Annotated in this window: 59 protein-coding genes (1 of these 59 running past the window's edge); 22 read left to right on the forward strand and 37 right to left on the reverse strand. The window is 39.8% G+C overall.

Annotated features, from left to right (window positions below):
• Positions 1 to 174: 174 nt before the first annotated feature.
• From exbB to SJPD1_RS09800, 11 genes are all read left to right on the forward strand, one after another.
• The gene (gene exbB / locus SJPD1_RS09750; protein ID WP_210394353.1) at positions 175 to 594 is read left to right on the forward strand and encodes a TonB-system energizer ExbB; all 420 of its coding nucleotides are present in this window, start codon (positions 175 to 177) and stop codon (positions 592 to 594) included.
• Complete coding sequence (locus tag SJPD1_RS09755; RefSeq protein ID WP_096046998.1) at positions 587 to 973, forward strand: ExbD/TolR family protein; 387 nt, start codon at positions 587 to 589, stop codon at positions 971 to 973. The genes exbB and SJPD1_RS09755 overlap by 8 nt, the downstream gene beginning before the upstream one ends.
• Complete coding sequence (locus tag SJPD1_RS09760; RefSeq protein WP_168171352.1) at positions 973 to 1,761, forward strand: energy transducer TonB family protein; 789 nt, start codon at positions 973 to 975, stop codon at positions 1,759 to 1,761. Before SJPD1_RS09755 ends, SJPD1_RS09760 begins: the two co-directional genes overlap by 1 nt.
• 3 nt (positions 1,762 to 1,764) lie before the next feature.
• Positions 1,765 to 2,244 (forward strand): RNA polymerase sigma factor, encoded by a 480-nt coding sequence (locus SJPD1_RS09765; protein ID WP_096047000.1) that lies wholly within the window; start codon positions 1,765 to 1,767, stop codon positions 2,242 to 2,244.
• Positions 2,241 to 3,179 carry a FecR family protein gene (locus SJPD1_RS09770; RefSeq protein ID WP_168171353.1) on the forward strand — a complete coding sequence of 313 codons (939 nt, stop codon included), beginning with the start codon at positions 2,241 to 2,243 and terminating at the stop codon, positions 3,177 to 3,179. The genes SJPD1_RS09765 and SJPD1_RS09770 overlap by 4 nt, the downstream gene beginning before the upstream one ends.
• A gap of 230 nt (positions 3,180 to 3,409) precedes the next feature.
• Complete coding sequence (locus SJPD1_RS09775; protein WP_168171354.1) at positions 3,410 to 5,770, forward strand: TonB-dependent receptor; 2,361 nt, start codon at positions 3,410 to 3,412, stop codon at positions 5,768 to 5,770.
• 9 nt (positions 5,771 to 5,779) lie between these two features.
• A complete protein-coding gene (locus SJPD1_RS09780; protein ID WP_096047003.1) occupies positions 5,780 to 6,961 on the forward strand; it encodes an ABC transporter substrate-binding protein in 1,182 nt (393 codons plus the stop codon).
• On the forward strand, positions 6,958 to 8,010 hold the full coding sequence (locus SJPD1_RS09785) for a FecCD family ABC transporter permease (RefSeq protein WP_096047004.1): 1,053 nt from the start codon (positions 6,958 to 6,960) through the stop codon (positions 8,008 to 8,010). The genes SJPD1_RS09780 and SJPD1_RS09785 overlap by 4 nt, the downstream gene beginning before the upstream one ends.
• Entirely contained in the window at positions 8,010 to 8,765 is a 756-nt protein-coding gene (locus SJPD1_RS09790) for an ABC transporter ATP-binding protein (protein ID WP_210394354.1), read from the forward strand. Before SJPD1_RS09785 ends, SJPD1_RS09790 begins: the two co-directional genes overlap by 1 nt.
• A gap of 98 nt (positions 8,766 to 8,863) precedes the next feature.
• Positions 8,864 to 9,055, forward strand: coding sequence for a hypothetical protein (locus SJPD1_RS09795; RefSeq protein WP_096047006.1), 192 nt, complete (start codon positions 8,864 to 8,866; stop codon positions 9,053 to 9,055).
• Positions 9,056 to 9,106: 51 nt separating this feature from the next.
• Complete coding sequence (locus SJPD1_RS09800) at positions 9,107 to 9,532, forward strand: TOBE domain-containing protein (protein WP_096047007.1); 426 nt, start codon at positions 9,107 to 9,109, stop codon at positions 9,530 to 9,532.
• A gap of 43 nt (positions 9,533 to 9,575) precedes the next feature.
• On the opposite strand, the gene SJPD1_RS09805 is transcribed toward SJPD1_RS09800, so the two are convergent.
• The 3 genes from SJPD1_RS09805 to SJPD1_RS09815 all read right to left on the reverse strand — a co-directional run bounded on the left by SJPD1_RS09805 (position 9,576) and on the right by SJPD1_RS09815 (position 12,447).
• Positions 9,576 to 10,145, reverse strand: coding sequence for an NUDIX domain-containing protein (locus SJPD1_RS09805; RefSeq protein ID WP_096047008.1), 570 nt, complete (start codon positions 10,143 to 10,145; stop codon positions 9,576 to 9,578).
• A 3-nt stretch (positions 10,146 to 10,148) separates the two neighbouring features.
• On the reverse strand, positions 10,149 to 11,111 hold the full coding sequence (gene corA, locus SJPD1_RS09810; RefSeq protein WP_087438999.1) for a magnesium/cobalt transporter CorA: 963 nt from the start codon (positions 11,109 to 11,111) through the stop codon (positions 10,149 to 10,151).
• Positions 11,112 to 11,274: 163 nt separating this feature from the next.
• A complete protein-coding gene (locus tag SJPD1_RS09815; protein ID WP_096047009.1) occupies positions 11,275 to 12,447 on the reverse strand; it encodes a peptidoglycan DD-metalloendopeptidase family protein in 1,173 nt (390 codons plus the stop codon).
• A 155-nt stretch (positions 12,448 to 12,602) separates the two neighbouring features.
• On the opposite strand from SJPD1_RS09815, the gene SJPD1_RS09820 reads away from it, so the two are divergent.
• The 3 genes from SJPD1_RS09820 to SJPD1_RS09830 are packed head-to-tail and all read left to right on the forward strand — an operon-like array spanning position 12,603 to position 15,586.
• The gene (locus SJPD1_RS09820; protein WP_096047010.1) at positions 12,603 to 13,412 is read left to right on the forward strand and encodes a plasminogen-binding N-terminal domain-containing protein; all 810 of its coding nucleotides are present in this window, start codon (positions 12,603 to 12,605) and stop codon (positions 13,410 to 13,412) included.
• A complete protein-coding gene (locus SJPD1_RS09825) occupies positions 13,403 to 14,782 on the forward strand; it encodes an FAD-linked oxidase C-terminal domain-containing protein (RefSeq protein WP_096047011.1) in 1,380 nt (459 codons plus the stop codon). Before SJPD1_RS09820 ends, SJPD1_RS09825 begins: the two co-directional genes overlap by 10 nt.
• Positions 14,783 to 15,586: a YihY family inner membrane protein gene (locus SJPD1_RS09830; RefSeq protein ID WP_096047012.1), complete on the forward strand. Its 804-nt coding sequence runs from the start codon at positions 14,783 to 14,785 to the stop codon at positions 15,584 to 15,586.
• Here SJPD1_RS09830 and SJPD1_RS09835 read toward each other — a convergent pair.
• The 8 genes from SJPD1_RS09835 to SJPD1_RS09870 form a co-directional block, all read right to left on the reverse strand.
• Positions 15,548 to 16,759, reverse strand: a complete 1,212-nt coding sequence (locus SJPD1_RS09835; RefSeq protein WP_226372299.1) for a ComEC/Rec2 family competence protein — start codon at positions 16,757 to 16,759, stop codon at positions 15,548 to 15,550. The genes SJPD1_RS09830 and SJPD1_RS09835 overlap by 39 nt on opposite strands.
• Before the next feature lie 53 nt (positions 16,760 to 16,812).
• On the reverse strand, positions 16,813 to 18,243 hold the full coding sequence (locus tag SJPD1_RS09840; protein ID WP_087439004.1) for a replicative DNA helicase: 1,431 nt from the start codon (positions 18,241 to 18,243) through the stop codon (positions 16,813 to 16,815).
• On the reverse strand, positions 18,240 to 19,304 hold the full coding sequence (gene ispG / locus SJPD1_RS09845) for a flavodoxin-dependent (E)-4-hydroxy-3-methylbut-2-enyl-diphosphate synthase (protein ID WP_096047014.1): 1,065 nt from the start codon (positions 19,302 to 19,304) through the stop codon (positions 18,240 to 18,242). Before ispG ends, SJPD1_RS09840 begins: the two co-directional genes overlap by 4 nt.
• Before the next feature lie 135 nt (positions 19,305 to 19,439).
• The gene (locus SJPD1_RS09850) at positions 19,440 to 21,275 is read right to left on the reverse strand and encodes a primosomal protein N' (protein WP_096047832.1); all 1,836 of its coding nucleotides are present in this window, start codon (positions 21,273 to 21,275) and stop codon (positions 19,440 to 19,442) included.
• A 5-nt stretch (positions 21,276 to 21,280) separates the two neighbouring features.
• Complete coding sequence (locus SJPD1_RS09855) at positions 21,281 to 21,748, reverse strand: type II secretion system protein (RefSeq protein ID WP_096047015.1); 468 nt, start codon at positions 21,746 to 21,748, stop codon at positions 21,281 to 21,283.
• A gap of 58 nt (positions 21,749 to 21,806) precedes the next feature.
• Entirely contained in the window at positions 21,807 to 22,307 is a 501-nt protein-coding gene (locus tag SJPD1_RS14895; protein ID WP_275539361.1) for a type II secretion system protein, read from the reverse strand.
• An 82-nt stretch (positions 22,308 to 22,389) separates the two neighbouring features.
• Positions 22,390 to 22,608 (reverse strand): hypothetical protein, encoded by a 219-nt coding sequence (locus SJPD1_RS09865; RefSeq protein ID WP_096047016.1) that lies wholly within the window; start codon positions 22,606 to 22,608, stop codon positions 22,390 to 22,392.
• Positions 22,605 to 22,838: an ABC transporter gene (locus tag SJPD1_RS09870; RefSeq protein WP_096047017.1), complete on the reverse strand. Its 234-nt coding sequence runs from the start codon at positions 22,836 to 22,838 to the stop codon at positions 22,605 to 22,607. Before SJPD1_RS09870 ends, SJPD1_RS09865 begins: the two co-directional genes overlap by 4 nt.
• A 62-nt stretch (positions 22,839 to 22,900) precedes the next feature.
• On the opposite strand from SJPD1_RS09870, the gene uvrB reads away from it, so the two are divergent.
• The 4 genes from uvrB to SJPD1_RS09890 all read left to right on the forward strand — a co-directional run bounded on the left by uvrB (position 22,901) and on the right by SJPD1_RS09890 (position 28,193).
• Complete coding sequence (uvrB, locus tag SJPD1_RS09875; RefSeq protein ID WP_096047018.1) at positions 22,901 to 24,877, forward strand: excinuclease ABC subunit UvrB; 1,977 nt, start codon at positions 22,901 to 22,903, stop codon at positions 24,875 to 24,877.
• Between the two features lie 59 nt (positions 24,878 to 24,936).
• The gene (locus SJPD1_RS09880; protein ID WP_096047019.1) at positions 24,937 to 25,479 is read left to right on the forward strand and encodes a putative metalloprotease CJM1_0395 family protein; all 543 of its coding nucleotides are present in this window, start codon (positions 24,937 to 24,939) and stop codon (positions 25,477 to 25,479) included.
• A gap of 76 nt (positions 25,480 to 25,555) precedes the next feature.
• Complete coding sequence (locus SJPD1_RS09885; RefSeq protein WP_096047020.1) at positions 25,556 to 27,667, forward strand: RNA degradosome polyphosphate kinase; 2,112 nt, start codon at positions 25,556 to 25,558, stop codon at positions 27,665 to 27,667.
• Position 27,668: 1 nt separating this feature from the next.
• The gene (locus SJPD1_RS09890) at positions 27,669 to 28,193 is read left to right on the forward strand and encodes a gamma carbonic anhydrase family protein (protein WP_096047021.1); all 525 of its coding nucleotides are present in this window, start codon (positions 27,669 to 27,671) and stop codon (positions 28,191 to 28,193) included.
• Here SJPD1_RS09890 and SJPD1_RS09895 read toward each other — a convergent pair.
• The 3 genes from SJPD1_RS09895 to rpe are packed head-to-tail and all read right to left on the reverse strand — an operon-like array spanning position 28,174 to position 30,205.
• Positions 28,174 to 28,977, reverse strand: coding sequence for a 3'-5' exonuclease (locus SJPD1_RS09895; RefSeq protein WP_096047022.1), 804 nt, complete (start codon positions 28,975 to 28,977; stop codon positions 28,174 to 28,176). The two genes, SJPD1_RS09890 and SJPD1_RS09895, sit on opposite strands and share 20 nt — an antisense overlap.
• On the reverse strand, positions 28,961 to 29,560 hold the full coding sequence (locus SJPD1_RS09900) for a phosphoribosylanthranilate isomerase (RefSeq protein ID WP_096047023.1): 600 nt from the start codon (positions 29,558 to 29,560) through the stop codon (positions 28,961 to 28,963). The genes SJPD1_RS09895 and SJPD1_RS09900 overlap by 17 nt, the downstream gene beginning before the upstream one ends.
• A 3-nt stretch (positions 29,561 to 29,563) precedes the next feature.
• The gene (gene rpe, locus SJPD1_RS09905; protein WP_096047024.1) at positions 29,564 to 30,205 is read right to left on the reverse strand and encodes a ribulose-phosphate 3-epimerase; all 642 of its coding nucleotides are present in this window, start codon (positions 30,203 to 30,205) and stop codon (positions 29,564 to 29,566) included.
• A gap of 170 nt (positions 30,206 to 30,375) precedes the next feature.
• On the opposite strand from rpe, the gene rpmB reads away from it, so the two are divergent.
• The 3 genes from rpmB (at position 30,376) to SJPD1_RS09920 (ending at position 32,123) form a co-directional block, all read left to right on the forward strand.
• On the forward strand, positions 30,376 to 30,564 hold the full coding sequence (gene rpmB, locus SJPD1_RS09910) for a 50S ribosomal protein L28 (RefSeq protein ID WP_087439017.1): 189 nt from the start codon (positions 30,376 to 30,378) through the stop codon (positions 30,562 to 30,564).
• An 87-nt stretch (positions 30,565 to 30,651) separates the two neighbouring features.
• Positions 30,652 to 31,842 carry a bifunctional glutamate N-acetyltransferase/amino-acid acetyltransferase ArgJ gene (gene argJ / locus SJPD1_RS09915; protein WP_096047025.1) on the forward strand — a complete coding sequence of 397 codons (1,191 nt, stop codon included), beginning with the start codon at positions 30,652 to 30,654 and terminating at the stop codon, positions 31,840 to 31,842.
• Positions 31,843 to 31,895: 53 nt separating this feature from the next.
• Complete coding sequence (locus SJPD1_RS09920; protein ID WP_096047026.1) at positions 31,896 to 32,123, forward strand: HP1242/YdcH family protein; 228 nt, start codon at positions 31,896 to 31,898, stop codon at positions 32,121 to 32,123.
• A gap of 39 nt (positions 32,124 to 32,162) precedes the next feature.
• Here SJPD1_RS09920 and SJPD1_RS09925 read toward each other — a convergent pair whose 3' ends face one another.
• From SJPD1_RS09925 to yajC, 12 genes are read right to left on the reverse strand one after another with little or no spacing between them, the layout of a single operon-like run.
• Entirely contained in the window at positions 32,163 to 32,825 is a 663-nt protein-coding gene (locus tag SJPD1_RS09925) for a 3-methyladenine DNA glycosylase (RefSeq protein WP_096047027.1), read from the reverse strand.
• Entirely contained in the window at positions 32,818 to 33,624 is an 807-nt protein-coding gene (locus SJPD1_RS09930) for a TIGR00282 family metallophosphoesterase (RefSeq protein WP_096047028.1), read from the reverse strand. Before SJPD1_RS09930 ends, SJPD1_RS09925 begins: the two co-directional genes overlap by 8 nt.
• Entirely contained in the window at positions 33,621 to 36,590 is a 2,970-nt protein-coding gene (gene mfd, locus SJPD1_RS09935) for a transcription-repair coupling factor (RefSeq protein WP_096047029.1), read from the reverse strand. Before mfd ends, SJPD1_RS09930 begins: the two co-directional genes overlap by 4 nt.
• On the reverse strand, positions 36,591 to 36,983 hold the full coding sequence (locus tag SJPD1_RS09940) for a bactofilin family protein (protein WP_096047030.1): 393 nt from the start codon (positions 36,981 to 36,983) through the stop codon (positions 36,591 to 36,593).
• On the reverse strand, positions 36,923 to 37,822 hold the full coding sequence (locus tag SJPD1_RS09945; protein WP_096047031.1) for a peptidoglycan DD-metalloendopeptidase family protein: 900 nt from the start codon (positions 37,820 to 37,822) through the stop codon (positions 36,923 to 36,925). Before SJPD1_RS09945 ends, SJPD1_RS09940 begins: the two co-directional genes overlap by 61 nt.
• The gene (locus SJPD1_RS09950; protein ID WP_096047032.1) at positions 37,812 to 38,966 is read right to left on the reverse strand and encodes a bifunctional folylpolyglutamate synthase/dihydrofolate synthase; all 1,155 of its coding nucleotides are present in this window, start codon (positions 38,964 to 38,966) and stop codon (positions 37,812 to 37,814) included. The genes SJPD1_RS09945 and SJPD1_RS09950 overlap by 11 nt, the downstream gene beginning before the upstream one ends.
• A complete protein-coding gene (locus SJPD1_RS09955) occupies positions 38,966 to 40,510 on the reverse strand; it encodes a GGDEF domain-containing protein (protein ID WP_096047033.1) in 1,545 nt (514 codons plus the stop codon). The genes SJPD1_RS09950 and SJPD1_RS09955 overlap by 1 nt, the downstream gene beginning before the upstream one ends.
• Entirely contained in the window at positions 40,494 to 41,009 is a 516-nt protein-coding gene (lptE, locus tag SJPD1_RS09960; protein ID WP_096047034.1) for an LPS assembly lipoprotein LptE, read from the reverse strand. The genes SJPD1_RS09955 and lptE overlap by 17 nt, the downstream gene beginning before the upstream one ends.
• Before the next feature lies 1 nt (position 41,010).
• Complete coding sequence (leuS, locus tag SJPD1_RS09965) at positions 41,011 to 43,458, reverse strand: leucine--tRNA ligase (protein WP_096047035.1); 2,448 nt, start codon at positions 43,456 to 43,458, stop codon at positions 41,011 to 41,013.
• A 15-nt stretch (positions 43,459 to 43,473) separates the two neighbouring features.
• Positions 43,474 to 44,445, reverse strand: a complete 972-nt coding sequence (gene secF, locus SJPD1_RS09970; RefSeq protein WP_096047036.1) for a protein translocase subunit SecF — start codon at positions 44,443 to 44,445, stop codon at positions 43,474 to 43,476.
• Positions 44,445 to 46,025: a protein translocase subunit SecD gene (gene secD / locus SJPD1_RS09975; RefSeq protein ID WP_096047037.1), complete on the reverse strand. Its 1,581-nt coding sequence runs from the start codon at positions 46,023 to 46,025 to the stop codon at positions 44,445 to 44,447. The genes secF and secD overlap by 1 nt, the downstream gene beginning before the upstream one ends.
• Positions 46,018 to 46,293 (reverse strand): preprotein translocase subunit YajC, encoded by a 276-nt coding sequence (gene yajC, locus SJPD1_RS09980; protein WP_096047038.1) that lies wholly within the window; start codon positions 46,291 to 46,293, stop codon positions 46,018 to 46,020. Before yajC ends, secD begins: the two co-directional genes overlap by 8 nt.
• Before the next feature lie 11 nt (positions 46,294 to 46,304).
• Between yajC and SJPD1_RS09985 the strand changes: the two genes are divergently transcribed.
• The gene (locus SJPD1_RS09985) at positions 46,305 to 47,540 is read left to right on the forward strand and encodes an apolipoprotein N-acyltransferase (RefSeq protein ID WP_096047039.1); all 1,236 of its coding nucleotides are present in this window, start codon (positions 46,305 to 46,307) and stop codon (positions 47,538 to 47,540) included.
• A gap of 72 nt (positions 47,541 to 47,612) precedes the next feature.
• Here SJPD1_RS09985 and metK read toward each other — a convergent pair whose 3' ends face one another.
• From metK to SJPD1_RS10040, 11 genes are all read right to left on the reverse strand, one after another.
• Positions 47,613 to 48,827 (reverse strand): methionine adenosyltransferase, encoded by a 1,215-nt coding sequence (gene metK / locus SJPD1_RS09990; protein WP_096047040.1) that lies wholly within the window; start codon positions 48,825 to 48,827, stop codon positions 47,613 to 47,615.
• 298 nt (positions 48,828 to 49,125) lie between these two features.
• Complete coding sequence (locus SJPD1_RS09995; protein WP_096047041.1) at positions 49,126 to 50,019, reverse strand: AEC family transporter; 894 nt, start codon at positions 50,017 to 50,019, stop codon at positions 49,126 to 49,128.
• A gap of 39 nt (positions 50,020 to 50,058) precedes the next feature.
• Entirely contained in the window at positions 50,059 to 50,739 is a 681-nt protein-coding gene (gene aat, locus SJPD1_RS10000; protein ID WP_210394355.1) for a leucyl/phenylalanyl-tRNA--protein transferase, read from the reverse strand.
• On the reverse strand, positions 50,729 to 52,927 hold the full coding sequence (gene clpA / locus SJPD1_RS10005; RefSeq protein ID WP_096047042.1) for an ATP-dependent Clp protease ATP-binding subunit ClpA: 2,199 nt from the start codon (positions 52,925 to 52,927) through the stop codon (positions 50,729 to 50,731). Before clpA ends, aat begins: the two co-directional genes overlap by 11 nt.
• 49 nt (positions 52,928 to 52,976) lie before the next feature.
• Positions 52,977 to 53,285, reverse strand: a complete 309-nt coding sequence (locus SJPD1_RS10010) for an ATP-dependent Clp protease adaptor ClpS (RefSeq protein WP_096047043.1) — start codon at positions 53,283 to 53,285, stop codon at positions 52,977 to 52,979.
• 9 nt (positions 53,286 to 53,294) lie between these two features.
• A complete protein-coding gene (locus SJPD1_RS10015; RefSeq protein ID WP_096047044.1) occupies positions 53,295 to 53,894 on the reverse strand; it encodes a TlpA disulfide reductase family protein in 600 nt (199 codons plus the stop codon).
• 58 nt (positions 53,895 to 53,952) lie between these two features.
• The gene (smpB, locus tag SJPD1_RS10020; RefSeq protein ID WP_096047045.1) at positions 53,953 to 54,417 is read right to left on the reverse strand and encodes an SsrA-binding protein SmpB; all 465 of its coding nucleotides are present in this window, start codon (positions 54,415 to 54,417) and stop codon (positions 53,953 to 53,955) included.
• On the reverse strand, positions 54,417 to 55,193 hold the full coding sequence (locus tag SJPD1_RS10025) for a 4-(cytidine 5'-diphospho)-2-C-methyl-D-erythritol kinase (RefSeq protein WP_096047046.1): 777 nt from the start codon (positions 55,191 to 55,193) through the stop codon (positions 54,417 to 54,419). The genes smpB and SJPD1_RS10025 overlap by 1 nt, the downstream gene beginning before the upstream one ends.
• Complete coding sequence (csrA, locus tag SJPD1_RS10030; protein ID WP_096047047.1) at positions 55,193 to 55,420, reverse strand: carbon storage regulator CsrA; 228 nt, start codon at positions 55,418 to 55,420, stop codon at positions 55,193 to 55,195. Before csrA ends, SJPD1_RS10025 begins: the two co-directional genes overlap by 1 nt.
• A 1-nt stretch (position 55,421) precedes the next feature.
• Entirely contained in the window at positions 55,422 to 56,210 is a 789-nt protein-coding gene (truB, locus tag SJPD1_RS10035; protein WP_245391489.1) for a tRNA pseudouridine(55) synthase TruB, read from the reverse strand.
• 38 nt (positions 56,211 to 56,248) lie between these two features.
• Positions 56,249 to 57,671, reverse strand: the 3' portion of a protein-coding gene (locus tag SJPD1_RS10040; protein WP_096047049.1) for an ATP-dependent helicase. Its footprint extends 623 nt past the window's final position; the window shows 1,423 of its 2,046 coding nt (coding positions 624-2,046); the start codon falls outside the window, past its right edge — the gene reads right to left on this strand; it ends in the stop codon at positions 56,249 to 56,251.

Below are 57,671 nucleotides of genomic sequence, written 5' to 3' on the forward strand. Positions count from 1 at the left end.
GTAAAGCTATTTTTTGAAGTTTTGAAGGCACAAAACATAGGCTTTCCACCTTTTACATGTAAACGTTTTCCTGCACTAAAAACGCCCTATTTTTTGTTTAAAAAGTACTCATGCAATTTGACATCGTTATATATTTTGGTATATACTGCCACGATTATCATGTGAGGATAGAAGATGGGCGAAACAAGATTATGGGTAGATATAGGAGTTATGGCAGTCCTTGGCATCATGAGCATTGTAGCGTTAACGATCATTTTTGAGCGCTATTTTTTCATTACAAAGACCGATATTATGGGCTATTCTTCGATTGACAAACTTGAGAGCGATTTAACCGATTATATGAATTTACTTGCCAGTATTGGCTCTAATTCTCCTTATGTTGGTATGCTTGGAACCGTTCTTGGCATTATGGCGACATTTCATGAGATGGGACTGAGCAATACCAATGCCAACGGCGTTATGGAAGCTTTATCGCAGGCACTTTTTGCGACCGCTTTGGGACTTGTTGTTGCCATACCGACGATTTTTATTTACAACTTGTTACTGCGAAAAGTTAAAAAGAAAGTGGTTGCATGGAAGGTGCTTCATGGATGAGAAAGAGATAGGCTACATCAACACCGTTCCACTTGTTGACGTGATGCTTGTACTCCTTACCATCGCTTTAACGACGGCGACGTTTGTCAAAGAAGGCTCCTTGCCTGTTGACCTTCCCTCCGCCAAAGCGCAAACAAGAGAAGCACCCAAAGTCTTTCGTGTGACCATTACAAAAGAGCGCACGCTGTATGTTAATGAGAGCGAAGTGAACGAGAGTACCATCAACGAAGTCTTACAAGCGTTTAGTAAAGAAGACCTTTGCGAAATCTACGCCGATAAAACCGTGATGGTCGAAGACTTAACCATCATGATGAGCCGCTTAAACACCCTTGGCTTTTCCAAAGTTGTCATTAAGACTAAAAACACGACCAACGAATGATGAAAAAAGCGTTTTTGGCTTCATTGTGTGTGCATAGCATAGTGATTGCTCTTGCATTTTATCTGATCAAAAAGCCCTATGAAGTAGAGGTTGTGACGATTCCACTTAGCATGGCAACGGCGTTTGAAACCTCATCACAAAATGAGCCAACACAAGAACCAAACGATACACCTGCTAAGCAACAAGAGAGTCATGTAAGCGACGTAGTAGAACCTCAAACACCTAAAGCATTCCTTGTTGAAGAGAAGCCAAAAGAGGTCGTTCACACCAAAGTGATTCCAACACCTCAAAAGCCTCATTCCGCCAAAGCACTCACACCCAGTAAATCGTCTGAACTCTCTGACACAGCGGAAGTTCCTGTACAAACAGAAGCCATTGCCTCTTCAGAAGATGCAACTTCCGCCACATCTTCCGCATCTTCACACGATGGTTTAGCACAAGGCGGTGCATCATCTTCTGCTTCCCTAAAAAGTGCAAATGCCGAAGCGATGGATCCTTCCATGCGTGCCAACTTTAACATCATTCGCAAAAAAACCTATGAGAGGCTTTACTATCCCAAAGCTTCACAACATGCACTTCAAGAAGGTACGGCAACTCTTATTTTTAAGCTCAACGCATCGGGCTTGGTCGAAGAGATAGAGTTAGAGCACAGCACAGGTTTTACTGAGCTTGACAAGATTGTCCTCAAAGCCGCACATTCTTTGCAAGGTGAAAAGCTCCAATCCGTTGGAAAACGCATCAACATTCGACTCTCTGTCGAATTTGTTGTACCCGACAAGGCGGCATAGAAGATGTTTGAGAAGTATTATAACGAGCTTATCGGGTACTTTTCACACTATCTCAAAGACAAAGATCGTGCTTATGAAGTGGTGCATGAGTGTTACTGTCGTGTTTTGGCGATGTCTCCGCATATGATACCCATACGAGAACCTCGCGCCTTTTTGTACAAAACCACACGCAATATCATCATCAATGAAAATCTCAAAAATTCCCGTCACAAACAGACTGACATCGACACCGAACAGATCATGGACGAGCAAGCAGAACAGCCTTTGGAAAAACTCGCATCGGAAGAGCGCGTTACCAAACTTAACGAAGCCATCAACGCACTTCCACCACGCTGCTACGAAGCCTTTGTACTTTATAAATTTGAGGGATTTTCGCATACTCAAATCGCTGAAAAAATGGGCATATCACGAAATATGGTTGAAAAACACATTATGAATGCAATGAAAGCCTGCACGAAATGTTTAAAAGAGATAAACGAATGACACACGAACAAGAGATACTAGAGGAACTTGCCATTACATGGTTTATGCGCACACGTGAACCGATGAGTGCGAAAGAGTGCGAAACATTTGAACAGTGGCTAAGCGTCAAAGAGCACAAACATGCGTACGATGACGTATGCCAAACATGGAATGCTCTTGATGACTGTGCCTCCACATACAAACCAACCCCCAATACTCCAACCAACAACGTTTTTTATACCAGACGTGCTTTTTTATACACTTCCGCTTCGTTTTTATTGGGCCTTGGCGCCTATGGGTTATACGGGCATTACCTGAGCACTCCCGTTTATGCCCGCACATTTGTCAGCCGGCAAGGTGAAACGATGGAAGTTACTCTACCCGATGGCACGCATGTTTCGCTCGATGCCGACACCCAACTTGAAGTGGCGTACTACACACACCAACGAGAGACAAAGGTGTTTCAAGGGCAAGTAATGTTTTCAGTAACGTCTGATCCTCAAAAAGCCTTTCATGTCAAAGCGAGCGATACGTTGGTAACCGTTGTAGGAACACGTTTTTCCGTGCGAAATATAGATGACATTGTCAAAGTAGCGGTTCAAGAAGGACATGTTCGCGTCACCAATACAACGCTTACACGTACTTTCGATCTTCTGCCTTCCGATGGACTCGTCGTTAAAAATACTGAAATGACTCCACTTAAAGTGACCCCTGATCTTGTAGGCGCATGGCAACAAGGGCGAGTAGCGTTTGAAGATGCGACGCTTGAAGAGACACTAAGAGAGTTTGCACGTTATGGAGAGAAAAGACTCATTGCCACTGATGAAGTAAAAGCGTTCCGCGTGACAGGTAGCTTTGACATCACTAATTCAAGCAATTTTGTCACAGCACTTCCCTCTGTTATACCTATTCGCTATATTAAAGAAGGCGAAAAACTGCTTATCGTTAAACGCTAGATGCTTTACATGTAAAAATTTTGCATAGCTAAAAGTTGCAAATTTAGCCAAAATCTCACGAAAATAAATTTTTTCTCTCTATGACATCAGGATTTGATCGTTAAGATTGTCTTCTTTATAACGGCATCTTTTAAACACCTCTATTTTCATCGGGCTAGATTTTGAAAATAGTGGATTTTTAGGCATAGCGTTATATATTAAAAAGCATCATGAGGCAAAAAGGAGAGAAAATGCAGAGTATCAAAAGGCGGATGATACCCTTAGCGTTGAGTGCTATTATGGCACTGAGTAGTCAAGTTTATGCGAAAGCAACACCCATTGACATCGTAGCACAACCGTTGGCATCGGCTCTGACACAGTTTGCAGAACAAGCACATGTTCAAGTCTTAGTATCGCAAGAGTTGGTAAGCGGTAAAGTCGCTCCTGAAGTACGAGGCGAATTAGAGCCAATCGATGCGTTAAAAGCACTTTTGAAAAATAGTGGTCTTGAAGCAGTCAGTCAAAACGGCACACTTGTCATCAAAAAAGTAGAAAAAGCACAAGAAGAGTCTTTGGAAAAGATCACTATGAAAGGACAGGCTGCAGAAGGCAGTGTGGAGGCAGGGTATAGAATAGATACTGTAAGTAAAGTGGGTCCATGGGGTGAACGAGAGTTACAAGATACACCGTATTCAATCAATGTAATGTCTTCTGACTTATTAGATAATATGCAGATTCATTCAACAGCTGATCTTTTCAAATACAATCCGTATACTCAGGTGTATATACCAACAGCGCGTATCGCGGATAATATTAATATGCGTGGCTTTTATAATAATAGCCGATTACTAAATGGCCTTCAATACAATGGAGTTGTTGCGGTTGAAGATAAAGAACGTGTGGAGGTTCTAACAGGAGCTACTGGTTTTATGAATGGCATTAGCTCCCCAGCGGGTACAATCAACTATGTTATGAAACGCCCTACAAAAGAGTCTATGGCAAGTGTAGATACAGGATGTAGAGAAGGTTCTGATTGCTATGCCCATGCTGATATAAGTGGACCTTTAACTGATGATGGACGTGTCGGATATCGAGTCAATGTTGTCAAAGAGGGTGGAGAAACTTTTGTAGCTGATCAAAAAATTAACAAATGGCTCATAACGGGTGCACTTGATTATCGTGTGACCGATAATCTCAAATTAGAATTTGATGCGTCGAGCTACTATAACAAAACAACAGGAATGCAAATTGGATTCAATCCAAGTACGGGTAATCAAAATAATTTGGATCCAAATTCGATCGATCCTAGAAAGCAGTATGGTCAAGATTGGTCATATGAAAAAGATTCCTATAATCTTGTCGATGGTAAATTGACATGGGACATCAATAATTGGCTCACTCTTCGATCAGCAGCGATGTATAACGAAGGAACGAGTGAACGTCTCAATATTAATGCCGGTAATATCGATGTAACAACGAGAACATATACCGAAAATATCTATCACATATTTCCTTCAGATTTGATCACAAAATCAGCTTATACCTATCTTGATGCTAAATTTGATACGGGATCCATTTCACATAAAATTACAACCGGCTTTTCTTTGATGGACTATGAATCTGATCAATATAAAATTGGCACATATTTTCAAACAGGCATAGGCATTACATCATCTCTTGATAATCCGGTTTACACTAGTCAACCAAGTTACGCCAATGATGTTGGAGATAGAGTTCGTGCATACACAAACACCAATAAAAATATTATGCTTGGAGATGAAGTAACGTTTAACGATCAATGGTCGATGCTCCTTGGTATCAATAATACACATATAGATACTATTTCTTATAATACAACCACGCAAGCGATTACTTCAGAATACGATAAATCAGCATCGACTCCAACAGTGTCTTTACTCTACAAACCGATTCCTTCTTTAACGCTCTATACAACCTATCTCGAAGCGCTTGAACAAGGCGGTACGGCACCGGCTACCTATCTTGGAAATGCTGTCCATAATACCGGAGAGATTTTATCTCCAATGCTCGATAAACAGTATGAAGTTGGAGCCAAAACAAACATCGGTGGACTGTTTCTTACAGGAGCACTTTTTCAAATTGATAAAGCAAACCAATACGTAGATCCAAGTACCCTAATCTATGCACAAGATGGTCGTCAAGTTCATAAAGGAATCGAATTTACTGCTACAGGAAGTGTAACCGATAATTTTAGACTCTATGGTGGAGCAAGTTATTTAAATGCAACGATAAAAGAACAAGCCAACAATACAGCGCTTGAAGGAAAGCACCCAACTAATGTTCCAAGTGAATATGCAAAAATAATTGGAGAATACGACATTGATGCAATACACGGTTTAACATTAATTGGAGGTGCTTTTTATACTGGTAGCACATATCAGAATGCACTTAATACTGTTTCAGAGCCTAGTGTAGTCACTGAAGATATTGGAGCACGATATACAACTAAAATGGGTTCTTATCCAACTGTTTTCCGTTTTAACGTTAGCAATATTACGGATAAACATTATTGGGTAGGCAATATTTTGGGAGATCCACGCATTTTTAGTCTCTCTGTACAAATGAAGTTTTAACAAAAATATATGTCAATCAAAAAAATTTACAATGAGGGAAGCTGGGTCTTCCCTTTTGTAGCGATCTTACTTGCCTCTTTTTCTCTCTTACGACCACTACCAGTTTTTATAACTCCTGCAAGTAGTCACACAGTAATTGATGCCAGAGGTGACGCGGCATATATTGACGAGCCGTTTTTGGGTGCTGCGTTTACTTGGGGGACAGGCATCGGAGCCCTCGGATTTCTTGAAGCGACAAAAGATCCAACGTTATTGGTATTAGCAGGAACAGAAGATGAACGAAAAAATGATCAAAAATCTATTCTCGCGCGCATCTACCCAAACTTTTTTTCACAAGGCTTTCGCTGGAGCAGTAAGACTTATGAAAAAGGGTGGTATACAGATATTGAAAAAGCTCTCGCATATAACCCCGGAGTGTATCTTACGAGTAATCTTGGACCGGGAGAGTTATTACGAAAAGTCGGTCTGCCTGTTTTGTACGTAGGTTCCAAAGAGAACAAAACATGGGATACCTATCTTTTTTCTGCGGCAAGAGTGATGGCGGCAGTCACCGAGCAACCACAGCGAGCAGAAGCACTTATCAATAACTATCATGATGCTTATCGTCAAATTGATCGAGAACTTCAGGTTAAGACGTTAACGAATCATCCTCGTATTTTGATCATGGGGAGTTCTACTCAGGATAAAAGTCACTTCTACATTAAATCTTATAAAAATGAGTATCGGATCTACTTTCCACCTGCGGGGGTAGATAATGCCTCTAAAGGGTGGACAGGAGAGAGAGTGGAAACTGAGCGAATTTTGGCAATGGATCCAGATTATATCTTTTTAATGGCAGATTCAAAAAATCAAACACCTGATACATTTATGCATGATCCGCGCTGGAGAGGGCTCAAAGCAGTACGAGATAAACGGGTATATCGTATGTTGGATGGCTCTGGCGGTGGATTGCTCGGTCTTGTCTTACAGCCTATATCTGTTCGCTGGATGGCTGAGATCACACATCCAGATAGAATGAAATCAGGAATAAGAGAAATGCTAAGAGAGACCTATATAAGAGAGTTTAATTATCATCTAAGCGATCAAGAGATAGATGATGAACTGCATATCAGTGATAATCTTCACTCACAAGGCTATGAACGCTTTTTACGTGATTATAAACAAGGAACAAACAAGGAGTCTTTACAGTGACAAAACGCAACCATTCATTGACAAAAAGATATGCAACAATAACTTCAATCCTACTTGGGATAGCAATTATTTTTGCTATTTTGGCATCACTGTGTATCGGGGCTTATCCTTTGTCGTTTTCACGTGCAGCTTATATTGTTGGACATCTGTTCTTGCCGGGAAGTTTGCCGCAAGAAACATTGGAGCAAATAAAAGAGCTTACTGTTGTGCAAGTAGTTCGTCTACCTCGTGTACTTGTAGCAACCTTAGCAGGAATGGGTCTTGGAATGTCAGGTGCCGCACTTCAGGGGATCATGCGCAATCCTCTCGTAGGACCGGATTTGGTAGGTGTGACATCGGGTGCCGCATTTGGAGGTGTATTAGCGATGATGTTTGATTACTCACCTTATGGCATTGTAGCAATGGCATTTATCTTTGGATTGACTGCGATGGTACTCACGTTTGGACTTGCTAAACTAGCACACAATAGCGGTAATGGAATGGCACTGATATTGGCAGGAGTATTCGTAGGAGCTTTTTTTATTGCTTTAGTCGGGTTGATACAATTTGTTGTGACGGATGCTAAATTGCCTGGAATTGTTTATTGGCTTTTAGGTAGTTTTATCGGTGCCGATGCACAAAAAGTTATGATGATCGGTATACCTACTCTTGCAGGAGGAGCAATATTGATGATGCTTCGTTGGCGTATTAATCTTTTATCTTTAGGTGATATAGATGCTGCTTCTTTGGGAATTAGTGTCTCAAAACTTCGTTGGGGTGTTATAGCGCTTGTATCATTGATAGTAGCGGCACAAGTCTCTGTTGTTGGTATCATCGGCTGGGTTGGGCTTGTTGTTCCTCACTTAGCTCGTATGCTTGTGGGTCCGGATCATCGTCGGTTACTCCCTGCTTCCGCACTGATAGGCGGACTTTTTGTTCTAGGTTTGGATGATTTCACACGCACAATCGTTCAAGCGGAAGTCCCTGTTGGAATACTAACAGCATTGGTAGGCACACCAATAGTATGCTTCTTGTTTTGGAAAACCCAGACAAAAGGATGGAGTGAATAATGGAAAATGCACTATCATTTACAGAGTTAGGTCATGCGTATAATCCCAATCAATGGATTTTAAAAAATTACAATGCCGATATTTCCAAAGGAAGTATTTTTGCTCTTTTAGGACCAAATGGCAGAGGAAAAACAACTCTGCTAAAGATTTTGTTGGGAATTCTCAAGCCAAGCGAAGGAAAAGTCTATCTTAATGGTCACATGGCTTTTGTTCCACAACTCTTTCAAGTCAGCTTTGATTACTCTGCATTAGATATGGCACTTATGGGCAGAGCCAATAAAGTTGGAATGTTTTCACAGCCCTCGATAGAGGACGAAGAAGCTGCTATGAATGCACTTGAGCGTTTTGGATTGGCACATTTGGCACACCGACCTTTTCATGAACTCTCAGGTGGACAACGCCAAATGGTCATCATCGCACGAGCGCTTGTCGCCGAAGCAGATATCCTAATACTCGATGAACCAACTTCTGCACTCGATATGAAAAATCAAGCTTTAGTGCTCTCATGGATGCACCGGCTTTCCAAAGAAGATGGGCTAACCATCCTTTTTACTACACATCATCCCCATCATGCGCTTGCTATTGCCGATAATGCACTTTTGATGATGGATAAAGAGCATTTTGAATGTGGCAACACAAAAAAAGTTCTTACCGAAGAAAATCTTTTTGTACTTTATGGCGTAAATATGAAACACGTCTCATTTGAATTTGAAGAACAAATGATAGAGAGTTTTGTTCCAATATTGATACAATAATTATGATACATCGTTTATGATGAAAAAGAAATCACCCTATCATTATATTTTTATAAATACTACGATATACTTTACTCAATTTATTGAGGAGTATTAAGATGAGTGAAGTTTATTCTATCTTTTTATCAGCCGTTTTCTCAAGTTTCATCGTTACAACAGGCATTATTGCGGTTATTGGCAGTATCTATTACCTGACGTATAAATGTTTTGCATCGTATATTTCCTTTGACAAAATTGCTCAGGCAGAGCGACAGATGTCTGCAGCAAAAAAAAATACCGTTAGCAATTGACATTACATAACACTTAGTGACATACTTTTAATAAATATCAAGGAGCATGTTATGAAAATCAGTGCAAGAAATCAAATTACGGGGAAAGTAGCAGAGATTAAAAATGGTCCTGTGAACAGTGAAATTGTTGTTGCAACTCAAGGTGGCGATAAAATCGTTTCTGTCATTACACATGGTGCTGTTGAGTCACTGGGTTTAAAAGTTGGTTCTGAAGCCCTTTGTATTTTTAAAGCGCAAAGTGTTCTTCTTGCAAAAGCAGACATCGCTTTAGCCGTTAGTGCACGCAATAAAATCAAAGGCACGGTAACTGAGATCAAAGATGGCGCTGTTAATTGTGAAGTCGTCCTCTCTACTCCTGCTGGCCTAACGGTTACAGCAATCGTGACTGAAGATGCAAAAAAAGAGCTTTCCCTTGCAAAAGGCGATAGCGTTTATGCTATCATCAAAGCTTCAAGCATTTTAGTAGGTGCAAACTAAATCGTAGACAAACCCCTTCGTGGGGTTTGCTTTACATGTAAAACTATTTCTCGTAATTTTTAAAATACCACATCAATGCGAACATCAAACCTGAGGTCGTCGCAATACTCTCATCAAACATAAATTCAAGTGTTTCTTCGCGTTTAAGGTAAATGACTTCGATATTTTCATTTTCGATACCACCACCCTCACTCACTTTCATACTGTCATCCAAAATTGCATAGTAGAGCGTTTGCCTGCCACCTGCAAAACCAACAGCGGTATAAAAGGACGATATTTTATCAAGTTTATCAAGCGGAACATCGTAACCTGTCTCTTCCAATACTTCTTCTTTGGCAATTTCGATGAGACTCTTGTCTTTATCAACAATACCAGCACACAGCTCATAGGTAAAACCATCATGATTTTTAACATAGATAGAAGGACGAAACTGTTTTACAAAGACAAACGAATCCAAATCTTTGTGGTACAAAAGAATGGCAACACTGTTATGTGTATCGACGATATCCCAGCGCTTTTCTACACTATTGTGCAGATAGTACATACTTTTAGGTTTAATATAATCTGAGTGTAGACACTCTTCAACTTTAATGACCTCAATGGTATGTTTCATCGCCTAAATCCACCCTTTTTTCTTGAAGTACAAGATCGGCGTTACGGCAGAGAGAACCATCAAAATAAGCGAAAAGGCATATCCATAATCCCAATGAAGCTCTGGTAAAATCTCAAAGTTCATCCCGTAAATACTTGCAATCAACGTCGGTGGTAAAAAGATAACGTTCATAATGGTAAAGATTTTGATGACTTTATTTTGCTCAATGTTCAAAACACCCAAGAAGATATTTTGCAAGTAATCGAGTCGTTCAAAATTAAACTCAATGTAATCAATCAACGACTTAATATCTTTGAGCATGATAACAATATCGGCACGAAGAGCGCTGTCATCGTATTTATTTGATTTGATAAATGCGGTCAAGATGCGTTGTTTATCCATAAGGTTTTCGCGGATGTTCATATTCAAATCTTCAAAAGAGGAGATTTTTTCCAACATCTCAGCATCATCATTCGTATAGTCCGTAAAAACGTGTTTACGCAAGCGTGTAATGTCTTTAGAGAGCTTTTCAATAACGTCCGCATCCGCATCAATCCTGATGTCGATGAGCTGGGAAAAGATGTAATACCCATTTTTAAATTCACGCGGAGCATAGTAAAAACGCTTACTAAACTCATCAAAGGTTTTCAACTCTTTATAACGAATAGAGATAAGTACATTGCCTTGTAAAATGAACGAAACCGTCTCATTGTGAGCATTTTCATCTTCAGAGATCAAGAAAAAACTGTTAATCTCAATCTTTTTGTCCTCTTCCCAGTAACGTGAAGATATCTCAATCTCTTCACTCTCTTGCTTTGTAGGAAAATCGATACCAAAGGTCTTTTCAACAAAAGAGATCTCTTCAGAGCTAGGGAGAAGCATGTCAAGCCAAACAACTTTGCTCTTTTTATCTTCATTGCCATCAAATTCACTCAGATCGGTAATGACTTCTAATTTATTACTATTTTTAAAAAAACATTTTATCATGGTAGACTCTTTTTTTGATCATTTTGTCATTATTTTTAGGCAAAACCCAAAATCTAAGCTGTTATGGCTTTAACACTTACCTTCAAAAAGGTTAAAAGCTATTGCCATTTTGCAAGAAATTTATTTTATCGCAAAATAGTTTCATTTTGTTTACATGTAAAGACTAACTCGAACTTTTTTCAAGAGGCGAAGAAAGATTAAAATTTTCCTCTCTCATCGGCGGTGTTTCGTTTTCCAAAGCACTTTCAACTTTTTTTCTAAGCTCCGTAGTATAATCTATAAAAGCTTTAAGTTCATGCCCGCTCAATGCACTTTTCGCTATTTTAACAACACTTGCTGGATCAATGGCTACATTATTGCGATAGAGACCAAAATGGAGATGAGGACCGGTGCTAAGTCCTGTATTACCTACATAGGCAATCACTTGACCTTGCTTGACACTCTGCCCACCACGAAGTCCTTTGGCAAAACCATTTAGGTGCCCATAAAGCGTTTTAAAACTACTATCATGGTTGATCTCAATCGTATTTCCATACCCACTTTTTTCCCCGACAAACAGAACTTTTCCATTGCCTGCTGCTTTAACAGGAGTACCTACACTTGCAGCATAGTCAATACCTAAGTGTGCACGATACTTCTGTAAAATAGGATGCCAACGCATTTGCGTAAAGGGAGAAGAGATACGTGTGTAATTTACAGGATTGGAGAGTAAAAAGCTATCAAGTTCTTGCCCTTTTGGATCGTAATAGTTTTCTTTATAAAAGTAGATATAGTTTTTCTTTTTCGATGTTTCGACCATGGAAACATTGATTTTCAGCGAACCAAAAAGTTTGCCAAGCCGCCTTTTTTGTTCATACAGCAAGACCAATTTATCACCTTTTTGAAGATTACGAAGATTGACTTCTCCTCTAAAGGACTGGGCGAATTCATTGGCTAGAGCATAGCTATTGGTTGCATTTAAAATATCAACATACGGAGAATTATGAATTTCAATCGCTAAGGTACGCTTTTCATTTTGCAGCACAATTGGAATAATCTCCATGACAAATTTGTCATCTTTTTTCTTGATGTGCATCTGGAGTTCTTCACCAATAGGGATTAAAACTTGCTCTAGCTGATTGTCTTCACTTTTAAGAACATAATACTTAACCCCTGCCACAATCTCTGCTGCGAGTTCTTGTTCTTCTTTATCTAATGTGTAATAAATCGATGATGGTAAATGGTTTCTATCCAAAAACGAGAGAAAGGTTTCACCCTTAGGCCACTTAAGCTCTTCCACAGAAGAAGCTGACATAAACGATAAAAAAAGTAATAATAATGATAGAATTTTAGCCATTCTTCCCCCTAGTTCTTTTTCGATTTTATCTGAACAAATCTTACAAAATGCCTAAAACACTTCACTTGCAAAAAAGAAGTTTTTTTAAAACAGTTATAGTATAATCCCTATTATAAAAATAAAAGGGGTGTCATGTACCCTTCAAGGAGTTCCCGTTGAACAAGCTATTTTTGGTTGTGTGTCTATTTTTGTTTGGCTCTTTTGCAGAGGCCCAATCTTTTTTTAAAGAGTATAAAACAACTGTTTTAGAATCAAATGAGAAACAAATAGTGATTGCTGATTCACCCGAATTTGTCGTTGGTGCGAGTGGTGTTGTCAACCATAAATTTGATGCAACACATGCAACTATTATTGCGCGAGTTGATGTTGTCAGTAAAGATGGTACTAAAGCTGTTTTAAACATTGAAAAATTTGAGATGCTTTCCCAAGGTGCCTTCCCCGATACAGGTGTCAAGCCAGCTGCGGGAGATCAAGTCATCATTAACTATCTTTATGACCGTGCGCTTATCATTGCACCAAACCAAAATGTCTATAATGAAGTCACTAAAAATTTTGACACGATTACATGGATTCATCCTGATATCGTTGCTGCCTATTTAGCAAAACTGTATCGCCCAAACCCCGATAAAAAAATCTTTCAACAAGCATGTTATCAAAATGCTGCATCGATCATTTTCTTTGGTATAGAAAACAAAGGCTTTTTTGTCGATTGTCATAACTTTCATATTGTTCAAAGCATTGATGTTAAAAGCAGTGGTGAAACAATGCTTCCATTTTATTCACGTATCAATAAACAAATTGACTCTTCTTGGTTTAATTGGAGCAGTGGAAAAATTGCAGAATATGACAATTATTATGCGTATCTCTTAGGTCAAACCAATACACTAAAAGGTGCTGGTATTGATGGTATTCTTATAAACTTACCATTTGATGTTGTAGAAAGAAAAGACTCACTATGGAAATAAAACACATTGACTATTTTAAAACTCTTTTGGGAAACGACAATGTTTATGATGATAAAGCGCACCTAATCGCTTATTGTTATGATGCGACACGTACACGTTATCAGCCTGATGCCGTACTTTTTCCTCGCGATGAGCAAGATGTCAGCGACATTTTAAAATACTGTAATGAACACCGCATCATCATCACACCACGAGGGGCTGGAAGTGGCTTTACGGGTGGCGCATTGCCTGCAAACGGGGGCATTATTTTAGCCTTTGAAAAACACATGAACAAAATTTTAGAAATTGACATGGAAAACATGGTTGCCGTAGTGCAACCGGGTGTTATTAATATGCAGTTACAAAAGACAGTAGAAGCACAAGGTCTCTTCTATCCGCCAGATCCTGCCAGTGAAGAGTACTCAACCATCGGTGGCAATGTCAGTGAAAATGCGGGTGGTATGCGTGCGGCAAAATATGGCATTACCAAAGACTACGTGATGGCACTTCGTGCGGTACTTCCTAATGGGGAGATTATCCGTGCAGGAAAACGTACCATAAAAGACGTTGCAGGGTACAACATTGCAGGAATTCTTATCGCTAGTGAAGGCACACTTGCTTGTATCACTGAAATAACGCTCAAACTTATTGCAAAACCTAAAATGTCTCAAACAGCCATGGGCATTTTCCCCAGTGTTGAAGACGCAATGAATGCCGTGTATAAAACGATGGCTGCGGGCGTAACACCTGTAGCCATGGAATTTTTAGACAACCTTTCGATTAATGCCGTTGAACAAAAATACAATAAAGGGCTTCCAAAAGATGCTGGTGCCATTCTCATCACCGATGTTGATGGCAATACACAAGAAGAGCTTACGCAACAACTGGATGTCATTGAAAAAGCATTCGCTGAAAATGGATGCAGTGGCTTTAAGCGAGCAGAAACGCCAGAAGAGTCTAAAAACCTCTGGTTTGCAAGACGCAATGCCAGTCAGTCTATTACGATTTATGGTAGCAAAAAACTCAATGAAGACATCACCGTTCCACGTAGCAAACTTCCTGCACTTCTAAAAGCCATTGGTGAAGTTTCAAAAAAATACAATGTTACCGTACCGTGTTTTGGACACACAGGCGATGGCAATGTTCACACCAACGTCATGGTGGATGGCAGTGATCCTAAGCAACTTGAGATCGGACATCAAGCGATTGAGGAAATCTTTAAAGCAACCGTTGCACTCGGTGGAACTTTGAGTGGTGAGCATGGTATAGGACTCAGTAAAGCACCATTTATGCACTTAGCCTTTAGTGATGCAGAGATGGAACTTTTCCGCTCTGTCAAAAAAGCGTTCGATCCAAACAACATCTTAAACCCATCCAAAATGGGACTTTAATTGTTAAGCACTAAAAATTGTGTTGAATTTTTCAGGAAATTAAGAGACGTAGAGCTCGCGCACTACGCCTCTTCCCTTAGTTTTCACACCATTTTAGCGCTGATCCCCATTCTTCTCATTACCTTTAGCATTTTTACGAAAATGCCTCTTTTTGAGGTTTACTACGAAAAGCTTCAAGGCTTTATTTTTAGCTCTCTCATTCCCACGCAACAAGATGTGATGATTGGCTATTTGCGAGATTTTATTGCCAATACCAGCAATATGGGTGTGGTAGGCATCATCTTTGTCCTCTACATTTCCATTATGTTCTTTTTAGATTATGAAAAGATTGTGAGCAAAATTTTTGAAATTCCAACGCGCAGTTTTTGGGAAGCACTTTCTACCTACTGGACAATGGTGACATTGATGCCACTTGGGCTTATTATCTTTTTTTACAGTTCAGCGGTAGTTCAAGAGTTATTAGAAAAAAATGTCATTACCAATTCGATCAATCTAGTGCGTTTTTCGCCCTATTTTATCATCTGGCTTTTGTATTTCATCATGTATTTCATCTCTGCCAAGACAAAAATTCACCTCAAAAGTGCTCTACTTTCCTCTTTTGTCGCTTCGCTCTTTTGGTATGTTTCTAAAATTCTTTTTGTCTACTATGTCACTTACAACAAAACCTATTTGAGCATTTATGGCTCTTTTAGCATTCTACTTTTCTTCTTTTTATGGATCTATTTTTCATGGTTTATCTATCTCTATGGTTTAAAATTCTGCTTCTTATTGAATGAAAAAGAGACTGAGAAACGCAAAGCCTAAACAGCCATAAAGTGCCAGTTTAGAGCGTATTGCCATGAGTGAAACACCCACGTATAAAACCAACATCCACCACGGAAAACTCAGCATGTAACTTTGTGCATTTACATGTAAAAAGTCAAGTAAGTAGGTATCTAAAATTCCTCCTAGATGGATTACATGTAAAAGTACGCCCAATGGGTAAAATACAATAAACACCAGACTAGAAATCGGTGATGTCAGCTGTAAAAAGGTAAATACAGGGAAAAATGTATGCACTATTGGAACCATTAAAAGAAAAATACCCAAATCAATGATGCTGAGCAATACCCAGCGATTGAGACTTTCAAAATGGTGCAAAAAAAGAAAAAGGTAAAAAACACCCGCAACGGAAAACCAAAAAGAGAGTGAAAAAACAAGCGTTGGAAAGAGTGCTAAAAGCCCAAGCGAGGTGAGTCCTAGCATCTCATACGAAAGCACTTTAATGCCTCTAGAATAGAAAAAAAAGCCTAAAACACTCATCGCAAATGCTCTTAAAAACGATGGTACAAAATCGATCACAACCATATACGCAAATAAAACGACCAACACTATCATCGTTAAATCCGCCGTAAGATTTCGGTACGGGAAATAGCGGCTTTGAAAAAATTGATAGAGTGGTTTTAAAAAGAAAAAAAGCAGAAATGAGATGACACCCACATTGTAGCCACTAATGGCAATCAGATGTGAAATACCCCACTTTTGGACTTCATCACGAAGCTCCTTCGAAATAGGCGTGGCAAAAAGCAGTGTTTTATAAAGTTCTGCTATTTTTTCATTGTCGTGTTGATTGTCAATCCAACGATAAAGTGGCTTCACATCAAGTAAGGGAGGATTATCTTCATAGATTTCATACACGCTCAATGATGGGGCAAAAAAACCTTGTAAGTAGGCTAAAAACGTGACTTTTTCAACGTTCAGTTTTACCTTTACACGGCTTTTAATAGGAAGAGAAGAGATGCGCCATGAAGTCGTATAAACCTCTGCACTGTTGCCATCGAGTTTGAGCTTGAAAACATCGTAGCTTCGCCCTTTTTCATTCGTTTTCGTGTAATGATTTAGTACCGTCGCTGTGTTTACATGTAAAGTATTTTTGGTGAGTTCTTTAAACTGATAATATTCAATTAACAGAGAGATAAACGCAATGCAAAGCACCACTGCCAATGTCAGAAAAAATTCCTTTTTGCTGACAAAGAGTGGTACGCTTAACATTAAAGTGCTGGCATACTGATTTTCGCCTCTTTGGTATCCAAACTGGCTTCTTTATAGACAATTTCTATTGGAATTTTGCCACCGCCATCGACAAAGCGCGTACACGCTTTTTGGAAAACAAGATTGGCAACGCCAACAGGTCCATTTCTGTTTTTACCCACAATGACTTCGGCAAGCTCTTCTGGTTTCTCAAAGAAGTTACTTTTGTACTCTTTGCCTTCTGTGCGTGCTTTTTGCTCTTTCTCTTTCTCTTCGCGAATGCGGTAGACATCATCGCGGTACACAAACAAAATCATATCAGCATCTTGCTCAATCGCGCCCGATTCCCTTAGATCGCTCAGCATTGGGCGTTTATCGCTTCGACTTTCAAGTCCACGGTTTAACTGCGAAAGAGCGATGATCGGGATGTTCAATTCACGCGCTAAAAGCTTTAACCCACGGCTAATATCACTCACTTCCAAGTGACGATCTTTATTCCCCGCTGAGTTCATCAACTGCAAGTAGTCAATAATCGCCATTGATATCTCAGGGTGTTGGCTTTTAAGTTTACGAAGTTTTGCGCGCACTTTATGAATATCCACCGAGCCATTATCGTCCACAAAAAATTTACGTTTGCTCATCTCATCCGCCGCACTCGTAAGTCTTCCCCACTGCTCATCACTCATATCACCTACTTTGAGCTTTTGAAGCGGTATAGAGGTTTTAGCACTTAGCATCCTCAGCATCAACTGCTCTGCTGGCATTTCGAGTGAAAAGATCGCAACACCACGACTGTGATCGAGTGCATTTTGTGCCAAGTTAAGACAAAATGCTGTTTTACCCATTGCAGGACGCGCCGCAACGATAACAAGGTCACCCTCTCCAAAACCAGAGGTGAGACGATTGAGCTCAGCAAACCCTGTATCGACACCTATGACTCCTGAATTGCCACGCTTTTTCATCTCATGAATGTGCGCGATGGTCGCATGCGTCATTTCAGGCGATTCACGAAACTCTTTACTTCCATTCTCTTGTGTAATCTGATAAAGCTTTTGTTGTACCAGATCCACCACTTCATTCGAAGGTAAATCTTTCTCAACGGCAATCTCTTTGATGTCACTGGTGAGTTGCACCAACTCACGTTTGATTGCTTTTTCACGAATCTCTTCGACATACGCTTTGGTGGCAGGAAGAGGATTTGTAGAGAGAATTTCCAACATCGCATCTTCATCAAAACGACCTAACTGATTGAGCTTTTTCTTGATAAATTCCTCATCAATCGGTAGATCTTCACGCTCGCATGCCTCCATCGCTTCGTAAATATAACGATGGCTGGGTAGATAAAAATCTTTCGCAGATATAACAGCAGCAATATCTTCAAACGTTGCTGGATTAAATAAAATCGAGCTTAAAACGGAACGCTCTATGTTGACATTGTGCAGATTATTCATGCTTTATACTCCTTGGCGGCAAGCTCAACGGCTTCTAAAAATTTATCCACAAGGTCTTCTTCTTTGAGTTTTGCAATAACTTCGCCTTTGACCATGACCAGTCCTTGCCCTTTTCCAAAAGCAATGGCGACATCGGCATGTTTGGCTTCTCCAATGGCATTGACCACACAGCCCATTACCGAGATATTCAGAGGGACTTTAATGTGTTTCGTACGACGTTCGACTTCGGCTACAGCATTGACAAGATTGGCTTCTAAACGTCCGCAGGTTGGGCATGAAATGATATTGATACCTTCCGCTTCCACACCGCTATCTTTCAAAATAGCACGTCCAACTTTGATCTCTTCTTCAAGCTCCCCTGTAATCGAAACACGCATCGTATCGCCAATACCATCCAATAAAAGAGAACCCAAAGCGATGGAAGATTTAATAGTGGAGTGAAACAACGTTCCTGCTTCTGTGACACCCAAATGAAAGGGGTACTCAACAAGAGGCCTCAGCATACGGTACGCTTCAACCGTACGCGCAACATCACTCGCTTTTAAAGAGACTTTCATATTGGTAAAGCCTAGATCCTCTAGGTATTTGATGTTATACAAAGCCGATTCCACCATACCTTTAGCCGTAGGGCCATACTTCTCATCAAACTCTTTTTCTAAACTTCCACTGTTTACGCCAATACGAATGGGGATTCCCCGTTCATTGCATGCTTTGACAACCTCTTTAACGCGATCTTTATTGCCAATATTGCCAGGATTGATGCGAATACAATCCACCACTTCCGCAGCAATCAGTGCCAAACGGTAATTAAAGTGAATGTCCGCAACAATCGGCAACGTGGAGCGCTCTTTAATCGCTTTAAGCGCGTGGGCATCATCGTAATCAGGCACTGCCACACGCACGATGTCACAGCCTGCAAAATGAAGCCGTCTAATTTGCTCTACCGTTGCTTCCACATCATGGGTTTTGGAAAAGGTCATCGACTGTACGGGAATTTTAGCATTGCCACCGATGGGCACATTGCCTACAAAAATTTGTTTGGTTGGGTATCGTTTTATCATTTTAAAATCCAACATATAGTTTTAGAAGATTATACAACGAGTAGATTTAAGAACTAATGTTAAAAATGCATCATTCTCATAAAACAAGTTTTATGAAGCTTTAGGGGGTGTCGTGGATATATCCCTTAAAATACGTTAAGAAAAGGATAACGGATCGATATCCGCTTCTACATGTAAGAGTTTAACCGCATGTGCCAATTCAAGTAACGCTTTACTGGAGTCACTGCGTGCTAAAAGTTCATAGCGGTATTTGTTCGCAATTTTTGCAATGTTCGCTTTGCCAAATCCCACCACTTCGACTTGAGGAAAATTTTGCGCGATGAGCGCAACTTGGTCGATCAATGCTTTGGCTTTTTCATCTTTAACATGAGCACTCATGAGTCTGAGCATCTTTTTAAAGGGTGGGTAAAGTCCTTTTCGAAATACCAATTCATCCTTTAAAAACTGTTCAAAGTCGCTCAAATACTGTTTGAAGAAGTCGCTGTTTTTACTCTGAATCAGCACTTCACCGTACCCTTTTCGCCCTGCCCTTCCTGCAATTTGGAGTACCAAGGCAAGCGTTTTTTCACGTGATCTAAAATCATTCATACCTAAAAGTGCGTCCACCCCAAGAATGACGGCAAGCCCAACTCCGTGATAGTCATGCCCTTTACTGAGCATCTGAGTCCCAACCATAATGTCGATCTTATGCTCATTAAAATCACTTAAAATCTCAGAGAGTTTTTTTTCTGTTCGTACTTCATCACGGTCAAACTGTTGCACAACATGTTCAGAAAAATGCTCAGAGAGTTTTTGACTCACTTCCGCCGTTCCCATGCGTGTTGCGACAATATCTTCACATCCACATTTAGGACAGACTTTGGGGATGACTTCGGTGTAGTTGCAGTAGTGGCATTTGAGTGCGTTCATATTATGGTGAAGACTCATGCCAACACTGCAAAACGGGCACTCGACATTCGCGCCACAGTTTTTACATGTAATGTACTTAAAGTTCGCGCGTGTTGGCAAAAAGACGATAACTTGCTTGTGTGCATCGAGCGCTTTTTGAATTGCCTGTGTCATCTTAAAACTAAGTCCATGCTCGCCATCATCGTACATGATGTAACTTTGCGACTCAAAAAATGTGCCCTTAAGCCTAAAAGTTGGAATCTTATGAAAGCTACCCAACGTGGGCGTTGCAGAGCCTAAAAGCACTTTGCAGCCCAGTTTTTGCCCAAAAAGGAGTGCCAAATCTTTAGCATTGTAACGAGGGCGATTACCTGACTTGTAACTTTCATCGTGCTCTTCATCGACCACAATCAAGCCTAAGTATTCCAACGGCAAGAAAAGTGCGGAACGCGTTCCTGCAATGATGGAAATTTTGCCCTCTGCAAGGGCACTGAGTATCTGCTCTTTTTTCTTTGCGCTAATCTTTGAGTGCCAAATAGCAACGTGTGTACCAAAATGATGCTTCAAACGGTTTTTCATCTGAGGTGTCAACCCAATCTCTGGAAGTAAGAAGATAGCCTGTTTGCCCTCATTGACCGTTTTTTCAAAGAGCTTCATATAGATTTCGGTTTTGCCACTTCCTGTATCGCCAAAAAGCAGTGACGTAGGATGCGCTTCGATAAAGTCATATGCCTTGTGTTGTTCGGTGGAAAGTGTTATATCTATCGTAATTTTTTCGTTTACATGTAAAGCATTGTGAGTATACGGTACAAAAAGGCTTAGTGCTTCACCCAATGAACAGACGTAATACTCGGCGATAAAACGAGCAAGTTCAAGTGTTTTGGGAGGGTAAAAGGTTTTACATGTAAACGAAATAGTTTCACATTCAAACGAGGGTTTTTCAACTTCGGCTATCACCACACCTTGTGTGGTTCGCTTGGAAAGTGTGACTTCAACGATAGCACCTAAAGGAAGTGATTGCTCCGACTGATAGGTTAAAGGAGAAAGAGGAGATTTTAAAAGAGCAATATGGTAGTAAAACACATAAATTATTTTGTTAGATTTGCACAATCATTGTCATTTGCGGCATTATGAGCACAATCAAAATTTCCAGTTGCACGAGTATAATTAAAATCAACATACCGCGAATCACTCAAATAATAACGATACTGCGTCGTTGCTCCATTATCTGATTTTTTCATCCAAAATCCACCACTTGCTTTAGAATAAAGTGGATATTGAAGAATAGACACTGTAGCATTACCATCAAATAAAGATTCTCCTGACGTATCTTTAGCAGCATCATCAAGGATTTGAGGAAAGGCGACAACACCATTAAGCATATTTTTACCACGTTCATTACTAATAGCAGAACGAATTGCAGCAACATTGCTTTGCCCTCGCGCCATCTTAGCATCTTCGATAAAAGGTGCCATCTTTGGAAAAGCTACAGCACCTAAAATACCAAGAATCACAATAACAAAAACAAGCTCTATCATTGTAAATGCTAATTTCATAAACTATGACCCTTTTAAAGTAGAGAGCACAAGACTGCCCTCTATACTTAAACACATATTAGAATGAAGATTTAGAAACATTAAAATCGTTGTCTGCGCCAGATTTTTTACTACTATACCAGAAGCGAGGCGCCTCCGTAGAGTTTCCATCACGTCCAAAGATATAAATTGAATTTGTAGAATCCGCTAATATTTGGCAAGTCTCTAATGGTTGTATAGCAGTAGCTACACAATGTCCTAATGCTGTTCCTAAATCTGTATTAACTACTTTAAAGTTACTTGGAATTTCCATGTAATAAGATAATTGAATTCTTTCATCATTGGCATTTGCCGTTTTCATTTTTCCTAATGTAACGCTGACATTACCATCATCTGCCATTTGTGCTTTTCCCCAAAGTCCAGGAACAACAACACTATTGAGTTGCGCGACCAATTCTCCCGCTTTTGCCAAACGTGCTTGCTCTTGTACCCCTACCATTCTTGGCAAAGCCACGGCTGCTAAGATACCTAAAATAACGATAACGAAGATAAGTTCGATCATCGTGAAACCTTTTTTCATATTCACTCCTTGTTTTTTTGTTAGTCAATACACTTATTGACCACGTAAAAGCCATTCTAGTACAATATTTTTGAAGCTCGACTTAAATCTCATCCATTTGATGTAACAGCTTGGTAACCTCTTGTTCGAGAACGAAATTATCATAACATTTTCCCACGTACGCAAACAGAAGTTCTTTGGGGTCAATGGTGCTTTTTTCTTTAAATTTCTCTTTAAAATCCGCTTCAAACTGCACGGCGAAATCACCCTCTAACTTGATGTCAAAGTCTTTGCCACCAAGGCTAATGGTTATTTTACTCATTTGCCAAGCACTGCTTCGATTTTGCTGAGTAAATCATCAGAATTGACGTTTTTACTAATGAGGTCTTGCTCCAATTTTGCAATCTGCACATTTTTAGCTTCTGCCAACGCTTTGGCCTTGACCACTTCTTGACGTAGGGCTTCATTTTGTGCCAGAAGATCTTTGTATTTTTCCAAAAGTTCCGTTATCTTTTGGCTTAATGTGCTAATGTTTCGCTCTTCTTCAAACATTTAGGACTCCATTGTGGTCTGTTTGGTATAATTGTAACAAAATAATGGGAAAAGTATCAACTATGAGCGAATTTTATTTAGAAAGTCCCTATCAGCCATCCGGCGATCAACCGCAAGCCATCGATAAACTGGTTGCGTCCATCCAAAAAGGAAGTCGTTATCAAACGTTGATTGGTGTGACGGGTAGCGGTAAAACCTATACAATGGCACAGATCATTCAAAAACTGAAGATGCCAACCCTCGTCATGACGCACAACAAAACCCTTGCAGCGCAACTTTACAGTGAATTTAAGGGCTTTTTTCCTAAAAATCATGTGGAGTATTTTATCAGCTATTACGACTACTATCAACCTGAGGCGTATATTCCAAGAAGTGATCTTTTCATCGAAAAAGACAGTTCTATCAACGAAGAGTTAGAGCGTTTACGCCTCAGTGCGACAGCATCACTGCTTAGTTTTGATGATGTCATCTGTGTCGCTTCCGTCTCGGCAAATTATGGTTTGGGCGATCCAAGTGAGTATAAAGAGATGGTGCAAGTCATCGAAAAAGGCGAAAGTATCAACCAAAAAAAGCTTCTTTTGCGCCTTGTCGACATGGGTTATAAACGCAATGACACCTTTTTTGATCGCGGTTGTTTTAGGGTCAGTGGCGATGTCATCGACATTTACCCCGCCTACAGTGAAGAAGAGGCGATTCGTGTGGAGTTTTTTGGTGACGAAGTGGAGAGCATCAACTATTTTGAAGTGTTTCTTAATAAAAAACTGCAAAACCTAAACAAAGTCGTCATCTATGCCGCCAATCAGTTTATCGTCGGGCACGAGAGGCTTCAAAAAGCGATCAAATCCATCGAGCAAGAGTTAGATGAACGCCTCGAATACTTCAAAAAAGAGGACAAATTGGTCGAGTATCAACGCCTTAAACAACGTGTTGAGTTTGACCTAGAGATGCTTCAAAGCACCGGAGCATGTAAAGGCGTTGAAAACTATGCACGATATTTGACAGGGATAGAGCCTGGTGGTACACCCTACTCGTTGTTTGACTACTTTGAAGCCATGAATAAAGAGTATCTGGTCATCGTCGATGAATCCCATGTCAGTCTTCCACAATTTCGCGGTATGTTTGCGGGAGATCGCAGTCGTAAAGAGGTGCTTGTCGAGTATGGATTTAGACTTCCAAGCGCACTAGATAACCGTCCTTTAATGTTTGATGAGTTTATCCATAAAGCACCACGTTACCTTTTTGTCAGTGCCACACCTAAGGATTTGGAGCTGGAACTTAGTGGTGATAACACCGCCGAACAGATCATCCGCCCGACGGGGCTTCTTGATCCTGAAGTCGAAATTTTAAGCAGTAAAAACCAAGTGGAGACTCTTTTTGATAAGATCAAAGAGGTTACATGTAAAGATGAAAAAGTGCTTGTAACGGTATTGACGAAGAAAATGGCAGAAGAGCTAACGCGCTACTACGCCGATCTGGGCATTAAGATCAAATACATGCACTCCGACATCGACGCGATTGAGCGTAACCAAATCATTCGCTCTTTACGTGTGGGCGAGTTTGACGTGCTTGTGGGTATTAACCTCCTTCGTGAGGGACTTGACTTGCCTGAAGTCTCCCTTGTTGCTATCTTAGATGCCGATAAAGAGGGCTTTTTACGTTCCGAAACGAGTCTCATTCAAACCATGGGACGTGCTGCTAGAAATCTCAACGGCAGAGTCATCATGTTTGCAGAGAAAATCACGGATTCGATGCAAAAAGCGATCGAAACGACGCTCAGACGCCGTGCCATTCAAGAGGCTTACAATAAAGAACACGGCATCACACCAACCAGTACCACGCGCAAAATGGATGAGAATTTAAAACTTGAAGAACATGCTGACATCTACAATATGTTTGATAAAAAAGAGAAGATTCCGCCGAGCGAAAAGAAGAAAATTATTGCGGAATTGACAAAGTCCATGCATGAAGCTGCGAAGATTTTGGAGTTTGAAAAAGCAGCGAAATTACGCGATCAAATTGAAAAATTGAAAAAGATGTAAAAAATCTTTACATGTAAAGCCATTTTGGAGTAAAATTGAGCATGGTTTAGGAGGAAACTATGCAAGTAGATAGCGCTCTAAACGCCTCTTACATACGCGTTGCTAACACACCCACTTCATCTTCCACTACGACGACATCCTCATCATCCCAAAAAAAAGACGAAAAGACTACTGATCTTACGGCTTCACAACGTGCATTAATTGCTGAGCTGCAAGCGATTGATACTTCTGTACGAGCCCATGAGAGTGCTCATATTGCCGCTGGTGGTGGTGTTATTCGGAGTGCCGCTGTTTTTACTTACGAGCAAGCACCAGACAAAAGGCTTTATGCCATAGGGGGAGAAGTTGGCATCGACACTTCAGAAGCTCCTACGCCTGATGAAACGGTCACCAAAATGCAAACAGTGCGAGCGGCTGCGCTTGCTCCCAGTGACCCAAGTGCGACTGATTACCAAGTAGCGGCAACGGCTTCAATGCTCCAAATGATGGCAAGACTTGAAGTTGCACGGCTTAAACAAGCGGCACTGATAGCCAAACCCAATGAGAGCTACCAGCGCTCAAATAACGAAAATTCTACCTCTCTTTTCTCAAATTACGCCTAAGTATGTAACGGCGTTACCTTTTTATAACTTTTTTCTGATAAAATAATTAGATTTATTTTGCAATGAAGGATCAAACGTGCTTGATTTAAATGACTCTAGCCTGTATCTTAACCGTGAGCTTTCATGGCTCAAATTTAACACCAGAGTCCTCACCCAATCCTTAAAAAAAGAGTTGCCTCTTTTTGAACGACTCAAATTTTTAGCCATTTATGCCACCAACCTTGATGAATTCTATATGATCCGCGTTGCAGGGCTTAAACAACTCTTTAGTGCCGGCGTCATTGAAACGGGTGCTGACCAAAAAACACCTTTGGATCAACTCAGAGAAATCAGAACGTACCTTTCGAGTGAAAAAGAGATTATTCAAAGCAGTTATGAAGAGATCGTCAAAGACCTTGAAAAAGAAAATCTTTTTATTACCGATTATGACAATTTGACGCCTTCATTGGCAAAGTTATCGGATGACTATTTCTTTTCAAATGTCTTACCTGTCATTGTCCCGATTGCGGTGAATGCCACACATCCTTTTCCGCACCTCAACAACCTGAGTTTCTCTCTTGCTGTGAAACTTCAAGACAGTGAGATCGAAGAAGAAGGCAATTACAAATACGGTATGATTCGCATTCCTCGTGTACTTCCACGCTTTTTCCAAGCAGGGGACAATACCTATGTGCCGATTGAAACGATTGTTAAAAAACATGCTGAAGAGATTTTTCCTGGCTATAAACTCGTCGCATCTGCCGCGTTTAGAGTGACCCGAAATGCGGATATGGTCATCGAAGAAGAGGAAGCGGATGATTTTATGATGATTATGGAGCAAGGGTTAAAACTGCGCCGTAAAGGAGCATTTGTACGCCTTAACATTCAAGATGGCACCGACCCTGATCTGCTCAATTTTCTCAATTCACATATGCAGATTTTCTTTAAAGATATCTATGCCTATAAAATTCCACTTAATCTTGGAGCATTATGGCAAATTGTGGGCAATAAAGACTTTTCACATCTTGCATTGCCTCCGTACAATCCAAAAACATTGCCGCCATTTGATAGCAATGAGTCTGTCTTTAAAGTGATCGATAAAGGTGATGTATTGCTTTTTCATCCGTATGAAAGTTTTGATCCTGTTCTACGCCTCATTCGTGAAGCATCTAAAGACCCAAAAGTGGTCTCTATTCGTATGACGCTCTACCGTGTGGAAAAAAATTCTCAAATCGTCCAAGCTCTGATTGACGCTGCTAATGAAGGCAAACAAGTTACCGCCGTTGTAGAACTAAAAGCGCGTTTTGACGAAGAAAACAATCTCCATTGGGCAAAAGCGTTGGAACAAGCAGGTGCCCATGTGGTGTACGGCATCACCGGTTTTAAAGTTCACGCGAAAATCGCTCAAGTCATTCGCCAAGAAGAAGATGGCAAACTAAAGTTTTACATGCACTTTAGCACGGGTAACTACAATGGCGCTACGGCGAAGGTTTACACCGACACCAGCTTCTTTACATGTAAAGAAGATTTTGCCAAAGACGGTACGATGTTTTTCCATATTTTATCGGGCTTTTCCAAACATAAAAAACTTGACACGCTTTCCATGTCACCGACACAAATCAAGCCTAAAATCATTAACCTCATTCACAATGAAGCCAAATATGGTGCTGAGGGGCGCATTATTGCTAAAATGAACTCGTTGGTGGACTCTGATGTGATTCAAGCCCTTTACTACGCTTCTATGCAAGGGGTTCAGATCGACATTATTGCTCGCGGTATTTGTTGTTTACGTCCGAATGTGCAAGGAATCAGTGAAAATATTCGCGTCAAATCTATTATTGGAAAATACCTAGAGCACGCGCGTATTTTCTACTTCAAACATGGTGATCCAACCACAACCTTTATCTCTAGTGCTGATTGGATGCCAAGGAACCTTGAGCGACGTTTGGAGCTTATGACGCCAATTTTTGATAAAACATTGCAACAAAAACTGTTTGAAATTTTACAACTCCAACTCAATGACAATGTGCTCAGTTGGAATTTAGAAAACAATGGTGATTACACGGAAGTTGAGCCAACCGAAGAGCGTGCGATTAATAACCACACTGTCTTGGAAGACTATATGAATAAAATCTATAAGGCACAAAAGAAAGATACCAGCTCCCATAAAGCTGAAAAATTGGCACGTCGCTTGTTTAAAGAGAGCTAAAATGATTATGGAGTTTCAAGGCGTATCACCTCGCATCGCTTCTGATGTGTTTGTGGCACCCAGTGCGGACATTATCGGCGATGTAACTATTGCCGAGGAAAGTTCCGTCTGGTTTGGCTGCGTCATTAGAGGCGATGTAAACTCCATTAAAATTGGCAAACGAACGTCGATTCAAGACCTTAGCATGATTCATGTCACACACTTTAAAAAAGCCGATCGCAGTGATGGATTTGCAACAACGATTGGCAATGATGTAACCATAGCGCATCGTGTGATGCTCCATGGTTGTACTATAGAAAATGCCTGCTTAATAGGCATGAGTGCGACGATCTTAGATGGTGCGGTCATCGGTAAAGAATCCATCGTCGGAGCTAATTCACTGGTGACTAAAAATAAAATCTTTCCACCGCGTTCACTCATTATGGGCAATCCTGCCAAAGTTGTACGAGCACTTAGCGATGAAGAGGTTTCCTCTCTTTACGCATCGTCTGCTAACTACGTGCGTTTTAAAGCGATGTATCAGTAGGCTTTGAAGGCTTCTCTTTTTTCTTCTTCTTTTGGTTTTGTGGATTCGTAAAAGCGATTAACTGCTCTACGGTTTGCACCTCTTCAGGTAAATTTTCCAACGCTTTAAAGAACACTTGCGCTGTAGCGCGTGCATCATACAATGCTCTATGGTGATTTTCAAACCCTATCCCCAAATAGTCCGTAAGCGCCCCTAGACCATACTTAGGTGCTTCAATACATTTTCGCGCCAAATCAATGGTATCAAGTCTGCGATTCAAAAGCGGACCAAACCCTGCTTGCTCCATAGCGTAAGAGATAAAATAGTAGTCAAAATTAACATTATGCGCAACAAAAACGGCATCTTTGATAAACAGGCGAAATGCTTCTAAAACAGACGTAAGTGAGGGTGCTTTTTGAAGTTCCGCAAGGGTAATGCCTGTGAGTTGCTCAATGCTATCAGGTAAAATATCCGCCTTAGCCAAGGATGAAAACTCAGCAACTTCTTTGCCATTTTCAATCATCACCGCACCGATTTCAATAATCTGGTGTAAAGCGGGTTTACTGCCATTGGCTTCAATATCGACAATGCAAAATTTTCCCTGACCGATGGGTGTAGTAAGCGTTTCTAGGGTAAAAGCGTAATTATTGTATTTAGTGATAGGAAGCCCTAAGAGTTTGAGCATTGATAGATCTTCAACATCGACAGGTTCCAACTCTTTAAACGTATGCATTTTGGCAAAAAATTCTTTATGAAAAATAGGCTTTTGCGTCATCTTAAAAATATAACTATCTACTGCTCTCACGCTTTGCCTTCTTTATAAATGCTCGTACTTTATCGTGATCTTTAAGGCCTTTTGCTTTTTCTACGCCACTGCTGACATCGACACCGTAAAAGCCAAAAGGTTTAATTTGATCAATATTTTCAGGAGTCAATCCGCCTGCTAGGATGATGTTGTCTCTATCACTGTTTTCAAACCATGAAAGATCAATCCTCTTCCCTGCTCCACCGTAGCCTTCAACATAGGCATCAACGAGCCTGATTAATCCTTGATACTGTTCGACATCACGAGGTTCGCGCGTACGCACAACACGAACGTAAGGCACTTTTAACGCGTTAAAAAATGTCTCATCTACTTCAAACTGAATCTGCGCCATATCCATCTGTGCTTCTTTACATGTAAGACTCACTTCATCAGGTGTCACATCTACAAAAAGCCCGATCTTCTTTACATGTAAAGGCAATTTTTCTGCAATTTCTTTCGCATTTTGAGGTGTAATATAACGAGGAGATTTTGGATAAAAAACAAAACCAAGTGCGTCCGCTCCTGCTTCAATCGCACATAGTGCGTCTTCAAGGTTCGTAATGCCGCAGATTTTAACCCACATCTGTTACACTTTTAAAGAATCAATAGCGTTTTTATAATCATTGGAGCCAAAAATATAATTGCCTGCAACGACAATATCCACCCCCGCATTGGCAAGTGCTTGAATATTTTGGTTATTGACCCCACCATCCACTTCAATGAGTGTTTGTGCATTTCGTTTTAAAATCATCTCTTTTAAAATCGGTGCTTTTTCTAAAACATTGGGGATAAATTTTTGCCCACCAAAACCAGGGTTGACACTCATAAGGAGTACCATATCCAAATCTTCAATGAGATATTCTATCGCAGACGGTGGCGTGTGAGGATTCAATACAATCGCGGGAGAAATACCTAAGTTGCGAATTTTTTGAATCAACCGATGCGGGTGTTTTTCTTCTTCAATGTGAAAGGAAAGGTATTTAGGTTTAAGCGGAGCAAAAAGATCAACAAAAAATGTATTGTTTTCAACCATCAAGTGAATATCCAGTGGCTTTGTGGCAGCGCGTGCTACAGCATTTACCACAACAGGTCCAATGGTCAAATTGGGAACGAAATGCCCATCCATAACGTCCACATGGACAAGATCACATCCTGCCATGCAAATCGATTCAATTTCTTCTTTTAACTTTCCAAAATCAGCAGAAAGGATACTTGGAGCAACTAACATAGTTTGCCTTTATACGATTAATAGACTTCGTAACAAAGTCTATTCACAAAAATTTACTGAAATTGTACCCAAATTTATAATATTTTCGATATAATCTCAGGCTGCATAGAATTAAGCGTTTCTTTTGCTTCTTTCATGTACAATTCACGAAAAATTTTAAGGATATCGATATGGCAAGAAAATGTGCTCTTACTGGAAAAGGCCCTATGGTTGGTAACAACGTAAGCCATGCGAACAACAAAACTAAAAGAAGATTCCTTCCAAACCTTAGATCTGTCCGTGTGACACTTGAAGATGGAACGACTAAGAAAATTAGAATTGCTGCTTCGACACTTCGTACAATGAAGAAAAACGGCTAAAATTTCTCCTTTCATGGGGAAATTTTACGCTAGTCTTGTTTTGATCTTACCTCTTTTTCTCACAATCAAATCCTAAAGGATTTACAGATGTTTACTATTCTCCCAATTATTAACGGACTTGACAATGTTGCTGGTTTTTTCTGTCAAGGCGTATCGGCTGGTTTTAAGCCTAATGGCAATAACGATGTTGCTTTTATTCGCTCTGATGAACCGTGTGATATTTCCAGTGTTTTTACAACCAATGTATTTCAAGCAGCTCCCATTAAACATTTTTTGCGTTACCCCAAAGGGTTCCAAACCAATTTTATTTTGATGAATGCCAAAAATGCCAATGCAATGACAGGAGCGGAAGGTATCGAAGATATTGATACATTGTTTCATAAACTCAAAACAAAATTTCCAACTTTACACAACCCTATTATGAGCTCAACAGGTGTCATCGGATACCGTTTGAATGTTGAAAAACTCTCTTCTGCTTTTGATAAATTTGATTTTAATGCCAAAGATTCTCATTCAACTGCCTCCGCTATCATGACTACCGATAGCTTTAAAAAAGAGCTCTGTTTAAAAGTGATTTTAGAGGATGATAGTTTCTTTCATATCGCAGCGATCTGTAAAGGTGCAGGTATGATCAATCCAGCGATGGCAACCATGCTCTGCTTTATTATCACCGATGCCAACATCCCAAAAGCCGATATGGATGAACTCTTACGCCCTGCCATTGAAAATTCTTTCAATGCCGTCAGTGTCGATGGTGATACCTCAACCAATGACACCGTACTTCTTTTAAGTTCTAAAAAAAGCAATGCTTATCATAAAGAGGCTTTCAATGAAGCATTGTGTCGCATTACCAAAGAGCTAAGCCTTATGCTGGTACGTGATGGTGAAGGTTCTTCCAAAGTGGTTGCATTTGAAGTGAGTGGTGCAAAAAATGTAGCTGAAGCAGAACGCGCTGCTAAAGCACTTAGTAATTCACTGCTTGTTAAAACAGCACTATTTGGGGAAGATCCAAACTGGGGACGTATCGCTTCGACTATTGGAGCCAGTGGTATTACATGTAATGAAGAAACCCTTGTGATTCATTATGATGATGTCTTAATTTACAGTAAAGATCAGCGTTCCCTAAATGCAGAAGCTGAAAAAAAAGCGGCGGCTGTCATGAAAAAAGAGTCATTTCGTATCCATTGTGAACTAGGAATTGGCGAAAGCTCTTTTACTGCATATGGCTGTGATCTAGGGCATAAATATGTTGAGATTAATGCCGACTATAGGACTTAGTCTTAAAATTAAGCACTTTTTGATAAAATAAAACAAATATAAAAGGAGAACCTATGCTACACGAATACAGAGAAGTTATTTCAAAACTCAAACTTGACAATGCACACTTTGCTAAAATTTTTGAAAAGCACAATGAACTTGACCAAAAAATTGCTGATGCAGAAGAAGGGAGAGAGCATATTAGTGAGGCTGAACTTGATGCACTCAAAAAAGAGAAACTTAAACTTAAAGACGAAGCGTATGCAACAATCGTTGCTTACAAAAAAGAACACAATCTCTAAAACAAGAGCTCTTGCAATTTTGCAAGAGCCAAATTGAGTTTAAAGGCTCAATCCTCCTACATTCACTTTTTTCCCTTGACTGTTTTCCTTACAAAATTCCACAATTTTTCCATGAAACCGTGCATAAAGTTCTGTTAAAGAGATCTCTTTCCCATAAAGCTGATTGATTTTTGATTGATTGTGCAAAAGGCCTTCAACCATCCATTCTTGAAGAGCAGCATAAGATTCAAAGCTATAGTCAAAACCTTCAAGCAAACGTGCCGTATAGGCATCAACAACCATAGCCTCTTGTTTACAGGCATAACAGAGGATAGAGTCGGCACTCTCTTCACCAATCCCTTTTTGTGCCAACAACCACTCACGATCGACTGCTTCACAAAAAAATTCAAAGGAGCTAAACGCTTCAAGAATAGCTTTTGCTAACAAGGAAAGATTTTTTGCTTTAGTATTGTAAAATCCACTGGGCTTAATGTGCATAGCAAGTGATTCAAGATCAAGAAGCGAAAGCTTTTCCAAGCTATCAATTCCTGCACACTCTAAGTTTGCCATACTGATTTCAACTTTTTCCCATTTGGTCTGTTGGGTTAAAATGGCGCCAACAATCACCCAAAAGGTACCAGAGCGCGGCCACCACAAAGGATCACGCGTGGTCTTGAGATAGCCTTTCTGTTTGAGGGCAACTAAAAGATCAAAACTATTCATGTACAGCCTTGGCGATCACGCGCTCTTGATCATCAAAGACACGCAGTTTAAACGCTTCAATACACTTACCCTCTTCTATTTCCATAACAATCATCTGCAAAATCTTTTTACATTTCTTTGGAATTTCTAAGGAAGCGGGAAGTCCTGTAAGAAAACGTTTGAGTGGAGCATCTTTATCCATGCCTATAACGCCATCACGTGCCCCGCTAAGCCCAACATCGGTGACATAGCATGTTCCATCAACGATCTGAAGATCGTCCGTTCCTACGTGCGTGTGAGTACCTAAAATGGCACTCACTTTGCCTTTTAAAAGCATATGCATCGCTCGCTTCTCTGAAGTCACTTCCGCATGAAAATCAATAATGATGGTTTCAACGCCCTCTGTTCTTAAGGTATCGACTACTTTTTGCGCTGCTAAAAAAGGATTTTCTACCATTGGCATTCCATAGTGTCCCATGATATTGACGATGGCAATCTTTTCATCCTTTACATGTAAAACGCTCATGCCTCGCCCCGGTACACCAACAGGGTAATTTAGAGGCCTAAGAATAGGCATCACCTCTAAAAGAGGAATGATCTCTTTTTTATCCCACGAATGATTTCCCCCTGTGAGAATATCGGCACCATAGGAAAAAAGTTCTTTGGCGTGCTGAGAAGCTAAACCAAAGCCATGGCTGGCATTTTCGCCATTGGCGATGACAAAATCCAGTTCAAATTCTTGGCGGAGTTTGCGAAGGTATTGCTCCAACATCGTACGACCCGGTTTGCCTACAATATCCCCGATAAACCCTACTCTCATGCCTTCGTCCTAAGGTGAAGCAACACGGTAGCAATGATATCGTCATCATCCCGACTGCGTGATTGCAACATGATTTTTTTCTCATCTTCGTATTTGATCGTAATATTTTGCCCGTAATTAGAGATAAGGACAATGTTTTGTTGTGTCGCTAAAATTTTAATCTCAATCAGTTGCAAGAACTGCTTTGTCGAAACATCAAGTTTGCCAAAACGATCCACCATTTCTTCTTCGATTTCTAAAACATCATGCACACTCGCACAACGGCTCAAACGTCTGTATAATTCGAGTCGTACACGATCTTCTGCGATGTCATTGTCGCTAATGAATGCACTAATGGAAAGCTTAATCTCAACCTCTCGTGAAGCAATCGGTGTTTTACCCAAAAGCGAATTGATCGCATCTTCAAGCATTTTAAGATAGAGGGAATACCCAATATTTTTGATATGCCCACTTTGTGCTTCACCCACCAAGTTACCGCCACCTCTGATTTCAAGGTCATGGTAGGCAAGGATGGAACCGCTGCCCAGATACGAATTGGATTCCAGTGCGATCAGACGTTTTTTGGCAGATTCCGAGAGTTCTTCTTTATCTTTCACCAAAAAGTAACAAAAGCCTTGGCGCTTACTACGCCCTACGCGACCACGAAGTTGGTGCAGATCTGCCATACCAAAGTGATCGGCTGAGTCGATAAGAATCGTATTGACATTGGGAATATGAATACCTGATTCGATGATGGAGGTACTTAACAGTACATCATACGCTTTCTCTTCAAAATGCAACATCTCTTTTTCGGTGATAGCCGCACTGATTTCTGAATGAAGTGTGAGAATGCGCAGATTAGGCATCATAGAGAGCAATTCTTTGCGTTTAGCTTCAATGGTTGCAATACGGTTGTGGACAAAAAAGACCTGCCCACCTCGTCTCATCTCCCGAATAATTGCCTCTTTGATAACCTTTTCATCATACTCTTTCACAAACGTTCGCACATCTTCTCGATCATTAGGTGGTGTTAAAAGCTGTGAATACTGCTTAATAGAACTCAGTGCCATATTGAGACTTCTTGGAATGGGCGTGGCACTCATGGAGAGAATGTGGACATTTTCACGGAAGTTTTTAAGCTTCTCTTTTTGTTTGACACCAAATTTATGCTCTTCATCCACCACCACAAGCGCAGGATTGTGTAGTTCTACTTCAAACAAAGAGTGCGTTCCTACGCAAACGTGCAACTCGCCACTTTTGAGCTCTTTTAAAATCACCTGCTTTTGAGCGGGAGAAGTAAAACGATCCAATTGCGCTACTTTGATGTTGTACTTGGCAAAACGGGTTGAAAGGCTTTTAAAATGCTGCGAACATAAAAGTGTGGTAGGTGCAATTAAGATCGCCTGAAAGCCTTTTCGTACCGTCGCAAATATTGCATTCATCGCCACTTCTGTCTTACCAAAACCGACATCACCACTGAGCAGTCTGTCCATCATCTTACCGCTTTTGAAATCACTCAAAATTTCGCCAATAACCCGTCGTTGATCTTCGGTATACGTAAAGCCTGCATCGGCTTCAAACAATGCCATTTCACCCTGTTCCATAGCAATGCTGAGCCCATCCACCATCTCACGTTTAGCCGCAATGGCAATGATCTCACTGGCAATCTCTAAAAGTCGCTCTCTGGTTTTGGCTTTGAGTTTTTGGAAACTCCCTTTTCCAAGGCGATCCACGCTGACCAAACCACCGCTTTCGCCAATGTAACGATCGATGACATGTAAATTTTCAACGGGGAGTAAAAGCTTATCGTCACCCAAATACTCTATCAGTACAAAATCTTTAGTAGCCCCTAAAACAGTGACTTGCGTAAGCCCTTTAAAAATACCAATTCCATAGTTTTCATGTACGACATAATCACCATTTTTAAGTTCATCCAGAACAATGTTGGCACGCTTACGTTTGATTTTCGTAGAGGGCTTGTTGAGCGAGAGAATAATCTCTTCCGCGTTCATGATGTTAACGATACGCTCACTCTGAATCCACTTTACATGTAAAGGTTCTATATCTACGATACGCAGTAAAACTTCATTTTTTGCTAAGAGCGTTATTTTTTTATTTTGATGCAACTCTAAAAAAGTTTTGATGTTACTGGGTGCAATTTCCCTGTAAGCTTTTGCTTCAGAAATCGATGGAAGGCTTTGTAATTTTTTGGCACCCACCTCATCAAAAAGTGCTATTTCTTCAAGTTCTGCTACCGCATCCATACTCAAATAGGTTTTAAATGCTTCCGTATAAACGGCTCCACTCTCCCCCAAAATCCACAAACCAAGCGAGTGTATATCTTTCGTAAAGCTATCGCTCTTAAGAGAGTCTATGCGTTTTTGCATCAGCGTGTGACGTTCTTCATCGAGTGCAAAAAGGGCTGGGAAAAGTGTATAGCTTTCCAACTCCTCTTTGGCGCTCTTTTGGCTTTCGCAATCAAAGAAACGAATACTTTCCACTTCATCATCAAAAAGACTTAAACGAAGTGCTTTCTCACTGTCCGGTGGAAAAATATCAATAATATCACCCCGTACAGAGATTTCACCTTTGTCTTGTACTACATCCACAGCAAGATAGCCCCAGTAGAACATTTGCTCTTTAAAATGTTCCAAATGTAAGCGCATACCAAACTCAAGACTTAAGGTGTCAAAAAGTTCGGCTTTGGGAAGTGGCGTTAAGAGTGTCCGCAAGGGAGCAATTAAAATCTTTTTAGGAGAGTTGTCTTTATAAAATGCTTGCAAAACACGTAAAAGCTCCACAATTTCCTCATGGAAAGAGAGGAGATCATCACCACTATTTGCCCGCAAATCAGGTAAAACATAACTTTTTTTACCCAAAAAAAGGGCTACTTCAGAAGCTAGGAAAGCCTCCTTTTCACCTTTGACACCTAAAAGTTGAAGGTCATTTTTAGTTTGTAAAAATTCATAACACGCAGCTTGTAACAATCAATCCCTTTGTTCTTCATACGAAGGTGCTTCCACACTCTCGGTTTTAATTTTGCTCTCACCCTCAAAAATAGCTTTGGCTTCAATAACCAGCTCTTTTGAAATGACTTTTCCCAAAAATTTGCCACCTTCTAAGACTTCAACATTATCGCAGTTGGCATTGCCTTCAAAGAGACCATTGATAATCAAATGACTTGCGTTAATCTCACCACTTATTTTTCCTTGCTTTCCAATAGTTACGATGCTATCTGAGAGCACTTTTCCAAGAATGGTACCATCGACATGTAAACGTGTTTGGCAATTAAAAATACCCTCTATTTTTGCACCACTGGCTACGATGGTTGTCTCGGAAGCGGGTATTGAGCATTGATCAGCTTTATTAAAGATTCCCATGTTACTCTCTTCTCCTTTTTAAAGATTTCAGCAAAATTAGAACCACGCCATCGTAAAAAAGGTTGTGGATCAAGTATTCTGCCAATGAATTTTACCTCATAATGCAAATGAGGACCTGTTGTCATTCCGCTAGCACCTGAATAAGCGATCATATCGCCTTTTTTTACAAATTGACCCTCTTTGACAACGGGTTTATTTTGTAAATGTGCATAATAGCTTTCAAATCCATAATTATGGCTCAGTGAAACAACATTGCCATAACCGCTGTTTTGGTTATACTGTACAAACTTCACCACTCCATCTGCTGGTGCTAAAATAGGTGTCCCAATAGGCGCTCGAAGATCGATTCCCGTATGAAATTCTTTACGTTTTAAAATCGGATTATCTCTCCAACCAAAAGGAGAAGATATTTCACTATAGGCCATAACATCACCACTGGGGATATTATCGAAAAATGTTTTTTGCTGAATAATTGTGAGATCAATCTCTTCAAGACGACTATCAATATTTTCTTCTTCGTTCGTACGAAGACCCATCATCTCTTCCATGTTACTGATTTTATCGCGAATATTTTCATACTCTTGCGCTTTTTCAGAAACTTTACTCTGGAGTTCTTCATTTTGAACTAAAAGAAGATTACGCTCAGAAACCGCACTCTCTTTTTTCGCTTCAAGGCTTGAAACTTCATGCATTAAAAATAAAATGACAAAACTACCGACCAAAATAACCAATGCCACAAACAGCGTAAAATAAAGCAAAAATTTTTTAATCAGTTGATGCAATAAAAAATGTCGTGAACCATTGACATCAGAGATAGTGACTGTAAATTTATTTCTCACTTAACCCCTTTAAAAAGGCTTCCACTACCGAAAAAGAGCCAAAGACAAGATACTCTTTATCGCTTTGAATGGTGACAAAAGAAGAGATAGGAAGTTCGAGAGCTTTAGCAGCAACATAAATATCACGCTTATCGGCAGCACGCGGACTGTCAATCTCAATGACTTGGACCTCTTCAACAACGGGTTTTAAAATTTTTAAAATGGTTCTAAAATCCTTATCCTTATAGCTATTATAGACCAAAATAACCTTTTTTTCGCCTAAATTTGCCACTAAGGCTTCTGCTGCCATCACATTATGCCCAACATCTACCGTGACGTTAGGTAAAAATTTTTGACAACGCCCTTGCAAAACAACCGGCGAAAAAATATCTAAATTGCAATCATATCCAAGTACGTTTAATGCGCAAAGTGCTGTTTTGAAATTCTCTTTAAGATACGTTGGTAAACCAAATTTGTCACTATAGACATCCAGTTTGGAACTAAAGGTTTTATCAAAAAAATCGTTCACATCATAGAGACGGCTCTTGAGTTTTTTTACTTTTGCCAATGCGATAGGATGAACGTTAGCATCATACTGTTTGGCTAAAACAATATCCCCTGTTGCACTGTTGATCTTCGTCTGAGCAATCTCTTCGATCGTTTGTCCCAAAAAAGATTGATGATCTAACCCAATAGGGGTAACAATGGAAAGGCATTTGGGAAAGACATTGGTCGCATCAAACTCACCACCAAGCCCTGCTTCGAGGATAACATAATCACATGTTTTGCAAAAAATACTCATGGCTAAAAGTGTTGTGTATTCAAAATACGAAAGTGATTCAGCCATACTAGGCTCTAACCATGAGAGGAGTTCCGTATGCGCTTGCTCTAACATCTCATCATTGGCATCTTCGCCACTTAGCCAAATACGTTCATTAAATTTGAGAATATGCGGAGAAGTATAATGCCCTACCTGTAAACCATTGCTGAGAAGCATTTGTGCCAAAAAACGTCCCGTTGTCCCTTTACCGTTGGTTCCAACAATATGAATAATTTTGGGAAGGGTTAAATGAGACGCTATGCTTTGATACGCTTTAGGCATACGAGCATAATCAATCTCATCGTAAAAAAGCGGTTTTGTCGCTAAGAATGATTGAAGTTGCATCAGAGCACAGGTAACACTTGATTACGTCCTGCCTCTTTCGCTTTATATAAAAAGCTATCAGCAGAACCTATCGTTTCTTCTTTAGATTTTTCTAAAGAGCGCTGTGCGACACCACAACTCACTGTAACATTAATGCGTTCATTTTTATACAAAAACTTAAATTGCTCTACAATGGCACGAATTTTATCGGCAAAATGAATGGCTTGAGCAAGATCAATGCTTGGAAGAATCACTAAAAATTCTTCACCACCATAACGACCTACAAAATCCACTTGACGCACATATTTTCGTAGAATTTTACCTAACGTAGAAAGGATGACATCACCTGCCTCATGACCATACGTATCATTGACCATTTTAAAGTGGTCAATATCAATAAAGCAGATGGTATAATCAACTTTGTAACGCATAAAAGCATCTTCAACACGTCCAAGTTCATTGGCTAAAGCACGCTTTGTTGCCACATGGGTCAAGTAGTCTTCTTTAACTTCTTGTTTTGCAACCAAAAGCGCTGATTCTAATTTTGAGACACGGTTTTGAAGCTTGGTAATTGTTTCTTGATTACTTGTCATTTTTTCGCTCAGAGATTTCGTCTCACTTTCCAAAGATGAGGCAATATTGAGAAGTTTTACATGAACGTTTTCAAAACTATCGTGTTCAAAATTAATACTTTGTAAATCTGCTTTAATAACTTTCACTTGCTCATGACTCACATTACTATTTTGAATCAATTCCAAAATCTTTTTATTAATCTCATCAAGAATTTTATCCAGCGCTGAAACTTTCTTTTGCACTTCAGCTTTATCAAGCTCTATGCGCTTTGAAATAAGCCCTTTAAGCTCTTTTTGCAAGGCTGGAGTGCCAAGAGCATCAGGAGAATTACGTAATTCATTACCAATTGATGCTAATTCATCATTCATTCCTGAAGCAATAGAAGGGGCTAAAGATGCAATAATAAGAGGAACTAGCGTACTATAAAGTTCACTACTCGTATCTTTACTCATGATTTTAATAAGATCTCGCACCATTGCCTCAAGATCATCTTTACTGACATGCCCAAAAGAATCCAACTTCTTCAGATAACTGTCATCGTAGTTAGAGATAAAATCAAACCATTTTTCTTTAACAAGCTCAATAGATTGAAGATTTTGGTGAAAATCAAGACGCTCGAGGGAAGCATTTGCCAAGCTGGTTGCTTTTGCATCATGCAAAAGGGTAATCGCTTGTAGCACTCTTTTAGTTAAAATAGCCAGAGTGTTGACCATTTTAAGGGCATCACCTTCATTGGCGCGGTTCAGTTTTGCGACCAAAAAGGCAAGAAGTTCATCAACATTACTGATGCTAAATCGTTTCATATCTGTTGCAATAGTGGGATCAAGCTTTTTAGTGTACTTATCTACTTTTTGACAATCTTCGACAATCACCCCTTTTTGTTTGGCAACTTTACAGAAAACTTTTGCATAATTATCGGGTGTTAAATTAAGATGCTCCGCTTTAATGAGTTCTAAGGCATCTTTAATGATCTCATTAATTGTTGTTGCCATTACGAAGTCCTTTAATCGAAATCTTGGAAACAAACTCATCTAAAGCATCTCCTGATGCATAACGAATAGCATCAAAACGATTATTATCCGAAACAACACTGTTGGATTCAATCGAGAAGTCATACTCTCCTGTGGCCGTCAATTTTTGAACTTTTTTTGTTTCATCTTCATACTCCATTGCTAGGACAACGGTAGCTTTGTATGCAACAACATAGCCATATTTATCATACACGGTAGGAGAAAAACCAATTCCATTGATCTTTACATGTAAAACACTGTCTGCTTGTTCTTTGGCAACCAACTTTGCACCAAAACGACTGACAATCGCTTCATTGACAGCATCTTTTATGAGAACACTATTTCTTGGATCTTGTCTTGAGATCGAAACTTCCGCATATATTTTATTTCCTAAGGCATGCTTCGCATAATAGGATGCCGGCTTGTAACCACATCCACTTAAAAATGCTACCATCAAGAATCCAAGAAATAGTTGTTTCATCTTATTTTACCACCAAATTAATCAGTTTATTGGGAACATAAATCTCTTTAAGAAGTGTACTTCCCTCTAGCCATTTTGTAACGCTCTCCTTACCAAGACGTAAAGCCTCCTCTTTTGAGATGGAGGTTTCTACTTCAATTTCAGCGCGTTTTTTACCATTAACCGTTACAGCGAGTATCATACTATCTTCTACAAAAACTTCTTCTTTGAGTGCAATGGGTGTTAGATTGGTACATCCAAAAAGACTCTCACTCATTTCCCAGCAAAGATGGGGGACAATCGGCTCTAAAAGATTTAGGAGAATAAAATACCCCTCAGACCAAACAGCTTTATCTTCTTGCTCACTAAGGGCATTGAGTGCTTCCATACAAGCCGCAATCAGTGTATTAAAGGTATAACTACCCTCATAAATTTCATTCGATTTTTTAAGAGCTTCATAGACTTTCTTACGTGCATATTTAGATTCTTTAGGCAAAGAAGCATGATCAATACTCGGAATGGCTTTACATGTAAACGCATTTTCACTCTTCTGTGCAAAACGTTTTAAAAATCTAAAAGCACCTTCTACGGCACTGTCATTCCACTCAAGTTCTTTTTGAGGCGGTGCGGCAAAAAGAATAAAAAGGCGTGCGGTATCAGCACCATAGGTTTTAATAATTGCATCAGGATCAACCGTATTGCCTTTAGACTTGCTCATTTTGGAACCGTCTTTCAGTACCATGCCTTGCGTGAGAAGATTGGCAAATGGCTCGTCGCAATTCACGTAACCCAAATCACGCAAGACTTTGGTAAAGAAACGCGAATAGAGTAAGTGCAAAATAGCATGCTCTATACCACCGACGTATTGATCGACATTCATCCAATAATTCGCACTCGCTTTATCAAAAGGAACATCATTCCAAAGCGATGGATCCGTGGTATAGCGTAAGAAATACCAACTGGATTGAAAAAAGGTATCCATAGTATCCGTTTCACGAACCGCATCTGCTCCGCAACATGGACATTGTGTGTACTTCCAAGTGAGATGTTTATCTAAAGGATTTCCCTCTCCTTTGATCTCAACATCCTCAGGAAGTGCCACAGGAAGATTCTCAATTTTCTCAGGCACGAGTCCACATTTGGGGCAATGAATCATAGGAATAGGTGCACCCCAGTAACGTTGGCGGCTAATACCCCAATCACGAAGTTTGTAGTTAATGACTTTTGTGCCAATTTTTTGTGCCTCAAAATGGGCAATAATCTTCTTTTGTGCGCTTTTAGAATCAAGCCCTGTAAATTCACCTGAATTCACCAATGTACCGTACTCTGTTGTCGCAATATTGCCATCAAACGGCGCTGTTGTTTCAATGCTTTGAATAATGGCTAAATCATACTTTTTGGCAAATTCAAAATCGCGTTCATCATGTGCTGGAACAGCCATAACTGCGCCACCGCCGTACTCGATTAAAACAAAATTTGCCACCCAGACCGGTACATTTTTCCCCGTTAAGGGATGAATCACATCCAGTTCAAGACTAACACCCTCTTTAGGTGCTTGTGCACGATCCCTTGCTCCCACACTTTGCATTTTTTTGATTTGTGCAATTTTGTCTTCACTTAAAAGCTTATGCTCTATCAGATGTTTGACAATAGGATGCTCAGGTGCTAGAGCTGAGTAACTGACTCCAAAAATCGTATCGGGACGCGTAGTGAAAACTTTGTAACTTTCAAATTGATTGTCCAATTTTACTTTAGAAGCATCACTCAGACTAAAGGAAAATTCTAAGCCTTCGCTTCTTCCAATCCAATTTTCTTGCATCGTGAGAACTTGATTTGGCCAACCAGCACGCAATTTTTCACAATCGTCAAGGAGTTCTTGCGCATACTGAGTGATTTTAAGATAGTAACCTGGGAGTAAACGTTGCTCGACAGGATTGTCACATCGCCAACAGCACCCCTCTTCGACTTGCTCATTGGCAAGAACGGTTTGGCAGGTATTGCACCAGTTCAATGTGGCACTTTTTTGATACACCAATCCTTTATTGAACATCTCAATAAAAATACGCTGTTCATGTTTGGTGTAAAGAACATCACTGGCGGCAAACTCTCTTTTTTTAGAAAAGGACAAGCCTAATGATGCAAGCTCTTTGCGCATATAATCAATATTTTCATACGTCCATTTTTTAGGATGAACACCATGTTTAATCGCCGCATTCTCAGCAGGCATACCAAAACTATCCCAACCGATGGGATGTAAGACATTAAAACCATTTTTGCGGTGATGTCTCGCTATGGCATCCCCTATGGTATAGTTACGCACATGTCCCATGTGAATACGTCCACTCGGATAGGGAAACATACTTAAAATATATTTTTTCTTTTTAGTCATATCAACAAGGGGTTCAAACGCATTGGTTTGATCCCACTTTTGTTGCCATTTTTTTTCAAGTTCTAAAGGATTGTAAAGCATCTTCTCTCCATCAAATCAAACGGTACCTTTTTCGTACTGTGAGCGCATTTTTTCTTTTTCAATCTTATTTTTTTCTTTTAAAGCAAGTTTAGCCTTGTAACCTTCTACACTAAAGCCAAGAACCTTTAAAAAAGGTGCGGAAATAAAGATAGAGCTGTAACATCCTATGATAACACCTAGTAACATTGTAAAGCTAAATCCATGAATAATCTCGCCACCGAAGACATACAGTGTCAAAACAACAAAGAATACCGTCAATACCGTCAAAATTGTTCTTGAAAGTGTTTTAGAAACAGAGGTATTAATAACATGCATCAACTCCATATCTTTCGTGCTTTTGAGCTCTTCACGAATACGATCGTAAATAATAATGGTATCGTTAATCGAGTAACCAATCAGTGTCAAGATAGCCGCTAAAACATCTAAACTCATTTCAACATGAAAAAGAATCAGTGCACCACTGGTAATAGCCACATCATGCACCAATGTAATGATGGAAGCAACGGCAAAGCTCCATTCAAAGCGAACTGCTACATAAACCATAATACCTAACATACTCAAAACGGCTGCCATAATCCCTTTTTGTCGCAGTTCACTTCCTACGACTGGTCCAACGATATCTACTTTTCGTACATCAAATTTACCTGAATCACTCAAAATAGATCGTACTTTATCACCAACATCTTCGCTGACACCCCCTGATGTTGAGGCAAAACGAATTTGAATTTCTTCAGGAGAGCCAAACTCTGAGATAAGAGCACCTGAGAACATTTTATCTTTAGAAAGATCTTCTCTAATTTTATCAATAGGTGCTTTTTGTTCATATTTCAGTTGAACAATCGTACCTCCAGAAAAATCAATTCCGTACTCAAACCCTTTGGCAAAGAATAAAATAATGGAGAGCAGTGCCAATGAAAGTGTCGTTGCAATAAAAAAACGACTGACTTTCATAAAATCATATGTTTTATGTTGTGCAAAAAATTCCATTAGTGACTCCTCTTCATACCAAACCACAAGGAAAGGTTTTTACTTTTTTCAATGCGTGGCATAAAGAATTGATAAATACCATGCGTTCCTAAAATGGCTGTTAGCATGGAGACACTAATACCAATAGCTGTACTAATAGCAAATCCTTTAATAGGTCCTGTTCCATACACATACAAAAGAACTGAAGTAATAATAGAGGTAATATTACTATCCAAAATAGCACTCATTGCATTTTCATACCCATGTTCAATCGCTTGAGCCATAGGCATACCTTGCCGCAACAGTTCCCGAATACGCTCATTAATAATGACGTTTGCATCCACCGCCATACCAATGGTCAAGACGATACCTGCCATACCGGGTAATGTCAATGTCGCTCCAAAAAGAGCCATAATAGCAATCAATAAAAAGAGGTTGACAATCAAGGCAATATTGGCAACAACTCCTGCTAAACGATAATAAACAAGCATAAAGGCAGAGACCAGAACAAAGCCTGAAATCAGTGCAATCAAACTTGCTTTAATACTATCAGCACCCAAAGAGGGTCCAATACTACGTTTTTCAAGAAGGGTCACAGGAGCGAGTAATGCCCCACTACGAAGTGCAATAGCAACATCATGGGCTTCTTTAACGCTAAAACCACCACTAATTTGTCCACTACCACCACCAATACGCTCACGAATGACAGGATCTGAATAAACTTTATTATCCAAGACGATCGCCAAACGATTACCAATATTGCTCGCCGTAAAATCACCAAAGATTTTTGCACCCTCTGAATTCAACGTAAAGTTAATCACAGGCTGATGCATTTCACTGAAAGAGACCTTAGCATCGGTTAGCATACTACCATCAAGAATAGGAATTTCTTTTAGAATATGACGAATGTTATCACCTCTGGCATCAGGCAAAATGACATCACCATATTGTCCAGCTTCTGTTGGGCTCATCGTCGTAGTACGATCTTTACGTTTTTCATCTACCGCCATAAGCTGCAAATGTGCCGCTTTAGCAATCAATTCACGTGCGCGCTGCTCATCATCCGCTGTTTTAATACCAGGAAGCTCTACCAAAATTTTATCGTTACCTTGTTTTGCAACATTGGGCTCAGATAAACCAAATTGATCTAAACGGTTACGAATCGTCTCTACCGCTTGAGAAAGAGCATATTCACGAATAACATCTTTTTCTTTGTCATTGAGAGAAAGGGTATAATGAAGAGCCTCTTTTGAAACTTGCAGACCACTAACGGTTTTAAGCATCTCATCAATTTTTTTCTCTTCATCCTTATCTAAAAGAGAAAAAGAGAGCATCTCTTCATCCAGACGAAAATCATCAATAATAATATCTCCACTTTGCGCAAAAAACTTGACACTTGAAGCGATAGATTTCATTTTTGACTTAATTGCTTCTTCTGTTTGAACACCCAAAAGCATATGAAGGCCACCTTGAAGATCAAGACCTAGAGCAACTTTAGCACCTTTTTCGCTTTGCAAAAAAGTAGGTATTGACATCACTACTCCAAAGACAATCGCGATTAAAAAGATAACTAAACGATAGTTAAATTTTCCTCTAGTCATCGATTTTCTTTGCAATATATTCTCTTGAAACCTTGACAATGACGCCTTCATCATTAAGCTTAACTTTGATAGAATCTTCTTCAGGTTTCACGACTTCACAGATTAAACCACCACTTGTAATCACTTTATCGCCTTTTTTAAGTGCATCAAGCATTTCTTTATGCTTTTTTACCTGTTTTTGTTGTGGTCTAATCACAAGAAAATAAAAAATTGCGAAAAGAACAACGAGGGGAAGTAAAGAAGAGAGTAAACTAGCAGAACCTTGCATGGAAATCCTTTATGAAAAAAAATTTAGATATTTATTTTACCCGCATTTACATAATAAAAGCCTTTGTTATTGCTTTATGTCTTTGTGCTTTTATCTACCTCGCGTATTTTAAACTTACATTCCTCACACTTAACTCTTTACTCGCCCTAACAGGCTTTTACCTACTTTTAGGTGAAAATCGTATTGTCTGGTTTTGGAGTGGTTTTTTCACAGGGCTTTTATGGTTTTATTGGATTAGTTTTAGTTTTGTTTATTATGACTTGGTGTTTCTGATACCGTTTATTATTCTTGGGATTGCATTGGTGTATGGGTTTCTTTTTTGGCTTATTGGAAGGCTTGGAAGCTCTATTTACGTACAACTTCCACTCCTTTTTGGGATCAGTTTTGTAGATCCTTTTCGTTTTAATTGGCTCAAACTGCAACTGACCTTGATTGATACCTATTTTTCAACATCCCTGCTCTCCTTTGGACTGTTTTTAAGTGCTATAACGCTGTTTAAAGTATTACCCAAATGGACGAAAAGCTTTGCAGTGATCCCCCTCATTGCGGCACTTTCATTTCATTCATCACAAACGATGCCTGAAACACCCCTAGATGTCGCTATACCAACCATGAATATTCCTCAATCACAGCGTTGGGATGAGGCATATCAACAAAAAGCAATTGATCTTAATTTTGCCTTGATTGAAAAAGCGATTGCTGAACACAAAGAGCTCATTATTTTACCGGAAAGTGCTTTTCCACTCTATCTTAACCGAGCTCCTCGTTTAATTGCCTCTCTCAAAAAATATTCAGAGCAGATTGCCATTGTGGCAGGTTCTTTAACCTATGAAGAAGATCAAGGATTTTTTAACTCATCGTATCTTTTTCAAAAAGGAGAGATGCAAATCGCTCATAAAATTATTCTTGTCCCTTTTGGTGAAGAGGTTCCTTTCCCTGCATTTATCGTTGAGATCATCAATAAACTCTTTTTTGATGGGGCAAAAGACTATCAAAAAGCAAAAGCACCGCAAGATTTTGTCATCAATGGCGTTACCTTTAGAAGTGCTATTTGTTATGAAGGAACCAATGATAAGCTTTTTGTTGGCAATCCAAAACAGATGATTGTTGTGAGCAATAACGCGTGGTTTACACCATCTACAGAGCAAACCTTGCAATATCTCTTGCTACGCTATTATGCAAAAAAATATCAAACGATTATTTACCATAGTGCCAATAGTGGAAAAAGCGGAATTATATACCCCTAAGAGTCTATTTCTCATGTAAAAGCTACGCGAAAACCACGATAGCTTCTACAGAGAAATATCTTTACATGTAAACTATTTTTTGAGTGCTTTAAAGAGTTCTAAACTATCCAGCTGTTCCCACGGATAGTCACTCTGACCTACTTGCCCACGTGCCGCAACATCAGCATACAAGAAAGTATCACTGCTTGGTTTATCCAAACCAAATTTGTTGGTAATCCAGCGTGGTGTGAGACTAAATGTTTCAAGTACAAAAGAAGAGAGCTCATCATCACTGATGCTCGTATATGTTCCTGATGTATCAACAGCAATTGAGACAGGTTTTGCAACACCAATAGCGTAAGAGAGTTGAACGGAGCATTTTTTTGCAAGACCCGCTGCGACGATATGTTTAGCAATCCAACGTGCTGCATACAAACCACTACGATCCACTTTGGTGTAATCTTTACTGGATTGTGCACCGCCACCAATCGGAGAGTATCCACCAAAACTATCGACAATCAATTTACGACCCGTAAGTCCAGAATCGTGAAGTGAACTATGGTTCACATAACGACCCGTTGGGTTAATGTGGATAATCGTATTGTTGGGATCATAAAGTTCGGTTGGAAGTCCTGTATCGTCAATTAAGCCTTTAATCAAAACACGTACTTCTTCAATCGGAAGACTCTCATTCGAAGGTGCTGAGACAACAATCGTATGAATTTTTTGCGGTTTGCACTCTTCAAAATTTTGTTTCGTACCATAATCAACCGTTACTTGTGTTTTAATATCCACACCCAATTTATGGTTGTGAGTGAGGGCATAATTATAAACTTTATCGCACAACATTCTGGCATACGTAATCGCAGCTGGCATAAAATCAGCCGTTTCAGAAGAGGCAAAACCAAACATAATGCCTTGATCGCCTGCACCAATTTCACCGCTTTCTTGATCAACACCTTGGTTGATATCACTGCTTTGCTGGTTGAGAAGCACTTGAACTTTGACTTCATCGGGATGTAAACATTGCTCTTTCGTAAAGGCTGATTTTCCATCATAACCAATTTTAGCGAGTGCATCTTTAACGATTTTCTCATAATCCGCAAAGGAGAGAATACTTTTGGTATTGACTTCGCCACCAATGATGACATGTTTACCTGCGACGAAAACCTCACTGGCGACGCGTGAGTTTTTATCGGCAATGATAAGTGCATCAACAATGCTATCGGCAATGATATCGGCACATTTGTCAGGGTGACCTGGACTGACTACTTCAGAAGTAAAAAGGTAGTGTTTTGTGTGTTCCATTTTTGTTTTCCATTTCTTTGTTTTCCCGTTTTCAAACACGCTTAAAAAACGCTTGTTTTAATCCTTTCGAGAATAAAACGCTTATTTTTTTAAACTTTTATGCTTTCGAGCAAAGCATCTCATGCATAAAGTTTGAAAACTCGTTTTCCATCCTTTTGTTTTCCATTTAGGGTTTCTTGAAGAGACGAAACATCAAATAAAATTAAAAGTTTGAACCAAGGCTCCGGTGAGCCCACCGCTTATTTATAAGGAGTATATTACTCTCTTTAATCTAAAAATTTCTTTGATTGTAGGGTTACTATGAAATAATTAGATTCCATAAACCAATGCTCACGAACGAGAAAAGAATGCCTACGGCAAGAGCGTTAATCAAAAGTGCTTTGTTCAACCCTCCTCTAATACCAAAAACAACAGCCAGTGTCATCGGAGGCATCGCTGTTTCCAAAAAGGTTACTTTCACCCAATCCTCTTTTAAATCAACCCAAAAGTAAAGACCTATAAGTATCAAAAATGGAGCAACCACCATTTTTAAACACAAAGCGATCATATTCTCTTTAAAATAGAGCGATAAGGTACGAAACTCTAACTTCATACCAACGATGGCTGTCACTAGAGGAATTAATGTCGCTTGGAATTTATCAAGTATGCTCTCAATAAGTGGAGGAAAATCCGTTCCATGAAATCCAACAGCAACGACAACCGCCATCAAAGGAGGCGAAAAAAATATCTGTTTTGCCACATCTCGTCCCCGCTGCTCTTCTCCTCCACCCCACGCAATGAGCGCTATTCCAAACGTCATTAAGGCAATAAACGTACCAATTTGATCGTATACAAGTGCATAACTGACATGATTGAGTGAATAAAAGGACTCGATGAAAGAAAAGCCAACAAAGCCTGTATTGCCAAAACCGACAATAACCATCATCGTGACCAGATTTTTACGATCCATTTTCAAAAATCGTCCCGCACTATATCCCAGTATCAAAGAGAGTGCCATGGTGATATAGGCAATAAGAATGATTGAAAAAACTTCATGATTAAACGTCATATGAGGTATTTTAGAAAGAGCAAGTGCGGGTAAGGAGAAGTAGAGTACAAATTCGGTTAAAGCTTCAGAAATATCGTGTTTGATGGTTTTAAAAATGTATCCTAACGCAACAAAAATAAAAACGGGAGCGACGTGTTCAATCATCTCAAACTTCTTTTACATGTAAAGATAAAAGGCATACCATCACCATGCTTTTGTCGTGCAATTTTCTAAAGCATTTTCTAACATTGCTAGAAATTTCTCGCGTGGTATCACCGATGCACCTAAAGATTGAAGATGATCGGTGGGAAGTTGACAGTCGATAAAATCGCCCCCCAAGCTTTTCAGTTTTTTACAAAGTCCTACTAACGCAGCCTTTGAAGCATCACGCTTTATTGAGAACATTGACTCGCCGCAAAATACGCCACCAAGGTAGAGTCCATACAAGCCACCGACCAATTCATCCTCAAAAAAGCACTCGACGGAATGCGCAAACCCTTTTACATGTAAAGTACAAAAAGCCGCGATCAAATCTTCGCTGATCCAGCTTTTTTGACCTTTGGCAAGCCTCGTTTCCAAACACAAACGCATCACTTGCTCAAAGCAGGTGTCATAGTGTATTTCAAAATGTTTCATGCTTTTGATTAAACTTTTAGAGATTTTAATGTCAGAGGGAAAGAGCACAAGCCTAGGATCGGGCGACCACCACAAAATGGGATCGCCCTCGTTAAACCATGGGAAAATGCCTTGAACATAAGCACGAAGGAGTCGCTCAGGTTTGAGATCACCACCCCATGCTAAAAGTCCCTCATCGCTGGCATCTTCGGGATCAGGGAAGGTATAATCATTCGGATGCAGCTGAGGGATGAGTCTCTTAGTTGCCACCGCTGTATTCAAACACCCATTTTTTAGCTTTATAATCTATTTTGCACACGCCACCATTTTTGAGCTTGCCAAAAAGAACCTCTTCAGAGAGCGGCGTTTTAATCTTTTCTTGAATCACACGACGCATCACACGTGCACCCATCTCTTTGCTATACCCTTCACTGGCGAGCTGTTTTTTAGCGGCCAAGGTTGCAATAATCTCGACTTTTTTATCTTTAAGCTGCTCGGTAAGCTCACTTAAAAGTTTTTCAACCACATTGATCATCACAGGCTCGGACAATGGCGCAAAGTGAATGATGTCATCTAAACGATTTCTAAATTCAGGAGAGAAGAAGTCTTTAATCGCATGATCCATTCGACTGCTCTCGCTCTTCGTAAAGCCCATCGTTGGTGCTTCTTTCGTTCCAAGATTGGAGGTCATAATGATGATAACATTGCGAAAATCTATCTTTGTTCCATTATTATCGGTCAAGGTTGCACTATCAAAAATTTGAAGCAGGATGTTGAGCATATCAGGATGTGCTTTTTCGATCTCATCGAGCAATAATACCGTATACGGATGCTTTTTAATCGCTTCACTCAGTTGACCACCCTCATCATACCCCACATAGCCAGGAGGAGCACCAATGAGACGGCTAACCGTATGTTTCTCCATATATTCACTCATATCGTAGCGTTCAAAATGGACACCTAACTCGAAAGCGAGTTGTTTCGCCACTTCTGTTTTACCCACGCCCGTAGGGCCTGTAAACAAGAATGAACCAATCGGAGCAGTCGGATTTCCCAGCCCTGCACGACTTCGTTTAATGGCTTTAACCAATGCCTCAATCGCCGCATCTTGACCGAAAATTTTGGATTTGAGATGCGCTTCTAAGTGTTGCATCACCTCGCCCTCATCTTTATTCACACTGCGCGTTGGAATGTTGGCAATTTTGGCAAGAACGGCTTCAAGATCGCTCATCTCCACCACTTTTTTACGCTTTTTAGCCAAGTGAAACGAAGCACCTACTTCATCAATCAAATCAATCGCAGAATCGGGTAAAAATTTATCACTAATGTATTTTTTGGCAAGTTCGACAGAAGCTCTGATCACTTCATTAGGGTACTTCACACCATGATGTTTCTCATAGCTCCCTTTAAGTCCTTTAAGAATTAAAAAAGAGTCTTCAAGACTTGGCTCTAACACATCAATCTTCGCAAAACGACGGCTCAGTGCTTTGTCTTTATCGAAGAAATTGCGAAACTCACCATACGTTGTAGCGCCAATGCAGCGAATTTTCCCCGAAGCGAGTGCAGGCTTAAGCAGGTTGGAAAGGTCCATCGAGCCACCGCTCGTTGCTCCCGCTCCTACAATCGTATGAATCTCGTCAATAAATAAAATAGCCCCTTTCTTAGCTTCAAGTTCATTCAAAATTTCTTTGAGTCGTTTTTCAAAATCCCCTCGGTATTTTGTACCGGAAAGAAGTGCTCCCATATCCAGTGCATACACGGGAGAGCCTTTTAGAATTTCAGGGACGCCTCCTTCGCTAATCTTCTCAGCCAAACCTTCCACAATAGCAGTTTTTCCAACACCGGGTTCACCCACTAAAAGAGGATTATTTTTCTTCCTGCGACACAAGACTTGCATGAGCCGTTTCACTTCATCCGCTCTTCCAATCAGAGGATCAATCTGCTTTTGTTTGGCAAGAGCAATAAGATCAATCGTATATTTAGCCAATGCACTCTCTTTTTGATCATCATTGCGTGCATCTTTATTTTGGGGTGCGCTCAGTGCTGTTACTTCTTCAACAATCAAAAGTTTATCAACCCCTTGTTGCAATAACAAAGAGACACAAAAGGCATTGCTTTCATCCATCATCGCAATTAAAAGATCGTACACACTGGCTTCTGACTTGCCTGCACTCTTTACATGTAACATCATTGATTCAATAACGCGAGTCAATGCCACCGTTTCTAAAGGCTCATACGTCTCTTCAGTAGGCACAATCTGAGGATTCGCCACAAAATACTTTTCCATAGAACGCTGCAAGAAAGTAATACTGAGTCCACAGTTGATCAGAAGCTCAACCACATTCTCATTACTCAACAGAGCAAAAAAGAGATGATCAACGGTGATATACTCATAGCGATGCTTTCTTACAAAAGCTATGGCGTCATTGAAAACAAAATTGAGTTCTTGGTTAACCATAATCTACTCCTTTTTTACCTGATAATGTGCATTCGCAGAATAAAATGAATCATTCTGCTTCCATAATAGCACGCAGAGGAAAGTGCTCCTCTTTGGCCATTTTTCGGACATACTCTACTTTTGTCTCCGCAATTTCATACGTATAAATGCCACAAAGACCTTTGCCTTGTTCATGCACACTGAGCATAATTTCGCTGGCCTTTTCAAAACTATGATGAAAGATTTGCATCAAAACTTTGATCACAAATTCCATACTACTGTAGTCGTCATTGAGCAATAGAACTTTATACAGTTGTGGTTCTTTGAGTTCTATCGCATCAAGCGTTTCGTTTTGAAAATCCCCTTCGAAATGGTGCATGTAAAGCCTCTATTGTGCCGTAAGTTTATCGATATCTTTTTGGATAATATCCAAATCTACTTTTCCAAGATAAAATTTATTATCTGGATTTTTACCATAAATATCCGTAACATTTTGATACTTTCCATCTTTTAACACGACTTTAAACGGTACTTGCAAGGTTTCTTTATATTTAATGTCTTGCAAAATCGTCTCAACCAATTTTTTATTTTTGGGTGAATTGGTAATAAAATAATAGGCATTGTACTTCGCTGCAAAATTCTCCACAACATACTCATCACTGACATCTTCAAAAAAGTTAAGACCAATCAGCATAACACCATCACTATTTTGAAGTTGAAAATCCATCAAAGAGGGTGCTTCTTCCTGACATGGGGCACAAAATGTACCAAAAATATCAATCAATACAACTTTGTTTTCGTCATCTTCAAGCACAAAACCACCATTCTTGCGAAGCAGTGTCAATTTTGCACCTGAAACGCTTTTAAGCTCAACTTTGTCACCATCTTTGTAGGTCTCTTTTACTGTTGATACGCTTGATGATTCAGATCCGCACCCTGTAAACAAAAGCAGTGTTGCGATTATGATTGAACTGATTAACTTTTTCATACGTTTCCCCATATAACTTTTGGTTTATTCTACTTTATTTAGATAAATAATATGTAAACTACTCTTTGTAAGCATAATTCTTGATCGCCGTTTTAGCTTCTCTTTGCGCATCTTTTTCTTTCAAGCTCTCACGTTTATCATGCTCATTTTTTCCACGCGCTAAGGCAATCTCGATTTTTGCAAGATTTTTGCTATTAAAATAAATTGCCAATGGTACAATCGTTAAGCCATCTTTGGCCACTTTCATATCCCATTTGCGTAACTGCTTCATATGCAGAAGCAATTTACGAGGAGCCCTCTCATTGGGAGCATAGTTTAGATTGGCCGTTGAAAGGTGCGAAATATGCGCATTGAGTAAAAATGCTTCCCCTTTAATAATCTTGACAAACGAATCTTTCAGATTCACTCTGCCTTGACGAATGGCCTTTACTTCACTACCTTGAAGCACAATACCCGCTTCAAGCTTCTCTAAAATTTCATAATCATGGAACGCTTTTTTATTGCGTGCGACGGGTTCACCCATTAAAGTACCTCTTTAAGTCTAAAAAAACTGCTTCCACTGCCACTAAAAAACCACCCTTTTTTAGCATAAGTGCTAAGCTCTGGGTAGGCCTTAAGAGACGCTGGAAAAAGATCGTTGAGTTCTTCCTTAGAAAAACGGCTCAACAATTCGGGACTTTTAAGTACAACCATTTTCGAAGCTAACGCTTGATCCATTGATTGCAAGAAATATTCCCTATAGGTTTTATACACCAATGCTGTATTACAAGCAAGGGAAGGTGTAAAAACTTCGATGTCAAGTGCGTTTTCATCAAACGGCTCAACTATTTCACCAATACCACTGACATTGGCACTCTCATAACCTGACGCAAAGAAAGCAACATCGGCGCCCACTTCGCTTCCAAGGCGCATCATTGCTTCTCTATCAAGTCCCAAATTAGCAGTCTCATTGAGCATTTTCAAAAACGTGGCACTATCGCTACTACCGCCACCCAGACCCGATCCTGTTGGAATATTTTTCTTTACATGTAAAGCAAAATCTTCCATGACTTGTTCCACTTTTTGATCATATCCATGCGCTTTGAGCACCATGAAAGTACGATATAAAGTATTGTGCTCCAACTGACAATTAAAATCACCTACGAGCTCAAAAGGCTGTGTGCTTTTTTTAGGAACAAAGCTTAGCGTATCAAATAAAGAAGGTACAAGCATAAAGCGTGAAAGTAGCTCATGGTAATGACCACGTGTTCCTACGATTTTTAGAAAAATATTGACTTTGGCGTGTGCTTGATACTGCATTATTTAAGCTTAAAACTCAAACTAGCGAGTGCATCATGGCTCGTATTTTTACTCGCTTCAATGTTCGCTTCTTTAATCGCTTTTTCTAACTCTTCACGCAAAATCAGCATATCTTTGGGCGCATCAAAGCCTAGTTTCACGACACCTTTTGAAATTTCGATGACCCTAATGGTAATATTTTCATTTAAAACAACACCCTCTCCGATTTTTCGTGTGAGTATTAACATGTTACGCCTTTAGCGATAGTGAATTTAAGAGATATTCTACCCCATTTGCGCTGATTTCCACAACGCTAAGGACTTCATCAATCACAATTTGATAAATACCCTCTTCTTGTTTTTCAAAATTTTGGGCACTGAGCTTTCGCCCAAGTAAAATATCGTGAGGATCTCCAAGATAATGGTTCAAAGGCAGATCAAGATACTCAAGTGGATTGAGCTCTTTCTCATTTTCATAGATGAAAGCACCTTCATTGAGCCGTTCCAATGCACTCAAAGAGCCAGAAAAACCAAGTTTTTGTGCAATTAATGCCCCAATACTACGAACATATCCACCTTCAGAAAGAGTCACTTCAAAAGTCAAAAAAGGATGGGCATAGTGGATTAAATGACAGTCATAAACGGTGCTGGTAATGGCTTTAAGCTCAAAGTCTTTATCGGCACGTGCCAAATCATACGCTCTTGCCCCTTCAACTTTTTTAGCTGAATATTTTGGAGGTAAATAGGTTATTTCGCCCATCATGCTTTTAAGAATGAAGTTGACAGAATCGGGATGAAACGGCATCATCTGTTCGACTTTTTCAATCTTTTCGATATCGAGTGTTGGGCTTGATGCACCTATCCAAAGTGTTGCGCGGTACGTTTTTGGCGCTTTTTTCAAAAAACGGAACAATTTTGTAAACTGCCCAAAGGCAATAATCAAAATGCCCTGAGCAAAAGGGTCAAGCGTGCCTGAAAATCCTGCTTTTTTAACAGTGTAACGTCGTTTAATGCGGCTTAAAAAATGGTTTGAAACCATACCTGAAGGCTTATAGGCAACAAAAAGGCGGTTATCCACTAAATCTTCTCCACAAAGGACGCCAAAATGTCACGCCTTGTACCACTAAAATTAATTTGCAATTTAAACTCTCGTCCCACTTTGCTGATCTCTGTGACACGACCAATGCCAAAGATTTTATGTTTCACCAAATCACCTTTTTTAAAAGAAGTCGTTTTCTCAAAAATCAAACTTCCTTCACACACCCCTGCTTCTTTCAAGAAACGGCTTTTGGTCAGCTCGGTTCTACGCCCTTTGTAAAAACGACTCGCAGAAAAACTCAGCGTGAGCTCTTTTTTAGCACGGGTAATGGCAACATACCCTAAACGTCGCTCTTCTTCGATGTCACTACCATCTCCTATCAGTGGGAAGAAACCCTCTTCCAAACCAATCACAAAAAGATACTCAAACTCTAAGCCTTTACTCGCATGAATGCTCATAATAGAGATATTTTCACTGTCAATTTGGTCTTGATCACTTTGCAGTGCAAGTTCATTTAAAAAATCATCCACATTCATTTGAGGATTTTGCTTGACATAATCACGAAAAAGTCCGTAAAATTCATCAATGTTAGAGATACGCTCCAACGAGTCAGGTTGGTTGTTGTAATACTCTTTTATGGCAAAAGATTCTTCAATCGCATCAATCATATCGTAGGTGGAATTTTCCTGAATACTCCGAATGTGCGCGATATTTTGAACAAACTCTTTAAGCGCCAAGGAAGCTTTCTTTGTTGCCTCTTTTTCAATGGCAGATTCATTACATGTAATGTACTCATAAATGGATTGACGGTTATCGTAGGCAGATTTAATCATACGTTCAATGGTGACTTTCCCCAGTCCACGCTTCGGACGATTGATAATGCGTTTAATGGAAAAATCATCGTGAGGATTGGCAATCACACGCAGATAACTGATGACATCCTTGACTTCAGCACGTTCGTAAAACTTGACACCACCCACCATATTGTAAGGAACCTGCTCTTTATTTAACCCCTCTTCTAAGGAACGACTGAGCGCATTGATGCGGTACAAAACAGCAATTTCATTAGGGCTCACACCACTGAGAATGAGTTTTTTAATCCGTTTTGCAATGGAATGTGCCTCTTGATTTTCATCGTGTGAATCCATCACTTCAATAGCTTTGCCATCACCCTTGGTACTTTCAAGCACTTTGCCAATACGTCCACGATTATGCTCAATCAAATCATTCGCCGCTTTTAGAATTTGTGTAGTAGAACGGTAGTTTTTTTCTAACTTCACGATTTTAACATTGTCAAACGATTCGTGAAATTCTAAAATATTTTTAATATTTGCACCACGCCATCCATAAATACTCTGGTCATCATCGCCCACGACACAAAGATTGTTATGGCTAAAACAGAGTTTGCGCAACAATTTGTATTGAAGTTCATTGGTATCTTGATACTCATCGACCATGATG

The sequence above is a fragment of the Sulfurospirillum diekertiae genome (assembly GCF_002309535.1).
In the GTDB taxonomy this organism is placed as follows: Bacteria; Campylobacterota; Campylobacteria; order Campylobacterales; family Sulfurospirillaceae; genus Sulfurospirillum; species Sulfurospirillum diekertiae.

Coding starts and splice junctions, on each gene's coding strand:
- exbB (WP_210394353.1), top strand. CDS start 175: ATGGGCGAAACAAGATTATGGGTAGATATAGGAGTTATGGCAGTCCTT.
- SJPD1_RS09755 (WP_096046998.1), top strand. CDS start 587: ATGGATGAGAAAGAGATAGGCTACATCAACACCGTTCCACTTGTTGAC.
- SJPD1_RS09760 (WP_168171352.1), top strand. CDS start 973: ATGAAAAAAGCGTTTTTGGCTTCATTGTGTGTGCATAGCATAGTGATT.
- SJPD1_RS09765 (WP_096047000.1), top strand. CDS start 1,765: ATGTTTGAGAAGTATTATAACGAGCTTATCGGGTACTTTTCACACTAT.
- SJPD1_RS09770 (WP_168171353.1), top strand. CDS start 2,241: ATGACACACGAACAAGAGATACTAGAGGAACTTGCCATTACATGGTTT.
- SJPD1_RS09775 (WP_168171354.1), top strand. CDS start 3,410: ATGCAGAGTATCAAAAGGCGGATGATACCCTTAGCGTTGAGTGCTATT.
- SJPD1_RS09780 (WP_096047003.1), top strand. CDS start 5,780: ATGTCAATCAAAAAAATTTACAATGAGGGAAGCTGGGTCTTCCCTTTT.
- SJPD1_RS09790 (WP_210394354.1), top strand. CDS start 8,010: ATGGAAAATGCACTATCATTTACAGAGTTAGGTCATGCGTATAATCCC.
- SJPD1_RS09795 (WP_096047006.1), top strand. CDS start 8,864: ATGAGTGAAGTTTATTCTATCTTTTTATCAGCCGTTTTCTCAAGTTTC.
- SJPD1_RS09800 (WP_096047007.1), top strand. CDS start 9,107: ATGAAAATCAGTGCAAGAAATCAAATTACGGGGAAAGTAGCAGAGATT.
- SJPD1_RS09805 (WP_096047008.1), bottom strand. CDS start 10,145: ATGAAACATACCATTGAGGTCATTAAAGTTGAAGAGTGTCTACACTCA.
- corA (WP_087438999.1), bottom strand. CDS start 11,111: ATGATAAAATGTTTTTTTAAAAATAGTAATAAATTAGAAGTCATTACC.
- SJPD1_RS09815 (WP_096047009.1), bottom strand. CDS start 12,447: ATGGCTAAAATTCTATCATTATTATTACTTTTTTTATCGTTTATGTCA.
- SJPD1_RS09825 (WP_096047011.1), top strand. CDS start 13,403: ATGGAAATAAAACACATTGACTATTTTAAAACTCTTTTGGGAAACGAC.
- SJPD1_RS09840 (WP_087439004.1), bottom strand. CDS start 18,243: ATGAATAATCTGCACAATGTCAACATAGAGCGTTCCGTTTTAAGCTCG.
- ispG (WP_096047014.1), bottom strand. CDS start 19,304: ATGATAAAACGATACCCAACCAAACAAATTTTTGTAGGCAATGTGCCC.
- SJPD1_RS09855 (WP_096047015.1), bottom strand. CDS start 21,748: ATGAAATTAGCATTTACAATGATAGAGCTTGTTTTTGTTATTGTGATT.
- SJPD1_RS14895 (WP_275539361.1), bottom strand. CDS start 22,307: ATGAAAAAAGGTTTCACGATGATCGAACTTATCTTCGTTATCGTTATT.
- SJPD1_RS09865 (WP_096047016.1), bottom strand. CDS start 22,608: ATGAGTAAAATAACCATTAGCCTTGGTGGCAAAGACTTTGACATCAAG.
- SJPD1_RS09870 (WP_096047017.1), bottom strand. CDS start 22,838: ATGTTTGAAGAAGAGCGAAACATTAGCACATTAAGCCAAAAGATAACG.
- uvrB (WP_096047018.1), top strand. CDS start 22,901: ATGAGCGAATTTTATTTAGAAAGTCCCTATCAGCCATCCGGCGATCAA.
- SJPD1_RS09880 (WP_096047019.1), top strand. CDS start 24,937: ATGCAAGTAGATAGCGCTCTAAACGCCTCTTACATACGCGTTGCTAAC.
- SJPD1_RS09890 (WP_096047021.1), top strand. CDS start 27,669: ATGATTATGGAGTTTCAAGGCGTATCACCTCGCATCGCTTCTGATGTG.
- SJPD1_RS09900 (WP_096047023.1), bottom strand. CDS start 29,560: ATGTGGGTTAAAATCTGCGGCATTACGAACCTTGAAGACGCACTATGT.
- rpe (WP_096047024.1), bottom strand. CDS start 30,205: ATGTTAGTTGCTCCAAGTATCCTTTCTGCTGATTTTGGAAAGTTAAAA.
- rpmB (WP_087439017.1), top strand. CDS start 30,376: ATGGCAAGAAAATGTGCTCTTACTGGAAAAGGCCCTATGGTTGGTAAC.
- argJ (WP_096047025.1), top strand. CDS start 30,652: ATGTTTACTATTCTCCCAATTATTAACGGACTTGACAATGTTGCTGGT.
- SJPD1_RS09920 (WP_096047026.1), top strand. CDS start 31,896: ATGCTACACGAATACAGAGAAGTTATTTCAAAACTCAAACTTGACAAT.
- SJPD1_RS09925 (WP_096047027.1), bottom strand. CDS start 32,825: ATGAATAGTTTTGATCTTTTAGTTGCCCTCAAACAGAAAGGCTATCTC.
- SJPD1_RS09930 (WP_096047028.1), bottom strand. CDS start 33,624: ATGAGAGTAGGGTTTATCGGGGATATTGTAGGCAAACCGGGTCGTACG.
- SJPD1_RS09940 (WP_096047030.1), bottom strand. CDS start 36,983: ATGGGAATCTTTAATAAAGCTGATCAATGCTCAATACCCGCTTCCGAG.
- SJPD1_RS09950 (WP_096047032.1), bottom strand. CDS start 38,966: ATGCAACTTCAATCATTCTTAGCGACAAAACCGCTTTTTTACGATGAG.
- SJPD1_RS09955 (WP_096047033.1), bottom strand. CDS start 40,510: ATGGCAACAACAATTAATGAGATCATTAAAGATGCCTTAGAACTCATT.
- lptE (WP_096047034.1), bottom strand. CDS start 41,009: ATGAAACAACTATTTCTTGGATTCTTGATGGTAGCATTTTTAAGTGGA.
- leuS (WP_096047035.1), bottom strand. CDS start 43,458: ATGCTTTACAATCCTTTAGAACTTGAAAAAAAATGGCAACAAAAGTGG.
- secF (WP_096047036.1), bottom strand. CDS start 44,445: ATGGAATTTTTTGCACAACATAAAACATATGATTTTATGAAAGTCAGT.
- secD (WP_096047037.1), bottom strand. CDS start 46,025: ATGACTAGAGGAAAATTTAACTATCGTTTAGTTATCTTTTTAATCGCG.
- yajC (WP_096047038.1), bottom strand. CDS start 46,293: ATGCAAGGTTCTGCTAGTTTACTCTCTTCTTTACTTCCCCTCGTTGTT.
- SJPD1_RS09985 (WP_096047039.1), top strand. CDS start 46,305: ATGAAAAAAAATTTAGATATTTATTTTACCCGCATTTACATAATAAAA.
- metK (WP_096047040.1), bottom strand. CDS start 48,827: ATGGAACACACAAAACACTACCTTTTTACTTCTGAAGTAGTCAGTCCA.
- SJPD1_RS09995 (WP_096047041.1), bottom strand. CDS start 50,019: ATGATTGAACACGTCGCTCCCGTTTTTATTTTTGTTGCGTTAGGATAC.
- clpA (WP_096047042.1), bottom strand. CDS start 52,927: ATGGTTAACCAAGAACTCAATTTTGTTTTCAATGACGCCATAGCTTTT.
- SJPD1_RS10010 (WP_096047043.1), bottom strand. CDS start 53,285: ATGCACCATTTCGAAGGGGATTTTCAAAACGAAACGCTTGATGCGATA.
- SJPD1_RS10015 (WP_096047044.1), bottom strand. CDS start 53,894: ATGAAAAAGTTAATCAGTTCAATCATAATCGCAACACTGCTTTTGTTT.
- smpB (WP_096047045.1), bottom strand. CDS start 54,417: ATGGGTGAACCCGTCGCACGCAATAAAAAAGCGTTCCATGATTATGAA.
- SJPD1_RS10025 (WP_096047046.1), bottom strand. CDS start 55,193: ATGCAGTATCAAGCACACGCCAAAGTCAATATTTTTCTAAAAATCGTA.
- csrA (WP_096047047.1), bottom strand. CDS start 55,420: ATGTTAATACTCACACGAAAAATCGGAGAGGGTGTTGTTTTAAATGAA.
- truB (WP_245391489.1), bottom strand. CDS start 56,210: ATGGTTTCAAACCATTTTTTAAGCCGCATTAAACGACGTTACACTGTT.